Annotated in this window: 52 protein-coding genes (2 of these 52 cut by a window edge); 31 read left to right on the top strand and 21 right to left on the bottom strand. The window is 56.8% G+C overall.

What is annotated here, in order from left to right; all coding sequences use genetic code 11:
* The 7 genes from priA to rraA all read left to right on the top strand — a co-directional run.
* Positions 1-805, top strand: the 3' end of a protein-coding gene (gene priA, locus O1723_RS00525) for a primosomal protein N' (RefSeq protein WP_014885698.1). 1,391 nt of this gene lie to the left of the window's left edge; only the last 805 of its 2,196 coding nucleotides appear in the window; its start codon lies off the left edge, out of view; it ends in the stop codon at positions 803-805.
* 119 nt (positions 806-924) lie between these two features.
* A complete protein-coding gene (cytR, locus tag O1723_RS00520) occupies positions 925-1,950 on the top strand; it encodes a DNA-binding transcriptional regulator CytR (protein ID WP_014885699.1) in 1,026 nt (341 codons plus the stop codon).
* Positions 1,951-2,043: 93 nt separating this feature from the next.
* On the top strand, positions 2,044-3,033 hold the full coding sequence (gene ftsN, locus O1723_RS00515; protein WP_014885700.1) for a cell division protein FtsN: 990 nt from the start codon (positions 2,044-2,046) through the stop codon (positions 3,031-3,033).
* A gap of 94 nt (positions 3,034-3,127) precedes the next feature.
* Positions 3,128-3,658, top strand: a complete 531-nt coding sequence (hslV, locus tag O1723_RS00510; RefSeq protein ID WP_008501802.1) for an ATP-dependent protease subunit HslV — start codon at positions 3,128-3,130, stop codon at positions 3,656-3,658.
* A gap of 9 nt (positions 3,659-3,667) precedes the next feature.
* Positions 3,668-5,002 (top strand): HslU--HslV peptidase ATPase subunit, encoded by a 1,335-nt coding sequence (gene hslU / locus O1723_RS00505; protein ID WP_010436948.1) that lies wholly within the window; start codon positions 3,668-3,670, stop codon positions 5,000-5,002.
* A gap of 68 nt (positions 5,003-5,070) precedes the next feature.
* Positions 5,071-5,991 (top strand): 1,4-dihydroxy-2-naphthoate polyprenyltransferase, encoded by a 921-nt coding sequence (menA, locus tag O1723_RS00500; RefSeq protein WP_014885701.1) that lies wholly within the window; start codon positions 5,071-5,073, stop codon positions 5,989-5,991.
* A 92-nt stretch (positions 5,992-6,083) separates the two neighbouring features.
* A complete protein-coding gene (gene rraA / locus O1723_RS00495) occupies positions 6,084-6,569 on the top strand; it encodes a ribonuclease E activity regulator RraA (protein WP_014885702.1) in 486 nt (161 codons plus the stop codon).
* A gap of 41 nt (positions 6,570-6,610) precedes the next feature.
* On the opposite strand, the gene O1723_RS00490 is transcribed toward rraA, so the two are convergent.
* The 3 genes from O1723_RS00490 to zapB form a co-directional block, all read right to left on the bottom strand.
* Positions 6,611-7,000, bottom strand: coding sequence for a fibroblast growth factor (locus tag O1723_RS00490; protein ID WP_023336469.1), 390 nt, complete (start codon positions 6,998-7,000; stop codon positions 6,611-6,613).
* Positions 6,997-7,665: a hypothetical protein gene (locus tag O1723_RS00485; protein ID WP_248191075.1), complete on the bottom strand. Its 669-nt coding sequence runs from the start codon at positions 7,663-7,665 to the stop codon at positions 6,997-6,999. Before O1723_RS00485 ends, O1723_RS00490 begins: the two co-directional genes overlap by 4 nt.
* A 93-nt stretch (positions 7,666-7,758) precedes the next feature.
* Complete coding sequence (gene zapB / locus O1723_RS00480; protein ID WP_008501806.1) at positions 7,759-7,998, bottom strand: septal ring assembly protein ZapB; 240 nt, start codon at positions 7,996-7,998, stop codon at positions 7,759-7,761.
* A gap of 399 nt (positions 7,999-8,397) precedes the next feature.
* On the opposite strand from zapB, the gene O1723_RS00475 reads away from it, so the two are divergent.
* The 4 genes from O1723_RS00475 (at position 8,398) to fpr (ending at position 12,744) form a co-directional block, all read left to right on the top strand.
* A complete protein-coding gene (locus O1723_RS00475) occupies positions 8,398-9,243 on the top strand; it encodes an MIP/aquaporin family protein (RefSeq protein WP_248191074.1) in 846 nt (281 codons plus the stop codon).
* A gap of 21 nt (positions 9,244-9,264) precedes the next feature.
* Complete coding sequence (glpK, locus tag O1723_RS00470; protein ID WP_014885706.1) at positions 9,265-10,773, top strand: glycerol kinase GlpK; 1,509 nt, start codon at positions 9,265-9,267, stop codon at positions 10,771-10,773.
* A 117-nt stretch (positions 10,774-10,890) separates the two neighbouring features.
* The gene (glpX, locus tag O1723_RS00465; protein WP_023331601.1) at positions 10,891-11,901 is read left to right on the top strand and encodes a class II fructose-bisphosphatase; all 1,011 of its coding nucleotides are present in this window, start codon (positions 10,891-10,893) and stop codon (positions 11,899-11,901) included.
* 96 nt (positions 11,902-11,997) lie between these two features.
* The gene (fpr, locus tag O1723_RS00460) at positions 11,998-12,744 is read left to right on the top strand and encodes a ferredoxin--NADP(+) reductase (protein ID WP_014885708.1); all 747 of its coding nucleotides are present in this window, start codon (positions 11,998-12,000) and stop codon (positions 12,742-12,744) included.
* On the opposite strand, the gene O1723_RS00455 is transcribed toward fpr, so the two are convergent.
* The gene (locus O1723_RS00455) at positions 12,745-13,164 is read right to left on the bottom strand and encodes a DUF805 domain-containing protein (protein ID WP_014885709.1); all 420 of its coding nucleotides are present in this window, start codon (positions 13,162-13,164) and stop codon (positions 12,745-12,747) included.
* A gap of 112 nt (positions 13,165-13,276) precedes the next feature.
* Between O1723_RS00455 and O1723_RS00450 the strand changes: the two genes are divergently transcribed.
* Together O1723_RS00450 and tpiA are read left to right on the top strand one after the other, a co-directional pair.
* Complete coding sequence (locus O1723_RS00450; RefSeq protein ID WP_014885710.1) at positions 13,277-13,873, top strand: DUF1454 family protein; 597 nt, start codon at positions 13,277-13,279, stop codon at positions 13,871-13,873.
* A gap of 111 nt (positions 13,874-13,984) precedes the next feature.
* The gene (gene tpiA / locus O1723_RS00445; protein WP_003862019.1) at positions 13,985-14,752 is read left to right on the top strand and encodes a triose-phosphate isomerase; all 768 of its coding nucleotides are present in this window, start codon (positions 13,985-13,987) and stop codon (positions 14,750-14,752) included.
* Positions 14,753-14,833: 81 nt separating this feature from the next.
* Here the strand turns inward: tpiA and O1723_RS00440 are convergent, their stop codons facing one another.
* The 6 genes from O1723_RS00440 to cpxP all read right to left on the bottom strand — a co-directional run bounded on the left by O1723_RS00440 (position 14,834) and on the right by cpxP (position 20,972).
* Entirely contained in the window at positions 14,834-16,138 is a 1,305-nt protein-coding gene (locus O1723_RS00440; RefSeq protein WP_014885711.1) for an SLC13 family permease, read from the bottom strand.
* A gap of 73 nt (positions 16,139-16,211) precedes the next feature.
* Positions 16,212-16,955, bottom strand: a complete 744-nt coding sequence (locus O1723_RS00435; RefSeq protein WP_014885712.1) for a CDP-diacylglycerol diphosphatase — start codon at positions 16,953-16,955, stop codon at positions 16,212-16,214.
* A gap of 107 nt (positions 16,956-17,062) precedes the next feature.
* Positions 17,063-18,052, bottom strand: coding sequence for a sulfate ABC transporter substrate-binding protein (locus O1723_RS00430; RefSeq protein WP_014885713.1), 990 nt, complete (start codon positions 18,050-18,052; stop codon positions 17,063-17,065).
* A 229-nt stretch (positions 18,053-18,281) separates the two neighbouring features.
* The gene (pfkA, locus tag O1723_RS00425) at positions 18,282-19,244 is read right to left on the bottom strand and encodes a 6-phosphofructokinase (protein ID WP_014885714.1); all 963 of its coding nucleotides are present in this window, start codon (positions 19,242-19,244) and stop codon (positions 18,282-18,284) included.
* A gap of 174 nt (positions 19,245-19,418) precedes the next feature.
* Entirely contained in the window at positions 19,419-20,312 is an 894-nt protein-coding gene (fieF, locus tag O1723_RS00420) for a CDF family cation-efflux transporter FieF (protein WP_014885715.1), read from the bottom strand.
* 153 nt (positions 20,313-20,465) lie between these two features.
* Entirely contained in the window at positions 20,466-20,972 is a 507-nt protein-coding gene (cpxP, locus tag O1723_RS00415) for a cell-envelope stress modulator CpxP (RefSeq protein WP_014885716.1), read from the bottom strand.
* A gap of 150 nt (positions 20,973-21,122) precedes the next feature.
* Here cpxP and cpxR point away from each other — a divergent pair, with 150 nt between their 5' ends.
* Together cpxR and cpxA are read left to right on the top strand one after the other, a co-directional pair.
* Positions 21,123-21,821, top strand: a complete 699-nt coding sequence (cpxR, locus tag O1723_RS00410) for an envelope stress response regulator transcription factor CpxR (RefSeq protein ID WP_006179159.1) — start codon at positions 21,123-21,125, stop codon at positions 21,819-21,821.
* Positions 21,818-23,191 carry an envelope stress sensor histidine kinase CpxA gene (gene cpxA / locus O1723_RS00405; protein ID WP_014885717.1) on the top strand — a complete coding sequence of 458 codons (1,374 nt, stop codon included), beginning with the start codon at positions 21,818-21,820 and terminating at the stop codon, positions 23,189-23,191. The genes cpxR and cpxA overlap by 4 nt, the downstream gene beginning before the upstream one ends.
* Before the next feature lie 53 nt (positions 23,192-23,244).
* Here cpxA and yiiM read toward each other — a convergent pair whose 3' ends face one another.
* Both yiiM and sodA read right to left on the bottom strand, forming a co-directional pair.
* The gene (gene yiiM, locus O1723_RS00400; RefSeq protein ID WP_014885718.1) at positions 23,245-23,919 is read right to left on the bottom strand and encodes a 6-hydroxyaminopurine reductase; all 675 of its coding nucleotides are present in this window, start codon (positions 23,917-23,919) and stop codon (positions 23,245-23,247) included.
* Positions 23,920-23,990: 71 nt separating this feature from the next.
* Positions 23,991-24,611 carry a superoxide dismutase [Mn] gene (gene sodA, locus O1723_RS00395; protein ID WP_004203668.1) on the bottom strand — a complete coding sequence of 207 codons (621 nt, stop codon included), beginning with the start codon at positions 24,609-24,611 and terminating at the stop codon, positions 23,991-23,993.
* Between the two features lie 289 nt (positions 24,612-24,900).
* Here sodA and rhaT point away from each other — a divergent pair, with 289 nt between their 5' ends.
* The gene (gene rhaT / locus O1723_RS00390; protein WP_014885719.1) at positions 24,901-25,935 is read left to right on the top strand and encodes an L-rhamnose/proton symporter RhaT; all 1,035 of its coding nucleotides are present in this window, start codon (positions 24,901-24,903) and stop codon (positions 25,933-25,935) included.
* Here the strand turns inward: rhaT and rhaR are convergent, their stop codons facing one another.
* Positions 25,936-26,784 (bottom strand): HTH-type transcriptional activator RhaR, encoded by an 849-nt coding sequence (rhaR, locus tag O1723_RS00385; protein ID WP_023336471.1) that lies wholly within the window; start codon positions 26,782-26,784, stop codon positions 25,936-25,938. It lies immediately after the preceding gene.
* A gap of 72 nt (positions 26,785-26,856) precedes the next feature.
* The gene (gene rhaS, locus O1723_RS00380; protein WP_014885721.1) at positions 26,857-27,690 is read right to left on the bottom strand and encodes an HTH-type transcriptional activator RhaS; all 834 of its coding nucleotides are present in this window, start codon (positions 27,688-27,690) and stop codon (positions 26,857-26,859) included.
* A gap of 301 nt (positions 27,691-27,991) precedes the next feature.
* Here rhaS and rhaB point away from each other — a divergent pair, with 301 nt between their 5' ends.
* The 4 genes from rhaB (at position 27,992) to rhaM (ending at position 31,962) form a co-directional block, all read left to right on the top strand.
* The gene (rhaB, locus tag O1723_RS00375; protein ID WP_014885723.1) at positions 27,992-29,461 is read left to right on the top strand and encodes a rhamnulokinase; all 1,470 of its coding nucleotides are present in this window, start codon (positions 27,992-27,994) and stop codon (positions 29,459-29,461) included.
* Entirely contained in the window at positions 29,458-30,717 is a 1,260-nt protein-coding gene (gene rhaA, locus O1723_RS00370) for an L-rhamnose isomerase (RefSeq protein WP_014885724.1), read from the top strand. The genes rhaB and rhaA overlap by 4 nt, the downstream gene beginning before the upstream one ends.
* A 72-nt stretch (positions 30,718-30,789) precedes the next feature.
* On the top strand, positions 30,790-31,620 hold the full coding sequence (rhaD, locus tag O1723_RS00365; protein WP_248191073.1) for a rhamnulose-1-phosphate aldolase: 831 nt from the start codon (positions 30,790-30,792) through the stop codon (positions 31,618-31,620).
* Positions 31,621-31,647: 27 nt separating this feature from the next.
* Positions 31,648-31,962 carry an L-rhamnose mutarotase gene (gene rhaM, locus O1723_RS00360; RefSeq protein WP_014885726.1) on the top strand — a complete coding sequence of 105 codons (315 nt, stop codon included), beginning with the start codon at positions 31,648-31,650 and terminating at the stop codon, positions 31,960-31,962.
* Here rhaM and O1723_RS00355 read toward each other — a convergent pair.
* The 4 genes from O1723_RS00355 to O1723_RS00340 all read right to left on the bottom strand — a co-directional run bounded on the left by O1723_RS00355 (position 31,950) and on the right by O1723_RS00340 (position 37,060).
* Positions 31,950-33,227: an MFS transporter gene (locus tag O1723_RS00355; protein ID WP_014885727.1), complete on the bottom strand. Its 1,278-nt coding sequence runs from the start codon at positions 33,225-33,227 to the stop codon at positions 31,950-31,952. The two genes, rhaM and O1723_RS00355, sit on opposite strands and share 13 nt — an antisense overlap.
* A 44-nt stretch (positions 33,228-33,271) precedes the next feature.
* Positions 33,272-35,395 (bottom strand): alpha-galactosidase, encoded by a 2,124-nt coding sequence (locus O1723_RS00350; protein ID WP_023336472.1) that lies wholly within the window; start codon positions 35,393-35,395, stop codon positions 33,272-33,274.
* Positions 35,396-35,498: 103 nt separating this feature from the next.
* Entirely contained in the window at positions 35,499-36,494 is a 996-nt protein-coding gene (locus O1723_RS00345) for a LacI family DNA-binding transcriptional regulator (protein ID WP_014885729.1), read from the bottom strand.
* A gap of 17 nt (positions 36,495-36,511) precedes the next feature.
* Positions 36,512-37,060: a helix-turn-helix domain-containing protein gene (locus O1723_RS00340; RefSeq protein ID WP_014885730.1), complete on the bottom strand. Its 549-nt coding sequence runs from the start codon at positions 37,058-37,060 to the stop codon at positions 36,512-36,514.
* 103 nt (positions 37,061-37,163) lie between these two features.
* Here O1723_RS00340 and O1723_RS00335 point away from each other — a divergent pair, with 103 nt between their 5' ends.
* Both O1723_RS00335 and O1723_RS00330 read left to right on the top strand, forming a co-directional pair.
* Positions 37,164-37,823: an AzlC family ABC transporter permease gene (locus O1723_RS00335; protein WP_479983854.1), complete on the top strand. Its 660-nt coding sequence runs from the start codon at positions 37,164-37,166 to the stop codon at positions 37,821-37,823.
* A complete protein-coding gene (locus O1723_RS00330) occupies positions 37,823-38,146 on the top strand; it encodes an AzlD domain-containing protein (RefSeq protein ID WP_014885732.1) in 324 nt (107 codons plus the stop codon). Before O1723_RS00335 ends, O1723_RS00330 begins: the two co-directional genes overlap by 1 nt.
* 41 nt (positions 38,147-38,187) lie before the next feature.
* Here O1723_RS00330 and O1723_RS00325 read toward each other — a convergent pair whose 3' ends face one another.
* Complete coding sequence (locus tag O1723_RS00325; protein WP_014885733.1) at positions 38,188-38,400, bottom strand: YdgH/BhsA/McbA family protein; 213 nt, start codon at positions 38,398-38,400, stop codon at positions 38,188-38,190.
* Between the two features lie 204 nt (positions 38,401-38,604).
* On the opposite strand from O1723_RS00325, the gene O1723_RS00320 reads away from it, so the two are divergent.
* Positions 38,605-39,570, top strand: coding sequence for a hypothetical protein (locus tag O1723_RS00320; RefSeq protein ID WP_023338881.1), 966 nt, complete (start codon positions 38,605-38,607; stop codon positions 39,568-39,570).
* Between the two features lie 40 nt (positions 39,571-39,610).
* Here O1723_RS00320 and O1723_RS00315 read toward each other — a convergent pair whose 3' ends face one another.
* Together O1723_RS00315 and fdhD are read right to left on the bottom strand one after the other, a co-directional pair.
* Positions 39,611-39,823, bottom strand: coding sequence for a YdgH/BhsA/McbA family protein (locus O1723_RS00315; RefSeq protein ID WP_014885733.1), 213 nt, complete (start codon positions 39,821-39,823; stop codon positions 39,611-39,613).
* A 114-nt stretch (positions 39,824-39,937) separates the two neighbouring features.
* Entirely contained in the window at positions 39,938-40,774 is an 837-nt protein-coding gene (gene fdhD / locus O1723_RS00310) for a formate dehydrogenase accessory sulfurtransferase FdhD (protein ID WP_014885735.1), read from the bottom strand.
* 371 nt (positions 40,775-41,145) lie between these two features.
* Between fdhD and fdnG the strand changes: the two genes are divergently transcribed.
* The 8 genes from fdnG to O1723_RS00270 all read left to right on the top strand — a co-directional run.
* Positions 41,146-44,196: a formate dehydrogenase-N subunit alpha gene (gene fdnG, locus O1723_RS00305; protein WP_086527813.1), complete on the top strand. Its 3,051-nt coding sequence runs from the start codon at positions 41,146-41,148 to the stop codon at positions 44,194-44,196.
* A gap of 12 nt (positions 44,197-44,208) precedes the next feature.
* Positions 44,209-45,111 carry a formate dehydrogenase subunit beta gene (fdxH, locus tag O1723_RS00300; RefSeq protein WP_008501831.1) on the top strand — a complete coding sequence of 301 codons (903 nt, stop codon included), beginning with the start codon at positions 44,209-44,211 and terminating at the stop codon, positions 45,109-45,111.
* Positions 45,108-45,743, top strand: coding sequence for a formate dehydrogenase cytochrome b556 subunit (gene fdoI / locus O1723_RS00295; protein WP_008501832.1), 636 nt, complete (start codon positions 45,108-45,110; stop codon positions 45,741-45,743). The genes fdxH and fdoI overlap by 4 nt, the downstream gene beginning before the upstream one ends.
* Positions 45,740-46,669 carry a formate dehydrogenase accessory protein FdhE gene (fdhE, locus tag O1723_RS00290; protein ID WP_014885738.1) on the top strand — a complete coding sequence of 310 codons (930 nt, stop codon included), beginning with the start codon at positions 45,740-45,742 and terminating at the stop codon, positions 46,667-46,669. The genes fdoI and fdhE overlap by 4 nt, the downstream gene beginning before the upstream one ends.
* A 171-nt stretch (positions 46,670-46,840) precedes the next feature.
* The gene (locus O1723_RS00285) at positions 46,841-48,535 is read left to right on the top strand and encodes a ShlB/FhaC/HecB family hemolysin secretion/activation protein (RefSeq protein WP_023336475.1); all 1,695 of its coding nucleotides are present in this window, start codon (positions 46,841-46,843) and stop codon (positions 48,533-48,535) included.
* Positions 48,536-48,537: 2 nt separating this feature from the next.
* Entirely contained in the window at positions 48,538-49,050 is a 513-nt protein-coding gene (locus O1723_RS00280; protein ID WP_248191072.1) for a toxin-activating lysine-acyltransferase, read from the top strand.
* 19 nt (positions 49,051-49,069) lie between these two features.
* The gene (locus O1723_RS00275; protein ID WP_333145751.1) at positions 49,070-57,661 is read left to right on the top strand and encodes a hemagglutinin repeat-containing protein; all 8,592 of its coding nucleotides are present in this window, start codon (positions 49,070-49,072) and stop codon (positions 57,659-57,661) included.
* A protein-coding gene (locus O1723_RS00270; RefSeq protein WP_014885742.1) for a hypothetical protein crosses the window boundary here: on the top strand, positions 57,658-57,671 show its 5' end (the start). 235 nt of this gene lie beyond the right edge of the window; 14 of the gene's 249 nt are visible here — the first part of the coding sequence; its start codon is at positions 57,658-57,660; its stop codon lies beyond the right edge, outside the window. Before O1723_RS00275 ends, O1723_RS00270 begins: the two co-directional genes overlap by 4 nt.

The following is a 57,671-nucleotide window of genomic DNA, read 5'->3' as shown; positions in this document are numbered from 1 at the left end:
CTGCGACAGCCAGCGTCCGGTGCCGCGCCAGTGTCCATCGTGCGGGTCAACGCATATCGTGCCGGTCGGACTAGGAACGGAACAGCTTGAGCAGGCGCTGGCGCCCTTCTTCCCTGACGTTCCAATCTCTCGTATCGACAGAGACACCACCAGCCGCAAGGGCGCGCTGGAACAGCAGCTCGCGGAAGTACATCGCGGCGGGGCGCGCATTCTGATTGGTACCCAAATGCTGGCAAAAGGGCACCACTTCCCGGACGTCACGCTGGTCGCCCTGCTGGACGTGGACGGCGCGCTGTTCTCTGCGGATTTCCGCGCGGCCGAGCGTTTTGCCCAGCTCTATACCCAGGTGGCCGGACGGGCAGGGCGCGCAGGCAAACAGGGCGAAGTGGTTCTGCAGACGCACCACCCTGAGCACCCGCTGCTGCAAACCCTGCTGCACAAAGGCTATGACGCTTTTGCCGAGCAGGCGCTGGCCGAACGACAGACCATGCAACTGCCACCGTGGACCAGCCACGTCATCATCCGCGCGGAAGATCATAACAACCAGCAGGCACCGCTTTTCCTGCAGCAGCTGAGAAATCTCCTGCAGGCCAGCCCCCTGGTGGATAATCAGCTGTGGATCCTGGGTCCGGTACCGGCGCTGGCGCCGAAACGCGGCGGACGTTTCCGCTGGCAAATTTTGCTCCAGCATCCTTCGCGGATCCGTTTACAGCACATTGTTAGCGGCACGCTGGCGCTGATCAACACCCTGCCTGAAGCACGTAAAGTGAAGTGGGTACTGGACGTCGATCCCATCGAAGGCTGAAGACGGATCGAAAAATTTAACGCTCCTCACACTTTTTATGAAAATTCTGTAACCGATTCCATTAACTATCTGTAAAAATGGTGATGTCAGAAGTTCGGTGTTCAGGCGAGGAGAAGACGTTGAAGTCCAGGAAAGAGGTTGCCACGGCGACCATGAAAGACGTTGCCGAGAAAGCACAAGTCTCAACGGCAACCGTGTCCCGCGCATTAATGAACCCGGATAAAGTCTCCCAGGCGACCCGCAACCGGGTAGAGCAGGCTGCGCTTGAAGTGGGTTATTTCCCACAGGCGATGGGGCGCAACGTCAAACGCAATGAATCACGCACAATCCTTGTGATTGTGCCGGACATCTGCGATCCCTTCTTCAGTGAGATTATCCGCGGTATCGAAGTGACGGCGGCGGAACAAGGGTATCTGGTGTTGATTGGCGACTGCGCCCATCAGAACCAGCAGGAAAAGACCTTTATCGACCTTATTATCACCAAGCAGATCGATGGCATGCTGCTGCTTGGCTCGCGCCTGCCGTTTGACGCCAGCATTGAAGAGCAGCGTAATTTACCGCCGATGGTCATGGCTAACGAGTTTGCCCCTGAACTGGAGTTGCCGACGGTCCATATCGATAACCTCACCGCCGCATTCAACGCGGTGAACTATCTTCAGGAGCTGGGGCATAAGCGCATTGGCTGTATTGCCGGGCCAGAAGAGATGCCGCTGTGCCACTACCGCCTGCAGGGCTACGTTCAGGCACTGCGCCGTACTGGCGTTACCGTCGATCCGCACTACATTGCCCGCGGTGATTTTACCTTCGCAGCCGGTGGCCAGGCGCTGGAGAAGCTTCTGGACCTGCCTGAACCGCCCACCGCCGTATTTTGTCACAGCGACGTGATGGCGCTGGGCGCGTTATCATACGCCAAACGCCGCGGCCTGCGCATACCGAAAGATTTATCCATCATCGGATTCGATAATATTTCGCTTTCAGAATTTTGCGATCCGCCGCTCTCAACGGTCGCGCAACCGCGCTATCAAATCGGTCGCGAAGCGATGCTGCTTCTGCTGGATCAGCTTCACGGTCAAACAGTTAGCAGCGGCTCGCGGTTGCTGGACTGCGAACTGATAGTCCGGGGCTCTACCCAGGCATTGACTTAACGTAAACGTCTTTAGGACACCCTTATCTGGTCAAAGCCCCGCCGCTTAAGTAACATGGCGGGCTGACGAACGAATAAATACAGCGAAACGATAGTGGCACAACGAGATTATGTACGTCGCGGCCAGCCGGCACCTTCGCGACGCAAAAAGAGTAGCTCAAGGAAAAAGCAACGTAGCCTGCCTGCTGTCTCGCCAGCAATGGTCGCTATTGCTGCGGCTGTTGTCGTCGCCTTTATTGGTGGTCTGTACTTCATCACGCACCATAAAAAGGAAGAGTCCGAGGCGCTTCAGGCCAGTAAAGTGGCCGGTAATGGCCTTCCTCCGAAACCTGAAGAGCGCTGGCGCTATATCAAAGAGCTGGAAAGCCGCCAGCCTGGCGTGCGTGCGCCTACCGAGCCCTCTGCCGGTGGCGAGGTGAAGAATGCCGATCAGCTGACGGACGAGCAGCGCCAGTTGCTGGCACAAATGCAGGCCGATATGCGCCAGCAGCCGACGCAGCTGAACGAAGTGCCATGGAATGAACAAACGCCAGCGCAGCGTCAGCAAACGTTGCAGTTGCAGCGTCAGCGTCAGGCTCAAATTCAGCAGCAGCAACAGCAGCAGTGGACGCAAACTCAGCCGGTACAGCAGCCGAAGGCACAGCCTTACCAGCAACCGCAGCAGCAGACGCGTACGGTACAATCTCAGCCTGTTCAGCAGCAGCCAAAAGCACAGCCGCAAAAACAGGCGGCTCAACCGTATCAGGATCTGCTCCAGACGCCAGCGCATACCACTGCACAGCAGCCTAAAACGCAGCAGGCTGCGCCGGTGACCAAAGAGACCGAAGCGCCGAAGCAGACGGCGGAGAAAAAAGACGAACGTCGCTGGATGGTACAGTGCGGTTCGTTTAAAGGTGCGGAGCAGGCCGAAACCGTGCGTGCTCAGCTGGCATTTGAAGGGTTTGATTCACGCATTACCACCAATAACGGCTGGAACCGCGTGGTGATTGGCCCGGTCAAAGGCAAAGAAAACGCCGATGGCACCCTTTCTCGTTTGAAAGTGGCCGGCCACACAAACTGCATTCGACTCGCCTCCGGGGGTTGAAACCCCCAAAATCTCCCCCATCTATCATTTAATTCAGCCCTGAGCACAGGCTCAGGGCTTCTGTTTCCCGAATTTGTAACCAGGGGGTCTGCTCGTGACAACAATAGTAAGTGTACGCCGTAACGGCCATGTGGTAATCGCCGGTGATGGCCAGGCCACGCTGGGTAATACCGTCATGAAAGGCAACGTGAAGAAAGTCCGTCGTCTCTATAACGACAAAGTGATCGCCGGTTTTGCAGGCGGTACAGCTGATGCCTTCACGCTGTTTGAACTGTTTGAACGCAAGCTTGAGATGCACCAGGGTCATCTGGTGAAAGCGGCCGTTGAGCTGGCAAAAGACTGGCGTACCGACCGTATGCTGCGCAAGCTCGAAGCGCTGCTGGCGGTAGCCGATGAAACCGCTTCGCTGATCATCACCGGTAACGGTGACGTTATTCAGCCGGAGAATGACCTGATTGCCATCGGCTCTGGCGGCCCTTATGCCCAGGCTGCAGCCCGCGCGCTGTTGGAAAATACCGACATGAACGCACGTGATATCGCGGTGAAGGCGTTGGATATTGCAGGTGATATCTGCATCTATACCAACCATAACCACACCATCGAAGAATTGACCTCCAAAGCGTAAGGATCTCCCATGTCTGAAATGACCCCACGCGAAATTGTCAGCGAACTGAACAAACACATTATCGGCCAGGATAACGCCAAGCGCTCCGTGGCTATCGCTCTGCGTAACCGCTGGCGTCGTATGCAGCTTGACGAAGAGCTGCGCCATGAAGTGACGCCGAAAAACATTCTGATGATCGGCCCAACCGGTGTCGGTAAAACCGAAATTGCCCGTCGTCTGGCGAAGCTGGCGAACGCGCCTTTCATCAAAGTCGAAGCCACCAAGTTCACCGAAGTGGGCTATGTGGGTAAAGAAGTGGACTCCATCATCCGCGATCTGACCGATTCGGCGATCAAAATGGTGCGCGTCCAGGCGATTGAGAAAAACCGCTATCGCGCGGAAGAGATGGCCGAAGAGCGCATTCTCGACGTGCTGATCCCACCGGCGAAAAACAACTGGGGCCAGGCTGAGCAGCAGGCTGAACCGTCTGCCGCGCGTCAGGCATTCCGCAAAAAACTGCGTGAAGGCCAGCTGGATGATAAAGAGATTGAGATCGATCTTGCTGCCGCGCCAATGGGTGTAGAAATCATGGCACCTCCTGGCATGGAAGAGATGACCAGCCAGCTGCAGTCCATGTTCCAGAACCTGGGCGGCCAGAAGCAGAAAGCACGTAAGCTGAAAATCAAAGATGCGATGAAGCTGCTGATTGAAGAAGAAGCGGCGAAGCTGGTGAACCCGGAAGAGCTGAAGCAGGATGCTATCGACGCGGTTGAGCAGCACGGCATCGTGTTCATCGACGAAATCGACAAGATTTGTAAGCGCGGCGGCAACAGCTCCGGCCCGGACGTGTCCCGTGAAGGCGTTCAGCGCGACCTGCTGCCGCTGGTTGAAGGCTGCACCGTCTCCACCAAGCACGGTATGGTGAAAACGGACCACATCCTGTTTATCGCTTCCGGCGCGTTCCAGGTTGCCAGCCCGTCTGACCTGATCCCGGAACTGCAGGGTCGTCTGCCGATCCGCGTTGAACTGCAGGCGCTGACCACCGAAGATTTCGAACGCATCCTGACCGAGCCAAACGCCTCTGCGACCGTACAGTACAAAGCGCTGATGGCGACCGAAGGCGTGAACCTGGAGTTCACCGAAGACGGTATCAAACGTATCGCCCAGGCCGCGTGGCAGGTTAACGAAACCACCGAAAACATCGGTGCGCGTCGTCTGCACACCGTGCTGGAACGCCTGGTGGAGGATATCTCTTATGATGCGAGCGACCTTAACGGTCAAACCATTACCATTGACGCTGAATATGTGAGCAAACATCTTGATGCGTTAGTGGCAGATGAAGATCTTAGCCGTTTTATCCTATAATCGCGGTTATTGCATTCTCATCACCGTTAATGGGGGCTAATGCCCCCATTTTTATTGGCTAAATACTTATGACTGATATCAGCCGTACTCAGGCGTGGCTCGAAAGTCTACGCCCTAAAACGCTTCCTCTGGCCTTTGCCGCCATTATCGTCGGCACGGCACTTGCCTGGTGGCAAGGTTATTTTGATCCTCTGGTCGCTGCGCTGGCATTGATTACCGCAGGGCTGCTGCAAATTCTCTCCAATCTCGCTAACGACTACGGTGATGCGGTGAAAGGCAGTGACAAACCTGACCGTATCGGACCGCTGCGCGGGATGCAGAAAGGGGTGATTACCCAGGCACAGATGAAGCGCGCGCTGATTATCACCGTGGTACTGATTTGTTTATCGGGTCTGGCACTGGTGACGGTCGCCTCGAAAACCACCAGCGACTTCATCGGCTTCCTGGTGCTGGGCTTGCTCGCAATTATCGCGGCCATTACCTACACCGTCGGTACGCGTCCTTACGGGTATATTGGCCTCGGGGATATCTCCGTGCTGGTGTTCTTCGGCTGGCTGAGCGTGATGGGGAGTTGGTACCTGCAGGTGCATACCGTTATCCCTGCCCTTTTCCTGCCCGCAACCGCCTGCGGTCTGCTGGCGACGGCGGTACTCAACATAAATAACCTGCGCGATATCGACAGCGACCGTGAGAACGGTAAAAATACGCTCGCGGTACGTCTGGGGCCGGTCAATGCGCGCCGCTATCATGCCTGCCTGCTGATTGGTGCCCTGGTTTGTCTGGCGCTGTTTAATCTGATCTCACTGCACAGCGTATGGGGCTGGCTGTTTATACTCGCCGCGCCGCTGCTGATTAAGCAGGCCCGCTTCGTCATGCGTGAACTTAGCCCGGCCGCGATGCCGCCGATGCTGGAACGAACGGTAAAAGGCGCCCTGCTGACTAACCTGTTGTTCGTCATTGGGATTGTCTTAAGCCAGACGCTCAGTTAGCTGACAAATATCAATTAACAATTGATGATTTTGCCAACAACGCATTTAGCACGATATACTGAACACATTCGCAGCAACTGAGCGGTAAACCTATGAAATACGATACCTCCGAGCTTTGTGACATCTACCAGGAAGATGTCAACGTCGTTGAACCGCTGTTCTCCAACTTTGGTGGACGGTCGTCGTTTGGCGGACAAATCGTCACGGTGAAATGTTTCGAGGACAACGGGTTGCTGTATGATCTGCTCGAACAGAACGGTCGTGGCCGCGTTTTGGTCGTCGATGGCGGCGGTTCCGTGCGTCGCGCTCTGATAGATGCAGAGCTGGCCGGCATTGCCGTGCAGAACGAGTGGGAAGGCATTGTGGTGTACGGTTCCGTGCGCCAGGTGGACGATCTCGAAGACCTGGATATCGGGATTCAGGCGATTGCGGCCATTCCGGTAGGCGCAGCAGGTGACGGTATCGGTGAAAGCGACGTCCGCGTCAATTTTGGCGGCGTGACCTTCTTCTCCGGCGACCATCTGTACGCTGATAACACCGGGATTATTCTTTCGGAAGATCCGCTGGATATTGAGTAAACCAGGAAGGCCATTTGATGTTCAGATGGCCTTCTTCATTTTTATTCATCCATATCATAGTGAATAACTCGTATCTCCAAATCCCCGTTTGATTTCTCTACTGAAACACTGATCATTTCGTGGCGTTGCGGATAAGTGTTCACCCACATCTCAAGCTGCTCAACGAGTGCATCGGCATCGCTTTCTTTTATATTTGTAAAAATTATCTCATTGGTTCTTAAACCACTTCCCTCATCTGTCTGACTCAGGAAATACCAGCGGTTCGATACTCTAGGAACCCTTTTAACAAGATCGGGGGTCATTAGATGATAACGGAAAAAATCGTTTTGTGTATAACATTCTGGTACAAAAACTCGTGCAGCCCAAAATATGTACCCTGCCCCTATCACAATTAAAAAAAAACTAATAAGAAACAGCTTCGATATTTTCATAAGGTTAACTCACGAACGTACGCTGGATTAGCCTGAGGTGTGATCGAACTCATAAATGCAGGTAAATTTCCCTGGTAAGGTCTAAGATTATCTTTTTTTTCATAAGGATCAGGAAACAGAAGAGGAAGCACGCTTTTATTTTTGTATTCACCCACGGGTCCATAATGGTCCCAAATGCGGTACGCTTTCTCTTTCAGACATATATTCAGAAAAGAAGTATAATCCGCATAATTCACCGCCTGGCAAAAACCGAATAAATTTGAAACAAGATCTTCAGCGCTATATCCACTATCGGTTAAAACAATATAAGGCCAGAAGTCCTGAATTGATTCAAACTGATGAGATGTCGCCATCAATATTGATAGTGCCACACCCTGTAAAACACGCTCACTAAGTCCTCGGCGGACTAAAAATCGTCTGTATATACCGGTAGTAATGCTTATTCCAGCAAAATGAGTGGACATACTCTGGTGATAATTGACTTCGAACCATGTGTCATCTCCGCCATGCGGGATAACCATTTGCTGCCACAACCTTTCGGCTCCTGCTGGGTTAGCATGGCCAAGATCGATCCATCCTAAATTTTCTGTATAGATGAGACCTTTAGGCGTATCACGGCTTATGTATCGATCTGAATTATCAATAATATCGCTTCGTTTCGTCATCTCGCGTTCCGTGTGAGTTGTCGTATCAAGCGAGTCTATTTCGATGGAATAAAAAAGGCACGCATTTAGCGTGCCTTTTGTACGAATTCGGAATTACACTTCTTCCATACGTCCCAGCAGCGCCTGCAGGCGATCCTGCCAGCCGTTCTGCTGTTCGCGCAGCTGGTTGTTTTCACGCTCCAGTTCTTCGCGGCTGTGCTGCGCGTTCTGCACTTCCTGCGCCAGGCTGTTGTTTTTCTCTTTCAGCTCTTCAATTTCCATTTGCAGCAGCGTGATGGTGTCAATCGCCTGCTGTACTTTCGATTCCAGTTTCTCAAACACTTCTAAAGACATGATGCTACCTCTCCTGAATTGCAAGGCGACGCTTTAACGTAAACGCGCACGACATATTCCATCGATTGTATGGAGCGCGGCGCTCTGTGTCCAGCGACACGCCGCGCAGATCGCGGTTTGCAACACTTTTCGGTCTCGTCCTGGTGCGTTCGCGGCATATACCACTAAGTTGTTAACTCATTCGTTAATGAAATGATTCAGCTCACATTCCATTACTGATGCAAAAACGCGCTTTATGGCGCGAAAACGCTCATTTTATTGACACAGACCACACATTTTGATTTCGATATTTCTCGTTTTTGCTCGTTAACGATAAATTAACACTATGTCTACAGGGCATCGTGGCTGTCACGGGCGACCACGCTAACAATAAACATCAATTTCTTCAGGATTCCGATTATGAGTCAGACATCAACCTTAAAAGGCCAGTGCATTGCCGAGTTCCTTGGTACCGGGTTGTTGATATTCTTCGGAGTGGGCTGTGTCGCTGCACTGAAAGTGGCGGGTGCCAGTTTTGGTCAGTGGGAAATCAGTATCATCTGGGGTCTGGGCGTGGCGATGGCCATCTACCTGACTGCAGGGGTTTCTGGTGCACATCTTAACCCGGCGGTGACTATCGCACTGTGGCTGTTCGCGTGCTTCGACGGACGCAAAGTTGTTCCCTTCATTCTTTCTCAGTTTGCCGGCGCGTTTTGTGCAGCGGCGTTAGTTTACGGGCTTTATTACAATCTTTTCATCGACTTCGAACAGACGCATCATATGGTGCGCGGCAGCGTCGAAAGTCTGGATCTGGCAGGCATCTTCTCAACCTATCCAAACCCGCATATCAATTTTGTGCAGGCGTTCGCAGTTGAAATGGTGATTACCGCTATTCTGATGGGCGTTATCCTGGCGCTGACCGACGACGGAAACGGCATTCCGCGTGGCCCGCTGGCCCCCTTGCTGATTGGTCTGCTGATTGCGGTGATCGGCGCATCCATGGGCCCGCTGACCGGGTTTGCGATGAACCCGGCGCGTGATATCGGACCGAAAGCCTTCGCGTTTATCGCGGGATGGGGCGACGTGGCCTTTACTGGCGGGAAAGATATCCCTTACTTCCTGGTACCGCTTTTTGCGCCGGTGGTTGGGGCCGCGCTGGGCGCGTTTAGCTACCGCAAATTAATTGGTCGCCACTTACCGTGCGACACCTGTGTGGAAGAGGAGAAGCAAACGACTTCTACCGCACAACAAAAAGCTTCGCTGTAATCTGACTACGGGACACATACCATGACCGAAAAAAAATATATCGTTGCGCTCGACCAGGGCACTACCAGCTCCCGCGCTGTCGTAATGGATCATGACGCGAACATTGTCAGCGTGTCTCAACGTGAATTTGAGCAAATTTACCCTCGTCCAGGCTGGGTAGAACATGACCCAATGGAGATCTGGGCTTCACAAAGCTCAACGCTGGTTGAAGTACTGGCGAAAGCCGATATCAGTTCCGACGAGATTGCCGCTATCGGTATTACCAACCAGCGTGAAACGACGATTGTCTGGGAACGCGAAACCGGTAAGCCTATCTACAACGCTATTGTCTGGCAGTGCCGCCGTACCTCAGAAATCTGTGAACAGCTGAAGCGTGACGGGATGGAAGAGTACGTGCGCAGCGCCACCGGTCTGGTGGTTGACCCGTACTTCTCCGGCACCAAAGTGAAGTGGATCCTCGACCACGTGGAAGGTTCACGCGAGCGTGCAAAACGCGGCGAGCTGCTGTTCGGGACCGTTGATACCTGGCTTATCTGGAAGATGACCCAGGGACGCGTTCACGTTACCGACTACACCAACGCCTCGCGTACCATGCTGTTCAACATCAACACCCTGGAGTGGGATGACAAGATGCTGGACGCGCTGGATATCCCACGCGCGATGCTGCCTGAAGTGCGCAAGTCTTCAGAAGTCTACGGTCAGACCAACATTGGCGGTAAAGGCGGCACCCGTATTCCTATCGCCGGTATCGCCGGTGACCAGCAGGCGGCACTGTTCGGCCAGCTGTGCGTCAAAGAAGGGATGGCGAAGAACACCTACGGCACCGGCTGCTTTATGCTGATGAATACCGGTGAGAAAGCGGTGAAATCAGAAAACGGCCTGCTGACCACCATCGCCTGCGGCCCTCGCGGTGAAGTGAACTACGCCCTGGAAGGTGCGGTGTTTATGGCGGGTGCGTCTATTCAGTGGCTGCGTGACGAGATGAAGCTGATTAGCGATGCCTTCGACTCCGAATACTTTGCGACCAAAGTGAAGGACACCAACGGTGTGTACGTGGTGCCAGCGTTCACCGGCCTGGGCGCACCGTACTGGGATCCCTATGCACGCGGTGCGATTTTCGGTCTGACGCGTGGTGTGAACTCGAACCACATTATTCGCGCCACCCTGGAATCCATTGCCTACCAGACGCGCGACGTGCTGGAAGCGATGCAGGCAGACTCCGGCATTCGTCTGCACGCCCTGCGCGTGGACGGCGGTGCGGTAGCGAATAACTTCCTGATGCAGTTCCAGTCCGACATTCTGGGTACCCGCGTTGAGCGCCCTGAAGTGCGTGAAGTCACGGCGCTGGGTGCGGCGTATCTTGCCGGTCTGGCGGTAGGCTTCTGGCAGAACCTGGACGAGCTGCAGGAAAAAGCGGTTATCGAACGCGAGTTCCGCCCGGGCATCGAAACCACCGAGCGCAACTTCCGCTACAGCGGCTGGAAGAAAGCAGTGAAGCGCGCCTTGGCGTGGGAAGAGCACGACGAGTAATCCTATATTCCCTCTCCCATGAGGAGAGGGAGAGGGGCCCAGACAGCACCGGTCCCCTCTCCCCTCCCCACTCTGTGATAAACTTCGTGCAATTCTTTTTGATTGCACGAGTACCTCATGAAACGTGAACTTGCTATCGAGTTTTCCCGCGTCACCGAAGCGGCCGCCCTCGCAGGCTATAAATGGCTGGGGCGTGGCGACAAAAATACCGCGGACGGAGCTGCTGTCCATGCCATGCGCATTGTACTTAACCAGGTCAACATCGACGGCACTATCGTCATTGGCGAAGGCGAGATCGACGAAGCGCCAATGCTCTATATCGGTGAAAAAGTCGGTACCGGCAAAGGCGATGCGGTGGATATCGCCGTAGACCCGATTGAAGGCACCCGCATGACGGCGATGGGCCAGGCCAACGCGCTTGCGGTTCTGGCCGTGGGCGATAAAGGCTGCTTCCTTAACGCGCCGGATATGTACATGGAAAAGCTGATAGTCGGTCCTGGTGCGAAGGGCGCAATCGACCTCAGCCTGCCGCTGGAAGAGAACCTGCGCAACATCGCCAGAGCTTTGGGCAAACCCCTGAGTGAACTGACCGTGACGATTCTGGCAAAACCGCGCCACGACGCCACCATCGCGCAGATGCAAAAGCTCGGCGTGCGCGTGTTTGCCATTCCGGATGGCGATGTTGCCGCCTCAATTCTGACCTGCATGCCGGACAGCGAAGTAGACGTGCTGTACGGCATCGGCGGTGCGCCGGAGGGCGTGGTCTCGGCGGCGGTGATCCGCGCGCTGGACGGCGATATGCAGGCGCGCCTGCTGCCTCGGCATGAGGTGAAAGGCGACAGCGACGAGAACCGCCGTATCGGTGAAAACGAGCTGGCGCGCTGCGAAGCAATGGGTATCGAAGCCAATAAGGTTCTCGCGCTGAATGAAATGGCACGCAGCGACAACGTTGTCTTCTCCGCCACCGGCATCACCAAAGGTGACCTGCTGGACGGCATCACCCGCAAGGGCAATATGGCGACCACCGAAACGCTGCTGATCCGCGGTAAATCGCGCACCATTCGCCGCATTCAGTCCATCCACTATCTCGATCGTAAAGACCCGGACGTACAGACGCACATTCTGTAAAACCGTTTGATCGATAGAGCTTTCCGGCCCGAAGGGGCTGGAAATGTTTCCCACAAGTACGGAAGATAGAACAGAGAAACAGCACAGGAGAAGATCATGGCGGACTGGGTAACAGGTAAAGTCACAAAGATAGAGTTCTGGACCGATGCGCTATTTAGTCTCACCCTGCATGCTCCCGTTCACCCGTTTAAGGCCGGGCAATTTGCGAAGCTGGGGCTGGATGTCGACGGCGAACGCGTGCAGCGCGCCTACTCTTACGTTAACGCGCCGGATAATCCGGATCTTGAGTTCTATCTGGTGACCGTCCCGGACGGCAAACTCAGCCCGCGCCTTGCCGCCCTTAAGCCCGGTGACGATGTGCAAATTGTGAGTGAAGCAGCAGGTTTCTTTGTACTCGAAGAGATCCCTGATTGTGACACGCTATGGATGCTGGCAACCGGCACGGCCATTGGCCCCTACCTCTCCATTCTGCAATATGGCAAAGACCTTGAGCGCTTTAAAAACATCGTGCTGGTGCATGCTGCGCGCTACGCCGCAGACCTGAGCTACTTGCCGCAGATGCAGGCGCTGGAACAGCGATATGGCGGGAAGCTGAAAATTCAGACCGTCGTCAGCCGCGAAACCGTAGCAGGTACGCTGACCGGTCGCGTGCCGGCGTTAATTGAGAGTGGTGTGCTGGAAAACGCAGTGGGTTTGCCGATGACTGCAGACACCAGCCACGTCATGCTGTGTGGTAACCCGCAGATGGTTCGGGATACGCAACAGCTTCTGAAGGATACCCGGCAGATGACGAAACATCTTCGCCGCCGACCGGGTCATATGACCGCAGAACACTACTGGTGATCAGCGGTACTTCACCTCAAGGGTGTCTTTACCGTATTTATTTTCGCTCTGGGTGCCGATAAACGCGCCCAGATCGACAATCATCATCACGAAGATAACGGACGGCAGCAGTCTGCCCACCACCCAGGGAAGAATGGACGGCAGCATCCCCCAGTTCCCTGCGACCAGCATCCACGCCAGAATAATCAGAAAGGCCCACGCGCCGGAACGGCCACGATCGTGAAGACGCTTCACCACCACGGCCGCCGTTGGCCACAGCAAACAGACCAGCGCAAAAGCCGCCGTTTGCGTGCTCAACCAGGCATTGTACGCAACGAAAAACAGAAGCAGCATGGCGACAACCCACGTCGCCATCCAGACCCAGAAATCACGGCGTCCGATACGCCCTTTGAATGAAAACAGCCACTGCTGTATGGTCATGTAAGGTTCCTTATTATCATTTAGTCCGCATTTTACCCTGGAGTTGTGACCTTTTGACAAGCCGGGCAGATATCGTTTTAATCATGAGCACTTACGGCCAGGGGCAATGTTGATGAAAAGTTCGGCACACACTCTCTTCCTGTGTATAGCGATGCTTGGCGCGGGTTTTCCGCTGCACGCCGCCGACACGTCGGCCCCTACCACGGCACCCTATTTGCTGGCAGGCGCGCCGTCGTTCGATCAATCCATCAGTCAGTTTCGTGAAACCTTCAATCAGACCAACCCTACGTTGCCGCTGGATGAGTTTCGCGCGATTGATAGCTCTCGTGATACCCCAACCCTGACCCGCGCGGCGAGCAAGATAAACGAAAACTTGTATGCCTCCACGGCGCTGGAGCGTGGGACGTTAAAAATCAAAAGCATGCAAATCACCTGGCTACCGATCCAGGGCCCAGAGCAGAAAGCGGCAAAAACGAAGGCGCAGGAGTACATGAGCGCGGTATTACAGGCGTTTACGCCCGCGCTGACGAAAAAGCAAAGCCAGCAAAAGCTGCAAAAGCTGCTGGCCGCGGGTAAAAACAAGCGGTACTACGCCACAACTGAAGGGGCAATTCGCTATGTGGTGGCGGATAACGGCGAAAAAGGACTGACCTTCGCAGTTGAACCGATTAAGCTGGCGCTTTCTGACACCCTCGGCGGGGCGAATTAATGACAAAAAGCAAAGCCTTTCGAGGGAAAATCTCTATACTGATTCACAGACCATGCTGCCCGACAGGGCGGCCATATTCCTTAATTCGCTTATTTAGCGTGGAGAATTGAAATGCGACATCCTTTAGTGATGGGTAACTGGAAACTGAACGGCAGCCGCCACATGGTAAACGAGCTGGTTGCGAACCTGCGTAAAGAGCTGGCTGGCGTAACGGGCTGCGCGGTTGCTATCGCTCCGCCGGATATGTACCTGGATCTGGCTAAACGCGCCGCTGACGGCAGCCACATCATTCTGGGTGCACAGAACGTTGACGTTAACCTGTCTGGCGCGTTCACCGGTGAAACTTCCGCTGAAATGCTGAAAGATATCGGCGCAAAATACATCATCATCGGCCACTCAGAGCGTCGCACCTACCACAAAGAATCCGACGAGTTCATCGCGAAGAAATTCGCTGTGCTGAAAGAGCAGGGTCTGATCCCGGTTCTGTGCATCGGTGAAACCGAAGCAGAAAACGAAGCGGGCAAAACCGAAGAAGTGTGCGCACGTCAGATCGACGCGGTTCTGAAAACGCAGGGCGCAGCAGCGTTCGAAGGTGCAGTCATTGCTTACGAGCCAGTCTGGGCGATCGGTACCGGCAAATCTGCAACGCCAGCGCAGGCTCAGGCCGTGCACAAATTCATCCGTGACCACATTGCAAAAGCCGACGCGAAAGTGGCTGAGCAAGTGATTATCCAGTACGGCGGTTCCGTAAACGCATCCAACGCTGCTGAGTTGTTCACCCAGCCAGACATCGATGGCGCGCTGGTTGGCGGTGCATCCCTGAAAGCTGACGCTTTCGCGGTGATCGTTAAAGCGGCAGAAGCGGCTAAACAGGCGTAATTGCCTTTGCGGCGGGTGGCGCTTCGCTAACCCGCCCTACGCTCTTCTCCTCCCTCTCCCTTCGGGAGAGGGTTGCGCGGACTACACTTTCCCCAGCAAGCTAAACCACAGATAATCCAGCGGCAGCAGCACCAGGTACGTCGCAACGGCCAGCGCCAGACAGAGCATCATCCCCGCCTTTGCAGGCACCTTCCCTAGCCCCATCGCCACAACAATCGGCGACGCCTGATACGGCAGCAGCGGCGTGGAATAACCCAGTACCTGAATCATAATCACCGACAGCAGCGGGAAGCCGGTGGCATCTGAGAAGCTCTGTGCCAGGGTGGTATACAGCGCCGGAACGCCGTTGGCAGTCATAATGAAGTTGAGCGCGGTGGTGATACCGGTCAGCGCCAGGAAACTGGTGAACGGTTTGTCTGCGTCCAGCGGCATAATGCGGAGCAACGCTTCGCCCACCGCCGTACCGATACCGGTTTGCGTCACCACGATGGCCAGCCCAAGAATGCCTGCAACATAGAGACAAGTACGCATATTCACCCCCGCAGAAAACTCTTCCCCGGTGATAAAACCAACGCGCGGCAGCATAACGATGACGGACGCCGCCAGCCCAGTCCATGCCGGCCCAATACCATGCCAGCTCTCCGTGACCCACATCACCAGCACCACCGCCAGCAGCCAGGCGAGGCGCTTTTCATCCTGCCCCATGGGTTCAGATGGCGCCAGATCCTTCGGCGGTTTTGGGCTGCCGGGGAATAACCAGCAGATGAGGCCAATCAGGATCAGCCCTTTGAGAATGCCCAGCACCGGGGTGTGCAGCAGCAGATACGGAACATAGTTCAGGTGGATGCCGTACGAGCCTTCCGCCGCACCGCTCATCACCAGGTTAGGGACGTTAGCAGGCAGGATAGTTGCCGAGAGCTGAAAAGTGCCGAACCCCACGGCCAGCGCCAGACCAAACCAGGCGCGGGAACCGTCAGGGATACCGGCACGTTTCGCCATCGCCGCAACAATCGGCATCAGCAGCGCAATACGCCCCATATTCGACGGCATCACAAACGCCAACGCATAGCTCAGCAGCACCACACTCGCCACCATCAATATCCAGGAATCGGTAAGCTTTGCTGACAGCGCCCGGGCGGCCCTGTCAGCCAGACCGGTTTTACGGATCGCCACCCCCAGTACAAAACCGCTGAATACCAGCCAGAAAGCCGACGAGGCAAAGCCGCCGAAAATGACTTCCGGCGGGGCAATTCTGGCGGCCATCGCTGCCGTGAAAAACAGCAGCGCGGTGATAAATTCTGGCAATAGCGACGTCGCCCATAGCACGATGGTGACGCCAACAATCAACGAAGGCAGCAGCAGAGGATGAGATAACCAGAGCGACATACCTGTCTCCTGTAGATTTTTTCAGCAAGTCTACGGCGACAGGCAGGACGAGTAAACGCTATTTATGGTGGGGTCACTTCAGGATAGTGCATTGATGATCCTGCAATTCCTCAGCCGAGGCGCGGTTAAGCATGAGCAGGTTTCGCTCGGTCGCCAGCAAAACAAACGAACCATCCGACTGCTGCGCCATCGCCAGCGCAAAGCGCCCCATGTGGTCGCGCGCTTCGGGTAGCTCTTCCGCCAGCATCATAAACGGGCTGCGCTGGACCAGTTCATTCTCCGTTACCCGTCGGGCAAGATACTCGTGCCCCTCCAGCCCACCGGGCAGAGGTAGCCACTGGGTGCTAATGTCGCCCTGTGCCGCATTGAGTTTCTCACGTACGTCCGGGCGCAGACAGGAGATATGAATATGGAAATGGTTCTGCGTACGGCCAGTCGGCGAGTTAATCGTCAGTGAAATGGCGCTGTCAGGCACCTCAGATCCCCGCTTCAGGGTCATAAAGCTGCGCGACTGCCACGCCAGCCAGAAGAAATTTGGCGTGTGAGGCTCGGTCAGGAGCGGGCTTTCGGTTCCATTAATGCGGTATGTCGGCATCAGCAGATACTGCAACGGCCCGTTGCGGTCTTTAAATACGACATAGCCCGCATCAGGCTTCACCTGTGCGCAGGGTGCCGGGTTACGGTGTTGCAGTTGATTAGGCAGGCACTGGTCGAGAACGATATGACGCAACGCATTCGGATTACCCGCTTTTATCCAGTACACGCCGCCAGCGGCAAGGGCGATGATAATAAGGATCAATAAGATAATTTTTTTCACAACGCGTTCCCTGTTTTCGATAGAGGCGAAAGAGTAACGCAAAATGATGACCAAATAAAAAACCCGGTGGATTTCTCACACCGGGTCACCGTGCCGTTTGATAACGCTTAGCGCTGGCTAATCTGATCGAAGGTGCCGCCATTAGAGAAGTGCTCTTTCTGCGCTTTCGTCCAGCCGCCGAACACATCATCAATGGTGAAGAGTTTCAGTTTCGGGAATTCCCCTTCATATTTCTTCGCAACAGCCGCATCGCGTGGACGATAGTAGTTTTTCGCCGCAATTTCCTGGCCTTCAGGCGAGTAGAGATATTTCAGGTAGGCTTCCGCCACCGCTTTTGTCCCTTTCTTATCAACCACTTTGTCGACCACGGAAACAGTCGGCTCGGCAAGAATAGACTCACCTGGGGTCACAATCTCGAACTTGTCTTTGCCCAGCTCGTGGGTGGCCAGCAGGGCTTCGTTTTCCCATGCGATCAGCACGTCGCCGATACCGCGCTCGACGAAGGTGTTGGTGGCGCCACGCGCGCCGGAGTCCAGCACTTCGACGTTTTTGTACAGCGCTTTCACGAACTCCTGCGCTTTGGCCTGGTCACCGTTGTTGTGATGCAGCGCGTAACCCCAGGCCGCCAGGTAGTTCCAGCGAGCGCCGCCGGAGCTTTTCGGGTTTGGTGTAATCACTGACACGCCCGGTTTTACCAGGTCGTTCCAGTCTTTAATCTGTTTCGGGTTGCCTTTACGTACCAGGAAGACGATGGTCGAGGTGTATGGCGCAGAGTTATCCGGCAGGCGTTTGATCCAGTTTTTGTCGATACGACCACGCTCGGCAATGGCGTCGACATCGTAGGCCAGCGCAAGGGTCACCACGTCGGCTTCGATACCGTTGATGACGGAGGTCGCCTGTTTACCGGAGCCGCCGTGAGACTGGCGAACCACGACATTGTCGCCAGTTTCCTGTTTCCAGTGCGCCGCAAATGCTTTGTTGTACTGCTCGTACAGCTCACGCGTCGGGTCGTAAGACACGTTCAGTAACTGGATATCCTTCGCCAGAACGCTGGTCGATGCCAGCAATAATGTTAAACCCACGCCCCATTTATTCATCGCCCGGCTCTCTTGTGTAGTGTTTTGATGAATGCAGCGTGCCAGAAAGCGATTCGATGATTAAAGAATAAAAAAAGATTGGCTATAACGTAGAGGAATAAAAAGAAGAATGTGAGCAGCCAGATGCCCTCACCCCAACCCTCTCCCACGGGAGAGGGAGCAAACATAAAAAACGGTAACCCAAGGGTTACCGTTTTGCATTTACCTTGCCACCGGGCAACAGAGCCGATCAGTACAGTTTTTTCGCGCAGTCCAGCCAGTCACCTTTGAACGGACGCTTCATGTTTTCAATCGCGTCGATGATGTCATGGTGAACCAGTTTTTCGTTCTGAATACCGACGCAACGGCCGCCGTGACCCTGCAGCAGCAGATCGATAGCGTACGCGCCCATGCGGGACGCCAGAATGCGGTCGTAAGGGCCAGGGGAACCGCCACGCTGGATATGACCCAGTACGGTCGCGCGGGTTTCGCGCTTGGTTTCGGCTTCGATGTACTTCGCCAGCTCGTCAACGTCACAGATGTGTTCGGTGATAGCCACGATCGCGTGTTTTTTACCTTTCGCGATGCCGGCTTTGATTTCAGCGACCAGATCTTCACGGCTGAATTCCACTTCCGGAACCACCACGAACTCACAACCACCGGCAATCGCCGCGGCCAGGGTCAGGTCACCGCAGTAACGCCCCATCACTTCAACGATAGAGATACGCTGGTGAGAAGACGAGGTATCGCGCAGACGGTCGATCGCTTCAACAACGGTACCCAGTGCAGTAAAGAAGCCGATAGTGTAGTCAGTACCTTTGATGTCGTTGTCGATGGTGCCCGGCAGACCGATGCACGGGAAACCCATTTCGGTCAGACGTTTTGCACCCATGTAAGAGCCGTCACCGCCGATAACCACCAGCGCGTCCAGACCGCGTTTTTTCATGTTCTCGATAGCCACTTCACGGATGTGTTCGTCACGGAATTCCGGGAAGCGCGCAGACCCAAGGAAGGTACCGCCACGGTTAATCATGTCGGACACGCTGTAACGGTCGAGCTGAACCATACGATCTTCATACAGACCCAGGTAACCATCATAGATACCAAAAACTTCCAGACCTTCCGTCAGCGCTGCACGGACAACACCACGAATTGCCGCGTTCATGCCCGGCGCATCACCGCCGCTTGTCAACACACCGATTTTCTTAATCATGACTACCTCTGAACTTAGGAATGCAAAATTGAAATCTGTTGCCGGAAGAAACTTATCGACCAACGAATACTGCAAATAGTATATCAATCCCTTCCAGCTGAATTGATTCAGGTCAGACCAAATGGCGGTAATTTATACACAAAATGCTGGCCTGGCTCACTTTTTTACAACCAATTACGAAAGCCCCACGTGTCCGGGTACAACCGAGCAGGGATCCTGGTGAATAATGACATCTGAACCAGGAAAACGCTGCAAAATTGCCTGCTCGACCTGCTCAGCAATCACGTGAGCCTGTACCAGTGGCAGGTTGTCTTCCATTTCAATATGAATCTGAATAAAGCGGGTCGGCCCTGACTGCCGCGTTCGAAGATCGTGTGCACCGCTGACGCCAGGCCAGGAGGTCACAAGAGAAAAAATTTCATTGCGTTCTGCGTCCGGAAGGGCTCGGTCAAGCAACGATTGCACCGCGTCATACCCCATCCGTAAGGCGCTATACAAAATATAGATGCCGATACCTAACGCAAATAGCGCATCGGCCCGGTGCCAGCCATACCAGGCCAGGCCCAGCGCAATAAGAATTGCCCCATTCATCATAACATCAGATTGATAATGAAGCATATCCGCCCGTACAGCCTGGCTTTGCGTTTTGCGAACCACCCAGCGCTGGAACGTTACCAGAACAAGTGTGCTTATAAGTGCAACGACCGTCACCACTACGCCCACGCCGGGATCGTTCATCGGTGTCGGCGAGACGAGATGCTGAATGCCGGTCAAAAACAGGAACAGTGCAGAACCGGAAATAAACATGCTTTGCGCCAGCGCGGCCAGCGACTCCGCTTTTCCATGCCCAAACGTGTGCTCTTCATCCGCGGGCTGCAGTGAATAGCGCACTACCAGCAGGTTGGTCAGCGAGGCGGCAATATCCATTAGCGAATCCACCAGCGCCGCCAGAATACTGACCGAACCGGTATACCACCAGGCAAAGATTTTAATCAGTAAGAGGCCAGACGCCACAACGGTTGCCGCAATAGCGGCCCGGCTTACCAGCCTTCCATAGGATTGATTCATAAACGCTCCTGTCATGTCTTGCCGCTAGTATAACGGAAGCATAGGGGGACGGAGGATGAATAAACGGTTAACAAATCAGAATGCGGGGCAAAAAAAACCCCCACATCATGTGGGGGAAGACAGGGATGGTGTCTATGGCAAGGAAAACAGGGTTTACTGGTTACTACGGGTACTGCTATTGCTACTGAAAAGCGTCGCATCCAGGCTTCGCTGCATCCGTGCAACCTCACGCAACTGGTCCATTCGTTGCTGATGTCGGGTGTTCAAAACCGCTTGCTGCTCGGGCGTTAGCAGGTGGAACATCTGGTTACGGACCTTCGCCATCTCTACCTGGCGGGCAACCTGTTCCTGTGCCATTTTTTCGGCCTGAGCGCGTACAGCGCTTTCGTTAAAATTTTCTGCGGTGACAAGGCGATGCATTGTCTCCATTTCGCTAACATTAACAGGGGGCTGGTCGTGTCGTGCCCTCTGCATCAGATCTCGCATCTGTTGACGCTGATGTTCGGTTAAACTTATGCCGTCAAACATATGGCTTTGGCTACTGAGCTGCGTTGCGCCCTCTGGTGAGGGACCGGTATCGCCGTTGATAGCTACAGCGGCCTGGCTAAACGCACTGAACGCCAGCGTTGAGGCCATGACGGCAGCGGTAACTTTGCGCATCACTTGCTCCCAAAATCTTTCGTGTCGCGATTCAACGAGAGACAGTCTACGATTCAGGCTGCAAACATGCGTCAGGGGGTGTAAAACAACGTAAAGTCATGGATTAGATAGCCTTGATGTCGTAATTTCTGCCTCGGAGGTATTTAAACAATGAATAAAATCCTGTTAGTTGATGATGACCGAGAGCTCACATCCCTTTTAAAGGAGTTGCTCGACATGGAAGGTTTCAACGTCCTGGTTGCCCATGATGGCGAGCAGGCGCTGAGTCTCCTTGACGACAGCATCGATTTACTTTTGCTCGACGTCATGATGCCGAAGAAAAACGGTATTGATACGCTGAAAGAGCTTCGCCAGACACACCAGACCCCCGTTATCATGCTGACCGCCCGCGGCAGCGAACTTGACCGCGTTCTCGGCCTTGAGCTGGGTGCGGATGACTATTTACCGAAACCGTTCAACGATCGTGAACTGGTGGCCCGTATTCGCGCTATCCTGCGCCGTTCCCACTGGAGCGAGCAGCAGCAGAATACCGACAACAGCTCACCCACGCTGGAAGTGGACTCCCTGAGCCTGAACCCAGGTCGTCAGGAAGCGAGCTTCGACGGTCAGACCCTGGAGTTGACCGGCACAGAGTTCACCCTGCTTTATCTGCTGGCGCAGCACCTCGGCCAGGTGGTATCGCGTGAACACCTGAGTCAGGAAGTGCTGGGCAAACGTCTCACCCCGTTTGACCGCGCCATCGACATGCACATCTCTAACCTGCGCCGCAAGCTGCCAGAGCGTAAAGACGGTCACCCATGGTTTAAAACCCTGCGTGGTCGCGGCTATCTGATGGTTTCCGCTTCATGATAGGCAGCTTAACCGCCCGCATCTTTGCCATCTTCTGGCTGACGCTGGCCCTGGTTTTAATGCTCGTGTTGATGTTGCCAAAACTCGACTCACGCCAGATGACGGAGCTTCTTGACAGCGAGCAACGTCAGGGCGTGATGATCGAGCAGCATGTTGAAGCGGAGCTGGCAAACGATCCGCCGAACGATTTGATGTGGTGGCGCAGGCTGTTTCGCGCTATCGACAAGTGGGCGCCGCCCGGGCAACGCCTTTTGCTGGTCACCAGCGAAGGCCGCGTCATTGGGGCCGATCGCAATGAAATGCAGATTATCCGTAACTTTATTGGCCAGGCGGATAATGCCGATCACCCACAGAAAAAGAAATATGGTCGGGTAGAGATGGTCGGTCCTTTCTCGGTACGGGATGGGGAAGACAATTACCAGCTCTATTTGATTCGCCCTGCGAGCAGTTCCCAGTCCGATTTCATCAACCTGCTGTTTGACCGTCCGCTCCTGCTGCTGATTGTTACCATGCTGGTCAGCTCGCCGCTGCTGTTATGGCTGGCGTGGAGTCTGGCAAAACCCGCACGTAAGCTGAAAAACGCCGCCGATGAAGTGGCGCAGGGTAACCTGCGACAACACCCTGAGCTGGAAGCGGGGCCACAGGAATTCCTTGCCGCCGGGACCAGTTTTAACCAGATGGTCAGCGCGCTCGATCGAATGATGACCGCACAGCAGCGTCTGCTATCGGACATCTCGCACGAGCTGCGCACCCCGCTTACGCGTTTGCAGCTTGGCACCGCGCTGTTGCGCCGCCGCAGTGGGGAAAGTAAAGAGCTGGAACGTATTGAAACGGAAGCTCACCGCCTGGACAGCATGATCAATGACCTGCTGGTGATGTCACGCAACCAGCAGAAAAACGCGCTGGTCAGCGAAACGGTGAAAGCCAATCATCTGTGGCATGAGGTGCTGGACAACGCGGCGTTCGAAGCGGAACAGATGGGCAAATCCTTCACCGTCAACTTCCCGCCGGGTCCATGGCCGCTGTACGGCAACCCCAACACGCTGGAAAGCGCGCTGGAGAATATTGTGCGTAACGCTCTGCGCTACTCGCATACCAAGATTGAGGTGGCGTTCTCGGTAGATAAAGACGGGATCACCGTTATCGTGGATGACGACGGTCCTGGCGTCAGCCCTGAAGATCGGGAGCAGATTTTCCGTCCGTTCTACCGTACTGACGAAGCGCGCGACCGTGAATCCGGCGGTACAGGTTTGGGTCTGGCAATTGTTGAAACCGCCATGCAACAGCATCGCGGCTGGGTGAAAGCTGACGACAGCCCGCTGGGCGGGTTGCGGTTAACGCTGTGGCTGCCGTTGTATAAGCGTTCATAACTGTATGTGCCGGGTGGCGGCTTCGCCTTACCCGGCCTACTTTCTGCGGAGCACTATTTTCCCCACAATCTCCGCGAATTATCTTCGATCTTGTTGCTTAACCGCCGCTTCTGCATTGTTCTGGTCCAGCTGGTCGATAACCCCGCCGCAGACAGCAACCGATGATATTGTTCATCATCAAACGGCATATGCCAGGCGATGGCGCAGGCGTCATACACCGACACGTCGCTCAGGCGCGAAGCCAGCTCAAGCGGCGCATCCGCCGAAACCTGCCCGGCCAGCACCACACGGTACAGCCAGCCGGTTTTACCCGCGCTTTGCAGCTGGGCCGACATATCCTGAATGCCGAAGTGGTAGTTGAGCTTGAAGCACGGCGAGCGAGGCTGCGTCACCTGAATCAGGGCGTCGCCCCAGCGATAAATATCGCCGATAAACACGTTCTTTTCCGTCAGCCCTTCCGTCGAGAGATTCTCACCAAATGCAGGCGCGACGAAGAGGTCCGCCTGGTCAGGAAATTCGGTTTTCCAGTGCTGATAGTGCTCGCGAGGATAGTGACACAGCGCGCGATCCGGCCCGCCGTGGATTTTCTTTTCGGCCTGCTCATCGCCTGCCAGCCCAAGGTCGGTTAAGGTCAGTTCACCGTCAACCTGCACTTTCGCGATGGCGCTCGGGCGGCTGCCGTCGTACTCCCTTACCTTGCCTGTAAACACATTCACCGGGTAATGCATCGCTGCCTCCATTACGCAGATACAAAAAAAGCGAGTCATCAGACTCGCTTCTCACAGGCGTCAATGCAACCTTATTTTTTAGCGGCGAAACGCGCTGCTGCTTCGTCCCAGTTCACCACATCCCAGAACGCTTTGATGTAGTCAGGGCGACGGTTCTGGAACTTCAGGTAGTAAGCGTGTTCCCACACGTCCAGACCCAGGATCGGGAAGCCGGATGCGCCAGAGATCGCTTCACCCATCAGCGGGGAGTCCTGGTTAGCAGTGGAAACCACCGCCAGTTTGTCACCTTTCAGAACCAACCACGCCCAGCCAGAGCCGAAACGGGTTGCAGCGGCTTTTTCGAATTCCGCTTTGAAGTTGTCAACGGAGCCGAAGTCGCGCTCGATAGCCGCTTTCAGGTCGCCCTGCAGGGTGGTACCGGTTTTCAGGCCTTTCCAGAACAGGCTGTGGTTAGCGTGGCCGCCCGCGTTGTTACGCAGAACGGTTTTCTTGTCCGCTGGCAGCTGGTCCAGTTTAGTGATCAGTTCTTCAGCAGACAGGTTAGCGAACTCTGGCAGGCTTTCCAGCGCAGCATTCGCGTTGTTCACATAGGTCTGGTGGTGTTTAGTGTGATGGATTTCCATCGTCTGCTTGTCGAAATGCGGTTCCAGTGCGTCGTAGGCATACGGCAGGGATGGCAGTGTATAACTCATAATCCTCTCCATTATTGTCGGGCGGCACAGCTGTTAATGCCGCGTAAGCAGTTGGTTCATTATAGTTAATTAAATGATATTGAAAATGATTATCAATGCCGTAGTTTTTGTAAGGTCATTCCTTTTCTGATGAAGCGTGAAAATGTGAATCTGCTCACGCGCTTAACGCGTTGATTGCCATTTAAAACCAAAGTGCGGCAGCCTCCCGAAGGTGGTCGTTCTGCTTAATTTTTACACTCATCGGGTCGGTGGGATGCCATTGACCGATAAAAACGATGAGGACGTAAACATGAATCATGCGATTACGATGGGTATTTTCTGGCATTTGATAGGTGCGGCCAGTGCAGCCTGCTTCTATGCTCCGTTTAAAAAAGTCAGGCAGTGGTCATGGGAAACCATGTGGTCGGTTGGCGGTGTGGTCTCCTGGATCCTGCTTCCCTGGGCCATCAGCGCCATGCTACTCCCGGATTTCTGGGGCTACTTCTCCTCTTTTAACGCCTCCACTCTGCTGCCGGTGTTTCTGTTTGGTGCCATGTGGGGCATCGGCAATATTAACTACGGCCTCACCATGCGCTATCTCGGCATGTCGATGGGGATCGGCATCGCGATTGGCATCACGCTGATTGTCGGCACTCTGATGACGCCCATCCTCAACGGTAACCTCGACGTGTTACTGAATACCGAAGGCGGCAGAATGACGCTGCTGGGCGTGCTGGTAGCGGTTATTGGCGTCGGAATAGTGACCCGCGCGGGCCAGTTGAAAGAGCGCAAGATGGGCATTAAAGCCGAGGACTTTAACCTGAAAAAGGGTCTGCTGCTGGCGGTAATGTGCGGCATCTTCTCCGCCGGAATGTCGTTTGCCATGAACGCCGCCAAACCGATGCACGAGGCGGCCGCCGCGCTGGGCGTCGACCCGCTGTACGTGGCGCTGCCCAGCTACGTGGTGATCATGGGCGGCGGCGCACTGGTTAACCTCGGCTATTGCGTAATTCGTCTGGCAAAAGTTGAGAGTTTGTCGCTAAAAGCCGACTTCTCACTGGCAAAACGGGTCATCATCACCAACGTACTGCTTTCGGCACTCGGCGGACTGATGTGGTACCTGCAGTTCTTTTTCTACGCCTGGGGACACGCCAGCATCCCGGCACAATATGACTATATGAGCTGGATGCTACACATGAGCTTCTACGTGCTGTGCGGCGGACTGGTGGGTCTCATCTTGAGGGAGTGGAACAATGCCGGACGCCGACCGGTGGGCGTTCTGAGCCTGGGCTGCGTGGTGATTATCATTGCGGCCAACATTGTCGGCCTCGGTATGGCGAACTGATTACGCCGCCCTGCGACTGTGATGACGCCATTGCACCGGCGTCATCCCTACCTCGCGATTAAAGACCACCGAAAAGTAGTTACTGTCCTCAAAGCCGCAGCGCATTGCCACGTCACTGACCATGAACTCTGTATGCTGGAGCAAATACTGGGCGTGGCAAATGCGCAGCTGGCGCAAATAGTGATTTACCGTCATGCCCGTCTGGGTACGGAACTGCTGACGCAGGGCACGTTCGCTGCACTGCTCCTGCTCGCAGAACTTTTCCAGAACAAAGCTTTTATTCAGGCTGGCCGCCAGCGTGGCAATCAGCTTATCGAGCAGGGTCTCCTGCTGCGTGGCGGAGGGGTTATCCGTCTCGTAGCGATGCCGTTTAAGCATCATCACCAGCTGTGCGAAGAGGATCTCCGCCATCGGGTTAGCCAGCGGATCGGTTTTATAGCTCTCCTGTTCAAGGAGGGAAATGGCCTGACGGATGGCAGTCATGCCGCTGCTGCTTAAACGCCAGTGCGGCGAGCCTTTCGCACCGTTGAAGCCGGGAATGCATGCTGCCCAGTCAACGTTAAGGCTGAGCCGATCGGGGCAGTAGATAACGTTCTGTAAAACCAGGTCATTCACCGAGGCGTAGGCGTGTTTATCTTCGGCACGAATGTAAAACAGATCCCCCCGGGTAATGCGGTAAGGCCGATCGTTGAGAATGTGCAGACCGTTGCCGCGCCACACCAGCACCAGCTCATAAAATTCGTGCGTGTGTTCAGCAAAGACGTTTTGCGGATAGCGATCCGCCACCGCAACAGCTTGTTCAGCGGAGGCAAAAAAGTCATCTTTGCGAAGAATTAACGGTGCGGCCACATCACCACCTCAACGGCGAAAACCTGACATTATTACCCGCTTTACGGCAGCAAAACGTTGACTGGGCTCGCGTTACTGTAGTGAGGTGTCCCTCCCCTGGCGAATATCACGCGGAGACCAGCTGAATTCCCGACGAAACAGCGTCGAAAAGTGGTTACTGTCGCCGAAACCGCAGCGATAAGCGATATCCGTGACGCTTTCATCACTGTGGCGAAGCAGGTGGCGCGCTTTTATCAGCCGCAGACGGTTAAGGTAACGCTGGGGCGTCTGCCCGGTTCGCTGCTTAAGCTGGCGGTGCAGGGTGCGCAGGGAGAGTGAAAAATGACTCGCCAGCATTTCCCAGCAGATATCCTCGGCAATATGTTCCTCCAGCCAGGCCATCAGCTGGTTCAGGCGGGCTTCGCTGCTCTCCCCCTCCACCGGGTTACTGCGGCGCAACGCCACCAGCAGCTGCATAAACAACATCTCGCGCGTGGCGAGCGCATGCATCTCCTGTCCGTCCTGACTCTGCTCCATCTGGAGCAAAATCTGGCGAACCTGCTGCAGCGTGGCCTGATTCACGCGCCAGTGCGACGGATAATGTCCTTCCTTCTCCTGCGGCAGTAGCTGATGAAGCCCCGCGAGAAACTGGAACGCGTCCGGGGATCGATAGAGCACGTTCGTCAGGCACAGGTTGTCGGTATGCTCATACAGATGCCGATCGTGGTCGCGCACAAAGCAGACTGTGCCGCCGCTGATGGTGTAGGGCTGACCGTTAAAGACATGGATGCCCGTGCCATGCTCAACAATCACGATTTCATGAAAATCATGATGATGCTCCGGGAAAGCCGCCTGCGGCAGCCGCGGCTCTATCGCCACAGGCGAACCATCCGCCGGAAAAAAGTCCACGCTGTGCAGTATGGTCATAACGCCCCCCACCAATGAGAAATGTTCTCAAAATAGTAAATAAGGCCTCTCACCCTCACCTTAAATTTTCGACAGCAAACGCCGCAAAACCTGCCTGTTTTTCAAGAATAAGCGGGAAAGATCCGGAATTGCGGTCAACGTCACAGTGGCTGAACGGCGCGCCTTCGCGGAAAAGTGTGAACCCCCTCACGTTCATCTTTGCTTTCTTGCCAGCACGGGTTGCGGACTGTCAGTGGCGAGAAGGTGGTTTTTTCGCCCCTTTTTTACACTCAGCGCTAATGATTTCAAGAAGGATCCGACCATGACCTTTCGCCATTGTGTCGCTGTGGATTTAGGCGCATCCAGCGGCCGTGTAATGCTCGCCACCTGGGACTGCGACCAGCACACCCTTTCCCTTCGCGAGATGCATCGTTTTGCGAACTGCCTGCAAAAACAGGACGGCTTTGATACCTGGAACATTGATGAACTTGAGACGGAGATCCGTACCGGGCTCAAAAAAGTCTGCGATAGCGGGATCCTCATCGACAGCATCGGCATAGATACCTGGGGCGTCGATTATGTCTTGCTGGACAGCAGCGGCGCTCGCGTTGGCCTGCCCGTCTCCTACCGCGACAGCCGCACGGATGGCCTGATGGCGCACGCCATCGCCCGGCTCGGTAAGGATGATATCTACGGGCGCAGCGGCATACAGTTTCTGCCGTTTAACACGCTGTATCAGCTGCGCGCGCTGGTCGAGCAGCAGCCAGGGCTGGCAGCAGACGTTGCCCATGTGCTGCTGATCCCGGACTACCTGAGCTATCGCCTGACCGGCAACATGAACTGGGAATATACCAACGCCACCACCACCCAGCTGGTCAACATCAACTCGGATAACTGGGATGAGCACCTGCTGGCCTGGACGGGCGCATCCCCGGCGTGGTTCGGTACGCCGACCCATCCCGGCAACGTCATCGGCCAGTGGGTGTGCCCGCAGGGGAATGCGATCCCGGTCGTTGCCGTGGCGAGCCACGATACCGCCAGCGCGGTTATTGCCTCACCGCTTTGCGGTAAAGATGCCGCCTATCTCTCTTCCGGCACCTGGTCGCTGATGGGCTTTGAAAGCAAAACGCCTTACGTCAGCGAGGAGGCAATGGCCGCAAATATCACCAACGAAGGCGGGGCCGAAGGGCGCTATCGGGTGTTAAAGAACATTATGGGGTTGTGGCTGCTCCAGCGGGTGCTTAAGGAGCAGAAAATTACCGATCTGCCCGGGCTTATCGCCGACACCGAAAAGCGCAAAGCCTGTACGTTCCTGATTCATCCCAATGACGATCGCTTTATCAATCCGGCGCACATGAGCACCGAGATCCAGGCCGCCTGCCGCGAGGCCGGACAGCCTGTACCATCAAGCCCGGCCGAACTGGCGCGCTGTATTTTTGACAGCCTTGCCCTGCTTTATGCGGATGTGCTGAGCGAGCTGGCCAGCCTTCGCGGCAGACCGTTCGACACGCTGCATATTGTTGGCGGCGGTTGCCAGAACGCGCTGTTAAACCAGCTTTGTGCCGATGCCTGCGGCATCACCGTGGTGGCGGGCCCGGTCGAGGCCTCCACGCTCGGCAATATCGGCATTCAGCTGATGACCCTTGACGAACTGGCCAGCGTGGACGATTTCCGCTCGGTAGTCACCGCCAGCGGCAGCCTGACCACGTTCCTTCCCGATCCCTGCCATGAAATTGCCCGCTACCGGGCGCAGTTTCAGCAAAACCGACTGACTAAGGAGCTTTGCGCATGACCACTCAACTTGAACAAGCCTGGAACCTGGCTAAACAGCGTTTCGCCGCCGTCGGCGTGGATGTCGAAGCGGCACTGCGTCAGCTCGACCGTCTACCGGTCTCCATGCATTGCTGGCAGGGCGATGACGTCGCCGGCTTCGAAAACCCAGGCGGTTCCCTGACGGGGGGTATTCAGGCAACCGGTAACTATCCCGGGAAAGCGCGCAACGCCACCGAACTGCGCGCCGATCTGACGCTGGCGCTCAGCCTGATACCCGGTCCGAAGCGCCTGAACCTGCACGCGATTTATCTGGAATCCGACGAACCGGTCGCGCGTAATGAAATCCAGCCGAAACACTTTAAAAACTGGGTGGCGTGGGCAAAAGCCAACGGTCTGGGCCTGGACTTCAACCCGTCCTGCTTCTCGCACCCGCTCAGCGCTGACGGCTTTACCCTCGCCCATCCCAGTCACGAGATCCGTCAGTTCTGGATCGACCACGTGAAGGCCTGCCGCCGCGTTTCAGCCTGGTTTGGTGAACAGCTTGGCACCCCGTCGGTGATGAATATCTGGATCCCGGACGGCATGAAGGACGTCACCATTGACCGCCTCGCCCCGCGCCAGCGCCTGCTGGCTGCACTGGATGAAGCCATTAGCGAGAAGCTTAACCCGGCGCACCATATTGATGCCGTGGAGAGCAAGCTGTTCGGCATTGGCGCGGAGAGTTATACCGTCGGCTCGAACGAGTTCTATATGGGTTACGCCACCAGCCGCCAGACTGCCCTGTGTCTGGATGCCGGGCACTTCCACCCGACGGAGGTCATCTCCGACAAAATTTCTGCCGCCATGCTCTACGTGCCGCGCCTGCTGCTGCACGTCAGCCGTCCGGTGCGCTGGGACAGCGACCATGTGGTGTTGCTGGATGACGAAACGCAGGCCATTGCCAGCGAGATCGTTCGCCACGACCTGTTCGACCGCGTCCATATTGGCCTCGACTTCTTTGACGCCTCCATCAACCGCATCGCGGCGTGGGTTATCGGCACCCGCAACATGAAGAAAGCGCTGCTTCGTGCCCTGCTGGAGCCCACTGAAGCACTGAAACAGCTGGAGCAGGAAGGTGACTACACGGCCCGCCTGGCGCTGCTGGAAGAGCAGAAATCGCTGCCGTGGCAGGCCGTGTGGGAAATGTACTGTCAGCGCAACGACGTACCAACAGGCAGCCAGTGGCTGGAGAACGTGCGGGCGTATGAGAAAGACGTGTTGAGCACACGCGGGTGATTCAACCCTCCCCGCAGTATAAGTAGGCCGGGTAAGCATAGCGCCACCCGGCATTTTCAAAGGAACCACAGTATGCAGACCATCACCCATTCCTGGTTCGTCCAGGGCATGATTAAAGCCACCTCTGACGCCTGGTTGAAAGGGTGGGATGAGCGTAACGGCGGCAACCTGACGCTGCGCCTGGACGATGCCGACATCGAGCCGTACGCCGCTGATTTCCATCAAAAACCGCGCTATATCGCCCTGAGCCGGCCGATGCCGCTGCTCGCTAACACGCCGTTTATCGTCACCGGATCCGGCAAGTTCTTTCGCAACGTCCAGCTCGACCCGCAGGCCAGTCTCGGCGTCGTGAGGGTGGACAGCGACGGCGCGGGCTACCACATTCTTTGGGGGCTCACGGACGAGGCAGTGCCCACCTCTGAACTGCCAGCGCACTTCCTCTCGCACTGCCAGCGCATCAAGGCGACCCACGGTAAAGACCGCGTCATCATGCACTGCCACGCCACCAATCTGATTGCCCTGACCTACGTGCTGGAAAACAACGCCGATCTCATCACCCGCAAGCTGTGGGAAGGCAGCACCGAGTGCCTGGTGGTCTTCCCGGACGGCGTCGGCATTCTGCCGTGGATGGTGCCCGGTACCGACGAGATCGGCCAGGCAACCGCCAAAGAGATGCAAAAGCATTCTCTGGTGCTGTGGCCGTTCCACGGTGTTTTCGGCAGCGGCCCGACGCTGGATGAAACTTTCGGCCTGATCGATACCGCTGAAAAATCAGCTGAAGTGCTGGTGAAGGTCTATTCCATGGGCGGTATGAAGCAGACCATTACCCGGGAAGAGCTGATTGCACTCGGTAAACGCTTTGGCATTACGCCGATGCAGTCGGCACTGGATTTGTACCCATAGCCGTCCGCGAAAGCGAATGGAGGCATGATGATCCGCAAAGCGTTTGTGATGCAGGTAAACCCGGACGCGCACGAGGAGTATGCGCGTCGCCATAACCCCATATGGCCCGAGCTTGAAGCGGTGCTGAAAGACCACGGCGCGCACCGCTACGCCATTTATCTCGACAAAGCACGCAACCTGCTGTTTGCGACCGTGGAGATTGAATCGGAGGAGCGCTGGCGCGCGGTAGCGAATACCGACGTCTGCCAGCGCTGGTGGGAACATATGGTCGACGTTATGCCGTCAAACCCGGATAACAGCCCGGTGAGTACGGAGCTTACCGAAGTGTTTTACCTGGACTGATGTGTTAACGCTGCTGCCCCCGAGGCGGCAGCAATCTCCTGCCTGCTGCTCAACGTAAACGCCGACACTACCGTAATTGCCAGTACGAAACAGCCCAGCATCAAATACGTCTCCTGGAAACCGATCCGGTCATACATATTTCCGGCAAAGGCAGAAAGGAAAATCGCCGCCGACTGTTTGGCAAACTGGAAGCCGATCAGATAGATAGTCGCCGACAGTCGGGTATCAAACACCCCGGTGATGTACTTAAAGGCGCCCACCAGCAGAAACGGGACTTCCAGCGCGTGCAGCATCTTCAGGGCAATCACCTCCACGGCGGTGGTAGCGAACGACGAGCCGATAATACGCGTCGCCATTATCACCCCGGCGATCAGCAGCGTATTTTTCGCGCCGATACGGTTAATGATCCACGGCGAGCAGAACATGATGATGGCGTTACAGATTTCCCCCGCCGTGGTGGCAAAGCCAAAGGCACGAGTGCCTTCCTGCGGCGTGGCGAAGAAGGTTTTAAAGAAGGTGGCAAACTGCTGATCGAAAACGTCATAAACGCAGGCAACGCCAATCACGTACAGAATGAACATCCACATTCTGCGCTGGCGGAACAGCTTAAAGACGGTTCTGGCAGTGATCTGCGGCTGGTTGGCTCCCAGGGCGTTCATCACCTGCGCCGTCTGGTTGGGCTTCGGCTTCGCGACCACCAGCAGCAGCATCAACAGCAATGCGGCCCCTGATCCCATCCAGAATACATACGACGGATCGATGCCGAACAGGATGCCGCCCGTAGACGCGCATAGCCCCCAGCCGAGACAGCCGAACATGCGCGCCTTGCCGTATTCGAAGAAACTGTTGCGGCTCACGCGTTCGATGTAGGCCTCGATTGCGCCCGATCCCGCCGAGAAGACAAAACCGATATATAACCCGCCGCTCAACGCCCCCAGCCAGATACTGGTTTTCAGCAGGGGCGCGAAGACGTACAGGAAGAACGGTGCGAACAGGAATAACAGCACCGAGATTATCCACAGCAGGTGTTTTTTCAGCCCCAGCTTGTCCGAAATCACCCCCAGCACCGGCTGGAACGCAATGGCCGACAGCGAGATGCAGGAGAAAACAATCCCGGTATGGGTTTTATTCAGGCCGATGATATCCGACAGCCAGATCGGCAGGAACGGAAAGCAGGTGGCCATGATGAAGAAGTAGAGAAAGAAGAACAGCCCGAAGATCCAGAAATTTGGGTTGTCTTTGTGGGTACAGGTTGTTGTGTTCATTATTTTTATCCTCAACGGAGGGCCAGTTTCCCGGCCCATCACCTTTACACGCGTTCCACGCCAATCAGAATGGCGGTTTCCGGATCGAGAATCGGCAGCGCAATGCCCGCCTGCATCAGCCACTCACCGCTCACCGTTTGCGGTGTTTCCATCCACGCCGGCAGCTTGCGCATGGTGTGCCCGCCTTCGCCCGTAATTTGAATATTCGGGTGATCGAGCAGCGCGACGCGGTACTGCGCGCTGGCCTCCAGCCCCGGCATGCGCAGCGGCATCATCAGGCTGTAATCCGGCATCGCGAGCTGGCTGACCATAAATAGCCCCTGCGCCTTGTCTTCGCTCACAATCCCCTGCGCCAGCGTGGTGGCGTCCGGCATATCAATCCGCCATTGGGTGCCGTGGTGGATCACCTCTCGCCACTGCTTGTGCAGCGCGGCGTAATGTCGATACCCCTCGCGCTCCTGCGCGTCCACGGTGAGCGGATCCAGCTCCAGCCCCATATGGCCAAACAGCGCCGTCAGGCCACGAAATTCAATGCTGTGCTGGCGGAAGGTGGCGTGGCATTTATGATGACCGATATGCGCCCCCATCACCTCCGGCGGGAAAAAATAGCTCATGCCACGCTGGATGGTGCTGCGCTCCAGTGCGTCGTTGTTGTCGGACGCCCAGAAGCGATGGCTCCGGCTCAGCACTTCGTAATCAATGCGCCCGCCGCCGGAAGAGCAGGATTCGAATTCAATATGCGGGAAGCGCTCGCCCAGCACATCCAGCAGCCGGTAAAACTGACGGGTCTGGGCGTCGGCGGCGGCTTTACCGTTGTGTCCCGGCTGCACCAGCTCGCGGTTCATGTCCCACTTCACGTAGTCGATCGCATGCTCGCCCAGCAGCCAGCTCATGCGTTCCACAAGATAATCAAAAGCCTGCGGAATGTTGAGGTTGAGCACCAGCTGATGACGCCCGGTCGCCTGGGCATAGCCCGGCAGCGCCAGCACCCAGTCAGGATGCGCGCGATACAGATCGGAGTCCGGGTTGATCATCTCCGGCTCAACCCAGATGCCAAACTCCATGCCGAGCCGTTTGACGTGGTCAATCACCGGCGTCAGGCCATTCGGATATTTTTTCTCATCCAGATACCAGTCGCCCAGCGCGGCGTGGTCGTCATTGCGGCCTTTGAACCAGCCGTCGTCAATAATAAAGCGCTCCACGCCCAGCGTGGCGGCCTCGTCGGCCATGCGCATGATGTAATCCGGATCGTGGTTGAAGTAGATCCCCTCCCAGGTATTGAGGTGTACCGGACGCGGTTTATTTTCCGGGAAGCGGATGACGTTGTCGCGCAGGTAGCGATGGAAAGACTGGCTCATGCCGTTCAGGCCCCGCGGGGAGTAGCTGGCATACAGGCGCGGTGTCCAGAGCGTATCGCCCTCTTCTATCGCCATTTCCCCCGACAGGTAGAGCGCTTCGGCCTGAATATAACGGCGACCGTCGGTTTTCGCTTCCGCGCGCAGGCGATGGTTCCCGCTCCAGCCCAGATGCACGCCCCAGACGTCACCCTGCATTTCGCTGAACGATGGCGTACCGGCTATCAGTGCAGGAAAGTGTTCGTGGGAGGTTTTACCCCGGCGGTTTTCAATCACAACGCTGTCGTGCTCAAGGTTTACGCGGTGCGGCTGGAACTCTCTGATCCAGCGTCCGTGGAAGGCCATCACCTCCCGGGCGCGCTCGGCCACCGGCAGCGTGACGGCAAAGCGGTCAACCTGCCAGGGACGTGCTTTCAGGTTCGTTAAACCGTGACGAACCACCAGCACGCCGCTGTCGTCCAGCGCCAGCTCGCTGGTCAGACGCAGGCCCGCATAGTCATCTTCAGCGGTAATCGTCAGGGTGTTTAATTCCTGCTGTACCCGCGTAGTTCTGAATACCGGGGAACCGTCCAGCCCCTGTCGGTGCCCCTCAATACCCGGCGAGCCAAACAGGCCATGCCCGAGTTCAGCCATCAGCGTAACCGGAGAATCGACATCCAGCCTGCCGTTAGCAACGGGCCGGGAAAGGGTTTCAGCATTTTGTGGCGAAAAGTACTGAAGATGCGGCCCCCAGTAAATAATTTCGGCGAACGGGCGCGTTTTTATCACCACATCTACCGTCGCGCTTTCAAGTCGTAAAATAGAATCTTGCATCAGACATCTCCTGTCATGGGATGCCTTGAGTTTTGATCCGAAACGTTTCGGATACAAACCAAAACGTTTCGGTTTTGTGATCGGGTTTAGAAAATGGAGATATTCAGGCCGTCTGGCCGGGGGAGAATTCCGGTTGCCAGAGCACCTGAAGCTGCGCAATATCGTCGCCGTTAATTAGCCGGCGGACCATGTCGGCAATCTGTTTTCCGACACCCTGACGGGTGGACTGGATCACCGACGCCACGTCGGTATCGACGATACTGTCCTGCGGCAGTCCGTCGTAGACCACCAGCGACACGGCGTTGTCGCCGGATAAACGCCCCAGCTGTTCGAGCGCCATCGCCGCCCCGTCGCCGTGGGTGTTGCAGTCAGTAATGATCGCCGTGGGCGGTTGCGGCAGGGCAAGCAGTTCTTTCGTGGTGGCATATCCCACGCGGCGCGACGGCGGCATGGCGCGCAGCCATTCGCTGGAAAGCCCGGCTTCCCGCAGAGCGTCCAGATAGCCCTGACGGCGCTGGGTGATAAATGCCTGATTATTGCTTTCGCCGAGCAGCGCAATACGCTGATGGCCTTTCTCAATCAGCCAGCGGGTAGCATTGTACGTACCGGCATAGTTATCGAAATCAAACCACGCGTAAGGCTGCGGCAGCTGGCTGCGCCCAAGCGCCAGGAAAGGGAACCCGGCGGCCTGCAGCTGCTCAAGCCGCGGATCGCGATCCAGCGTATGCGCCACAATCAGCGCGTCGACGCGCCGGCTCTGTACCATGCGCATATAGCTGTGCTTATCCGCCAGATCGTCATCGGCAATGAGCAGTAAGTCGATCTCATGTCGCGCCAGTTCGTGGCTAATTTCGCCGACCATGTCCATAAATACGCTGTTATTGAGCGGAACAGGATGTACGGGAAACACCAGCCCGACCGCGTCAATTTTGCCCATCTTCAGGCGACGGGCGAAGGTGTTAGGTCGGTAACCACGGCGCTGAGCCTCGGCTTCCACGCGGGCGCGCGTCTCAGCAGAGACGTCGTCATAGCCGTTGAGGGCGCGGCTGACGGTCGTAATGGAGAGTCCCAGCTCTTTGGCAATGGCTTTAAGCGACATGATTTTCCGTATCTACGTTAATTTTGTTCCGCCACCAGCAACGCATGCGTGTCTGGCTCCAGCGCCTTAAAAATGTGCGGCTGGTCGGCGGGGTAACAGATGTAATCCCCGGCGGCGAGCTCCTCTGCCGCATCCAGCAGGCCGACCAGGGCCCTTCCCTGCATGACGATAATATGTTCTACCGAGCCAGGCGAATGCGGCTGAGAAATGCGGTCTGCACCCGGCTGGGTCATCAGGAGATAGACATCCCGTCGCGCGCCTGGCGGGCACGCAGCCAGCAGTATGGCTTCATAGTTTGCCTGTCCGGCAACCACTTTCGTTCCTTCACCACGGCGGATCACCTGCGTGCTCGGCAACTGTGGCTCCAGCAAACGGGCGAAGGGAATATCAAGCGCCACGCAGAGCGACCACAGCGTCTCCAGGCTGGGGTTGCCGTTGCCGGATTCCAGCTGGGAAAGCGTGGATTTAGCGATCCCGGCACGGCGGGCAATTTCCGCCAGTGAAAGCCCGGTTCGCAGGCGTTCTCGCACCAGGCTTTTGGCGATTACGCTAATTGGCTGCGTCATATAACGGCCCTTTTGTTCTATAAATCGAACGAATCGTTCGTCTTGAAAAACAGTTCTGTTGCGTTCATTATAATGGATACACGTTCGATATGGCTAAAATTGTATGAAGCATCATCTCTCCTGCCTGAAAGGCGACACGATAAAAGCAATCATCCTGGTTTGCCTCGCGGTCGGCGTGGTCGGGATGTCTTACGGCTCACTGGCGATGGCCTACGGTTTCCCGCTTTGGGTGCCGTTTGTTCTCTCGCTCACCGTCCTCGCGGGCGCATCGGAATTTATGTTTATCGGCATTGTGGCCAGCGGCGGTAACGCTCTGGCGGCGGCGGCAGCCGGTTTGCTGGTCAACGCACGCCATGTGCCGTTTGGCGTGACGGTGCGTGAACTGGTAGGCAAGCGCGGCCTGAGCCTGTTGGGCTGCCACATTATGAATGACGAAAGCGTGGTGTTTGGCCTGTCGCAAAAAACGCCCGAGCAGCGTAAGGCGGCGTACTGGTTATGTGGTTTAGGCGTGGCAATTATCTGGCCGGTGGGCGCCTTGCTGGGCGCCATGGTCGGTAAGCTGCTCCCGGCCCCGGAAACCATCGGGCTGGATGCGGTCTTTCCGGCCATTCTGCTGGCGTTAGTGGTTCCCGCGTTTAAAAACCGTACCACGTTAATCCGCGCCTGTAGCGGTGCCGTGCTATCCCTGGCTGCCGTACCGTTTGCCCCGGTGGGATTACCGGTGCTGCTCTCTTTACTCGGTCTCGCTGCGAGGAAGAAATAATGGAAAATATGACGATTTTTATTCTCGGCATCGCCATTTTGTCTGCGGGAACCTATTTGATGCGTCTCGGCGGAGCAAAACTCGGCAACCGACTGGCACTCTCTGAACGATCTCAGGCACTGCTGTCAGATGCGGCAACGGTGTTGCTGTTTTCTGTGGCACTGGCGACCACATTTTATGAAGGGGAACATTTCGCCGGGATGGCGCGCGTGCTGGGCGTGGCGTTTGCGGTATTTCTGGCGTGGCGAAAAATGCCATTGATTGTGGTGATCATCGCGGCGGCAGTAGTGACGGCGCTACTGCGCGTGGCGGGTATAAACTAAAAAAAGCGCCCCGGGGGCGCTCTTTCGACGGTGTGACTGGCTTATTTATTCAGTTCAGCAGTCATGTGTACGCGGTTACCCGTGAATGCCTGGGTAATTTTGTAGGATGATGCACCCGCTTCCTGAGCCTGTGCCGCGATTTTAGCTTCAGCACCGTCGATGGTAGAGGCGGTTGCGGTCACAGTCTGTGCAGCGAAAGAACCGAAAGAAGCAGCCAGAGCGATTACAGCGACAAAAGTTTTGATGCTTTTCATGATATAAACCCTTTCATTAAGTTGTTCAGGTAAGGCACTGCGCCTTGATGAGATAAATACTAGACCTCATCGCGAACAACTAAAAGCGGAAGGATTTGCTATTATCATTCAAAATTACTGAACTCAAAAAAAACGTTATGCATTGCGCTGATATCTGTTTCCTGATGTCCTGAACGTCAGCCTTTTTCAGGGAGAAAAACGCCAATGAAAAGCAGAAAACAACCCTCATTCCTCATCAGACATAGTACTGCCGTCCATTTTATCGCTTATGCGGGCGCCATTTTTGTCATAACGCCCTTTAACAGTAAAGCGATGCCCGTCTTCGTCTGGATGGCCATGCTGATAGCCTGCGCTATCATCATTTCCTCACGCATAAAACCCCTCACGCTGTTGCAGCTGTCCCAAATGGAATGGAGTGAATACAAAAAAATAGCGGGCTCGACGCTGATGTCTTCTCTGCTGTTTTTAACATCGTGCGTGGCATTTAAATATTTCGCCGGAAATGGCCTGGAGCTACCCGTCACGCTCGCGATCGGGACGGTGGGATGTATCTACTATTCCATCACCCTCTATCTGGACGCCGTGGATGATGACAGAAAGAAAATTGCAAAAAAGGCTTTCACCCTTACACGTGGTGTATGGCTGTTAATTTCCTTCATCTGCTACATACTGGCGCGAAAGGTCTTTATGGACGTCACGGATGTCACCTACGAGGCGACTTTCAATAAAATTACGTCGTTTGGGTTCTTTTTAATCTTCTGCACCTTATTCTTTTCCATGGTATTTCTGCTATTCACGATGGCGCTTCCCTTGTTGCAGAATTCATCGGTCCAGTTTAACGTCATGGCGATTTCTGCCCCCCTTTTCTGCGCTGGCTATATCTTCTTTATTGCCTATAACGTCAATACCAGCCGGGTGCTTGAATACGTCCTCAATGTGACAATCGATTACGACACTCGGGATACGTTTTACTGTAACAATGAATATCGAATTCTCAACGACTATCCCAATGCGCGCTTTATGATGGTAGGTGAAGGTAATTATCGCGTGTTTACGCCAAAAAAGCGGGATTACGGGATCTGGCGTCTGACCTGTAAAAACGTCGCGCCTTTTTATTCCCTGGTAGAGGTTCAGGATAGAAAAGATATTGTTAAAAAAGAGAAAAAATAAAAAAGCGCCCCGGGGGCGCTCTTTCGACGGTGTGACTGGCTTATTTATTCAGTTCAGCAGTCATGTGTACGCGGTTACCCGTGAATGCCTGGGTAATTTTGTAGGATGATGCACCCGCTTCCTGAGCCTGTGCCGCGATTTTAGCTTCTGCACCGTCAATGGTAGAGGCGGTTGCGGTCACAGTCTGTGCAGCGAAAGAACCGAAAGAAGCAGCCAGAGCGATTACAGCGACAAAAGTTTTGATGCTTTTCATGATATAAACCCTTTCGTTAAGTTGTTTTGGTAAGGCACCGTGCCTTGATGAGATAAATACTAGACCTCATCCCGAACAACTAAAAGCGGAAGGTTTTGCCTGAAACATTCAAAATTATTGATCAACTATTAATCGCTGTGGATGGGTATAGATTGTTGCCCTTCCCGGCTTGCAGAACCCGACCAGCGTCAGGTTGCAGCGCTCCGCCACTTCCACCGCCAGCGTTGTGGCCGCCGATACCGCAAACAGGATTTCCACACCGCACATTGCGGACTTTTGCACCATCTCATAACTTGCACGGCTGGAAACAAGCGCCGCGCCCTGTTGCCAGACCTCGCTTTCTCGCGCCCGGCGTCCCAGCAGCTTATCCAGCGCGACATGGCGGCCCACGTCTTCATGCCCTCCGGCAATATCGCCCGACGGCAACACCCACGCCGCCGCATGCGTACAACCGCTTAACTGGCCGATGGGCTGTACGTCGTTGAGATGCTCAAGCGCATGATCAAGGTGTGCCAGATTGAAGGTCTGGGTAAACGGCAATGGCGCAACGGGCTTGCCGATATCATTGAGCTGCTCAACGCCACACACGCCGCAGCCGGTGCGTCCGGCCAGCGCGCGGCGGCGCTCTTTCAATCCCATAAAGCGACGGCTGGAGAGTTCGATTTGCACTTCAAGACCGTTACACGCCTTCACCACGTCCATCCCGTAGATCTCCTGCGGATGCGCAATAATGCCTTCCGAGAGAGAAAAGCCAATGGCGAACAGGTCGAGATCTTTCGGCGAAGCCATCATCACCACATGCGAAATACCGTTGTAAACAAGCGCAACAGGCACTTCTTCCGCCAGCAAATCGGGCGTGGCGTGGGTAATGTGGGGCGGTCTGCGTACCGACAGTTCCACAATGCCTGCAGGCAGTGGCGACGAGTGGGTAGCACGGTTTTGTTTAGACACAGCGGTATTCCTGAACAACCACGGAGGTGAGCCTGCTATTGCAGCATAAACAACAGGCCTTACGCATAGTATGGATCAACTTTTCGACAATCATTCTCCTACTCATTTAGAAGGGGTGCAACCCGGCCAGCGCTACACCGCTTTAACATGCAGAAGCAATAGCGTGATCTGTATCACACTTTATAATCAACATGGTGATAATACGTTCACTTTGTATTAACGCCATTAGAACAGGTGTACCGACACTGTGGTATTCTGATGATATCCCTCGGAGAAATGAGGGATTAACGCAAATTTTTTCCTTTGCGGTCATTCTTCAACCGCGAAGTCAAAACTACATATGTAAGCAATGTCGAAACAAGGAGTGACCCATGCAGGTCAGCAGAAGGCAGTTCTTTAAGATCTGCGCTGGCGGTATGGCAGGCACAACGGCAGCAGCACTGGGCTTTGCGCCCGGCGTCGCGCTGGCGGAAACGCGGCAGTATAAACTGCTGCGCACCCGTGAAACCCGTAATACCTGTACGTACTGCTCTGTCGGTTGCGGGCTGTTAATGTATAGCCTCGGCGACGGTGCTAAAAACGCCAAAGCGTCTATTTTCCATATCGAAGGTGACCCGGATCACCCGGTCAACCGCGGCGCGCTGTGTCCGAAAGGGGCCGGTCTGGTGGACTTTATCCACTCTGAAAGCCGCCTGAAGTTCCCTGAATATCGTGCGCCTGGCTCCGACAAATGGCAGCAAATCAGCTGGGAAGAGGCGTTTGACCGCATCGCTAAACATATTAAAGAAGACCGTGATGCGAACTTCATTGAGAAGAACGCCGACGGCGTGACGGTCAACCGCTGGCTCTCCACCGGGATGCTGTGTGCTTCAGCGTCCAGTAATGAAACCGGCTATTTAACCCAGAAATTTACGCGCGCACTCGGTATGCTCGCGGTCGACAACCAGGCGCGTGTCTGACACGGACCAACGGTAGCAAGTCTTGCTCCAACATTTGGTCGCGGTGCGATGACCAACCACTGGGTCGACATCAAGAACGCCAACCTTATTGTGGTGATGGGTGGTAACGCCGCTGAAGCGCACCCTGTCGGGTTCCGCTGGGCGATGGAAGCCAAAATCCACAACGGTGCGAAACTGATTGTGATCGATCCCCGCTTCACGCGTACAGCGTCAGTGGCGGATTTCTACACCCCTATTCGTTCAGGTACTGACATCACTTTCCTGTCAGGCGTATTGCTGTACCTGATGACCAACGAAAAATACAACCGCGAATACACCGAAGCCTATACCAACGCCAGCCTGATCGTGCGTGAGGATTACCACTTCGAAGATGGCCTGTTCAGCGGTTACGACGCCGAAAAACGCAAGTACGACAAAACCAGCTGGAACTACGAGCTGGATGAGAAAGGCTTTGCGAAACGCGATACCACCCTGCAACACCCGCGCTGCGTGTGGAACCTGCTGAAAGAGCACGTCTCCCGCTACACGCCGGAGGTGGTCGAAAACATCTGTGGTACGCCGAAGGCGGACTTCCTGAAGGTCTGCGAGCTGATCGCCGAAACCAGCGCGAAAGATAAAACCGCGTCGTTCCTCTACGCCCTCGGCTGGACGCAACACTCCATCGGTGCGCAGAACATCCGTACCATGGCGATGGTTCAGCTCCTGCTCGGCAACATGGGCATGGCAGGCGGCGGCGTGAACGCCCTGCGCGGTCACTCCAACATTCAGGGTCTGACCGACCTCGGCCTGCTGTCTCAAAGCCTGACAGGTTATATGAACCTGCCAAGCGAGAAACAAACCGACCTGCAAACCTACCTGACGGCCAGCACGCCAAAACCGCTGCTCGAAGGCCAGGTGAACTACTGGGGCAACTATCCGAAGTTCTTCGTCTCGCTGATGAAAGCCTTCTACGGCGACAAGGCGACGGCGGAAAACAGCTGGGGCTTTGACTGGCTGCCGAAGTGGGACAAAGGCTACGACGTGCTTCAGTACTTCGAGATGATGCATCAGGGTCAGGTCAACGGCTATATCTGCCAGGGCTTTAACCCGGTGGCCTCGTTCCCGAACAAGAACAAGGTTGTTGAGTCCCTGTCGAAACTGAAGTTCCTGGTGACGATTGACCCGCTCAATACTGAAACCTCGACCTTCTGGCAGAACCACGGCGAATCGAATGACGTCGATCCGTCGAAGATTCAGACTGAAGTGTTCCGTCTGCCATCTACCTGCTTCGCGGAAGAGAACGGGTCTATTGTCAACTCCGGCCGCTGGCTGCAGTGGCACTGGAAAGGTGCGGACGCCCCGGGCATCGCCATGAACGACGGCGAGATCCTGGCCGGTATTTTCTTACGCCTGCGTAAGATGTACGCGGCTGAAGGTGGCGCGAACCCGGAACCGGTGTTGAACATGACCTGGAACTACTCGACGCCTGAAAATCCTGCGCCGGAAGAAGTGGCGATGGAGAGCAACGGTAAGGCGCTGGCGGATGTTATCGACCCGACCACCGGCACCGTGCTGGCGAAGAAAGGCGATCAGCTCAGTACCTTCGCCCATCTGCGCGATGACGGTACCACGTCAAGCGGCTGTTGGATCTTCGCTGGTAGCTGGACGCCGAAAGGCAACCAGATGGCCAACCGCGACAACGCCGACCCGTCGGGCCTCGGCAATACGCTGGGCTGGGCGTGGGCGTGGCCGCTTAACCGTCGCATCCTCTATAACCGTGCCTCCGCTGACCCGCAGGGCAACCCGTGGGATCCGAAGCGTCAGCTTCTGAAGTGGGACGGCGCGAAATGGGGCGGCGTGGATATTCCGGACTACAGCACTGCCGCACCAGGCAGCGATGTCGGACCGTTTATCATGCAGCCTGAAGGGATGGGACGTCTGTTTGCCATTGATAAGATGGCAGAAGGGCCGTTCCCGGAACACTACGAGCCGTTTGAGACGCCGCTGGGCACTAACCCGCTGCACCCGAACGTGGTCTCTAACCCGGCAGCGCGTATCTTCAAGGGCGACTTTGAAGCGCTGGGTAAAAAAGACAAGTTCCCGTACGTGGGCACCACCTATCGTCTGACCGAGCACTTCCACTACTGGACCAAGCACGCGCTGCTTAACGCCATCGCGCAGCCGGAGCAGTTTGTGGAGATCGGCGAGAAGCTGGCGAACAAGCTCGGCATCGCCCATGGCGATACCGTGAAGGTCTCCTCTAACCGCGGCTACATTAAAGCCAAGGCGGTGGTGACCAAGCGTATTCGCACGCTGAACGTTCATGGTCAGCAGGTGGATACCATCGGCATCCCAATTCACTGGGGTTATGAGGGCGTGGCGAAGAAAGGGTTCATTGCAAATACCCTGACGCCGTTCGTCGGTGATGCGAACACGCAGACGCCGGAGTTTAAGGCCTTCCTCGTGAACGTGGAAAAGGTGTAACGGAGACGACTTATGGCTTATCAATCTCAAGACATTATCCGTCGTTCCGCGACTAACGGTTTCACGCCCGCGCCTCAGGCGCGGGACCACCAGCAGGAAGTGGCGAAACTTATCGACGTGACCACCTGTATCGGCTGTAAAGCCTGTCAGGTGGCCTGCTCTGAGTGGAACGATCTGCGTGACGAAGTGGGTCACAACGTTGGGGTGTACGACAACCCTGCGGACCTGACCGCCAAGTCCTGGACGGTGATGCGTTTCTCGGAAGTGGAGCAGAACGACAAACTGGAATGGCTTATCCGCAAAGATGGCTGTATGCACTGCGCGGATCCGGGCTGCCTGAAGGCATGTCCGTCAGAAGGGGCTATCATTCAGTATGCCAACGGCATCGTCGACTTCCAGTCCGAGCAGTGCATCGGCTGCGGCTACTGCATTGCGGGCTGTCCGTTCGACGTACCGCGCCTGAATCCGGAAGACAACCGCGTCTACAAATGCACGCTGTGCGTTGACCGCGTCACTGTCGGCCAGGAGCCCGCGTGCGTGAAGACCTGCCCAACCGGCGCTATCCACTTTGGCTCTAAAGAGGATATGAAAACGCTGGCGGCAGAGCGCGTGGGCGAGCTGAAAACCCGTGGTTACGACAATGCGGGCCTGTACGATCCGGCCGGTGTTGGTGGTACGCATGTGATGTATGTGCTGCACCATGCCGACAAGCCGAATCTGTATCACGGCCTGCCGGAGAACCCGGAAATCAGCGCCACCGTGAAGTTCTGGAAAGGCATCTGGAAACCGCTGGCCGCGGTAGGTTTTGCTGCCACCTTCGCAGCGAGCATCTTCCACTACGTCGGCGTCGGTCCGAACCGTGCGGAAGAGGAAGACGACAACCTGCATGAAGAGAAAGACGAGGTGCGCAAATGAGAAAACGTGACACCATCGTGCGCTACACCGCGCCGGAACGCATCAACCACTGGGTCACCGCCTTCTGCTTCATGCTGGCGGCGATAAGCGGGCTGGGGTTCTTCTTCCCCTCCTTCAACTGGCTGATGCAGATCATGGGGACACCACAACTGGCGCGTATACTGCACCCGTTTGTTGGCGTCATCATGTTCGCGTCGTTCATCATCATGTTTTTCCGCTACTGGCACCATAACCTAATCAATCGGGATGATATCTTTTGGGCGAAGAATATTCGTAAGATCGTCGTCAACGAGGAAGTAGGTGATACCGGGCGTTATAACTTCGGTCAGAAATGCGTATTCTGGGCGGCGATTATCTTCCTGGTCCTGTTGCTGGTCAGCGGCGTGATCATCTGGCGTCCGTATTTTGCGCCTGCTTTCTCAATCCCGGTGATCCGATTCGCGCTGATGCTGCATTCATTTGCCGCAGTGGCGCTAATTGTGGTTATCATGGTGCATATTTACGCTGCCCTCTGGGTGAAAGGCACCATTACCGCGATGGTGGAAGGCTGGGTAACCAGTACGTGGGCGAAGAAACATCACCCGCGCTGGTACCGTGAAGTCCGCCAGAAACAGGAAAAGTCATCTGAATGAGTATTCGCATAATCCCGCAAGATGAGCTGGGGTCGAGCGAGAAACGTACGGCGGAGTATATTCCGCCGTTGTTATTCCCCAGACTCAAGAACCTCTACAACCGCCGCGCAGAGCGTCTGCGCGAGCTGGCAGAGAACAACCCGCTGGGCGATTTTCTGCGTTTTGCTGCGCTTGTCGCCCACGCGCAGGAAGTGGTGCTGTACGACCACCCACTGCAAATGGACCTGACTGCGCGCATCAAAGAAGCCAATGAGCAGGGCAAGCCGCCGCTGGATATTCACGTCCTGCCGCGCGACAAGCACTGGCACAAGCTGCTGCATTCGCTGATTGCCGAGCTGAAGCCCGAAATGAGCGGTACTGCGCTTGCGGTCATTGAGAACCTGGAAAAAGCGTCCGAACAGGAGCTGGAAGAGATGGCGAGTGCGCTGTTTGCTTCCGACTTTTCGCTGGTCAGCAGTGATAAAGCGCCGTTTATCTGGGCGGCACTGTCGCTCTACTGGGCGCAGATGGCAAGCCTGATCCCCGGCAAAGCCCGCGCCGAGTACGGCGAAGCGCGCCAGTTCTGCCCGGTGTGCGGTTCCATGCCGGTCTCCAGCATGGTACAGATTGGCACCACCCAAGGGCTGCGCTACCTGCACTGCAACCTGTGCGAAACCGAATGGCACGTGGTGCGCGTGAAGTGCAGCAACTGCGAGCAGACCCGCGATCTCAACTACTGGTCGCTGGAAAATGAAGAAGCGGCAGTGAAAGCTGAAAGCTGCGGCGACTGTGGGACCTACCTGAAGATTCTGTATCAGGAAAAAGACCCGAAAGTCGAAGCGGTAGCCGACGATCTCGCCTCGCTGATTCTGGACGCCAAAATGGAGCAGGAGGGCTTCGCCCGCAGCTCAATCAACCCGTTCCTGTTCCCGGGTGAAGGGGAGTAATCTCCCGTAACCGTGCCGGGCGGCGCAAGCTTGCCCGGCCAGTCATACCCGCTTTAATCCGCTTCCGTACTTTCCCCCACTTTCAGATTTTATTTAGCCGCTACGCGTAGAAAAGTCGCTGTGACTTCGTCACGATCCCTTGCAAGAAAACATTACATTTTGTAAGGGAAAATGTTGAAAAGGGAATTTCGACCAGTCGCAACGAAGCGCACCGGCTTTTTTATCTGTGCTGTTCTCAGCCTTTCATCGGGTGCCAGCGCCGCACCGGGTGATGAACCGTTTATCCTGCAACAGCAGCGTCAGCAGGCGCTGGAAACCCAACTGACGCCCCAGGCGCCTGACGTTCGGCTGCAATCTCCGGCAACACGTAACGAAAGCGGCGAATTTGCCGCCGAAACGCCCTGCTTCACCATCCATGACGTGACGCTGACGGGGCATAACGCCCTCCCGCACTGGGTACCGCTGCAGCGCATCGCGAATCAGGCCGTCGGGAAGTGCCTCGGCGCACGGGGTATCAACCACGTGATGAGCCTGCTGCAAAACCGGCTGATCGCCCACGGCTGGACAACCGCACGCGTGCTGGCTCCCGCTCAGGATTTAAAAAGCGGCCATTTAACACTGGCCGTTATTCCGGGGAAAATACGCCACGTCACATTGACCGATAACAGCCGTCGCGGGTTATGGCTTTACAGCGCCTTCCCGGCACATGACGGTAATCTGCTCGACCTGCGGGATATCGAGCAGGGTCTGGAGAACCTCCAGCGCCTGCCCACCGTCCAGGTTGAGATGGATATCGTTCCGGCTGAACAGCCGGGTGAGAGCGATATCGTGATAACCCGCCAGCAGAGCAAATTCTGGCGGCTTGGCCTGTCGCTTGATGATTCTGGCTCGTCGTCAACGGGCCGCTATCAGGGTGGGCTAACGCTGTCGCTGGATAACCCGCTGGCGCTGAGCGATCTCTTCTGGTTTTCCATGAACCATGACCTGCAAACCGGGCCGGAAAAAGGCAACCAAAACCTCAGCGCCCACTGGTCTGTTCCCGTGGGCTGGTGGGCATTTTCCGTTACCGGCAGCGATTACCACTATCACCAGACCGTGGCGGGGCTAAACGGCGACATTCGTTACAGCGGCAAAAGCCAGAGTCTGGTGGCGCAGGCCAGCCGGGTTCTGCATCGCAGCAGCGCCCAAAAAACCACGTTCACCTGGGACGTGGAGAGCCGGACAACGAAAAACTACATCAACGACACGGAAGTGGAAGTTCAGCGCCGCCACGTCTCCTCCTGGAAGGCCGGGCTTCAGCATCGCCACTATATCGGCCCGGCAACGCTTGATGCAGGCATCAACTATCAGCGCGGCACGCGATGGTTTGGCGCCCAGCCAGCCCCCGAAGAAACGTTCGATGAAGCCACGGCGCTGGGCCGAATTCTTCGCACCAACGCACGCCTGAGCCTGCCGTTCGCACTCAGCACGCAGCACTTGCGTTACGACGTAGCCTGGCAGCGTCAGACCAGCAACACGCCGCTCACTTCACAGGATCAGTTCGCCATCGGCGGGCGCTGGACGGTGCGCGGCTTCGACGGTGAACGCACGCTCAACGCCGATCGCGGCTGGCTGGTTCGAAACGATCTCTCCTGGCAGACCCCGCTTGCCGGAACCGAGCTCTATCTGGCTGCCGACTACGGTGAGGTCGCTGGCAACGGCACGGAGTACCTGACGGGCAACCATCTGGCCGGTGGCGCCGCGGGCTTGCGCGGTGCGCTCTGGAAAGTGGGATACGACGCCTTCGCGGGCGTGCCGTTCTCCCACCCGGACGGTTTTAAAACCAGCCCGGCAACCTTCGGCTTCAACCTCAACATGGATTTCTGAGTATGCGCTACGGCGAATTGACGGTTCATTGTCCCCAGCTCGAGGACGTCGCGCTGAGTGAAGCCGAAGTGCTGGGCGCGTCGGTCTGGCTCTGGATGCATTCCCTTAACCACCGTGACGCGCCGCTGCACGTCCTGCCCGTGGTGCTCTTGACCATCATTAAACACCAGCAGTACGTGCTGGTAGAGGAGAAAGGACGCCCGATCTTTTTCCTGAGCTGGGCATGGATGAGCGAAGAAGCCGAACGCCGCTATCTCACCCAGGAGACGGTCGTCCTGCCGGAAGAAGACTGGTGTAACGGCGATCGGATGTGGTTTCGCGATTTTATTGCCCCCTTTGGGCACGCGGAAGCCCTGTTTCGCCTGGTACGCGAGGAGATTTTTCCGCATCACGTTGCGCGCTTTCTGTGGCATCGCGGCAATGAGAAAGACCGTCGTATCAAAACGTTTTATGGCAGGCAGGTCACGCGCGAAGCGCTGCTGAACTGGAAACACACGCACCCGCTGCACGGATAAAAATAAAAAGGATTTCACCATGAATAAACGTCTGTACCGTATCGTCTTTAATAAAGCCCGCGGCATGCTGATGGTCGTTTCGGAGCTGGCGCGCGGCTGTTCGGGCGGATCGTCTTCCTCCGGGATCGGGCACGCGCTTCAGCGTCTTGTCTGCCGCGTCGGCGCACTCAGCCTTGCGCTGTGGCTGGCCTCTGGAGCCGTCACGGTGCAGGCCGCCGGGATTGTGGCGGACGCCTCCGCGCCCGGTAAACAGCAGCCCACCGTGATCAGCACCGCTAACGGCACGACGCAGGTGAATATCCAGACCCCGTCTGCAGGCGGCGTGTCCCGCAACACCTACAGTCAGTTCGACGTTGGCCGGGACGGGGCCATCCTCAATAACGCCCATAAAAATACCTCAACCGAACTCGGCGGAATGGTGACCGCCAACCCGTGGCTGGCGAAAGGCGAGGCTAAAGTCATCCTCAACGAGGTGAACGCACGCAACCCGAGCCAGCTCAACGGCTACATTGAGGTGGCTGGACAAAAGGCCGACGTGATCATTGCCAGCCCGTCGGGCATTACCTGTGACGGCTGCGGCTTTATCAACGCCGGGCGCGCCACGCTGACGACCGGTACCGCGCAGATGCAGGATGGCCGGATAACCGGGTATCAGGTGGAGCGCGGTGAGATTACCGTGAACGGCAACGGGCTGGATACCTCCGGGCAGGCGCACACCGATATCATCGCCCGGGCGGTTCAGGTGAATGCGGCGATTCACGCGCAGGATTTACGCGTCACTACCGGGCGCAACACGGTGGATGCGGCGCATGAAAAGGTGACCGCCCTTGCGGATAACGGTGCGGCAAAACCCGTCATGGCGCTGGATGTCTCCCAGGTCGGCGGCATGTACGCCGGGAAAATCCGTCTGATCGGGACGGAAAAAGGCGTCGGCGTGCGCAACGCGGGCAATATTGGCGCAGAAGCCGGAACAGTCACCCTCTCCGCCGACGGGCGTATTGAGAATAGCGGCACGGTCTGGTCTTCCGCTGACGTCCCCCTTTCTGGCACCGACGCCATACAAAACAGCGGCTCCCTCGCTGCACAGCGCAACGTCAGCCTGACGGGCAAAACGATTGCCAGCACCGGCACGCTGGCAGCAGGCGTGCAGCCCGATGGCACCACGGGCCGCGACGGCGATCTGACGCTCAACGCCAGCGGCAAACTTGAGATGCATGGACTGAATGTGGCGGGTGGCAACATCAGGTCCACGGGGCAGGGGTTGGATGCATCAGGCAGCGTGACGCAGGCCAACGCCATTACCCTTAACGCCGGACAAGGCGACCTCAGCACCGCCGGTGCGGAAGTCATCGCGAATGACACACTCAGCGCCACGGCAACCGGCACGCTGGATAACAGCAGCGGCCTGCTCGCCGCCGACCAGCTCACGCTCACGGCAAAACGCCTGCAAAATCAGAAAGGCCAGATAAGCCAGAGCGGCACGCGGGGTCTGACGCTGAACCATCAGGACGGCATTGATAACCGCGAAGGCATGATTGCCGCCAACGCCACGGTAAGCGTCAACGCCGCGTCGCTGGATAACCGTAAAGGCCAGATCGTTGCCGCCGATACCGGCAGCGCCCTGACGATAAAAACGGCTGGCCTGACGGACAACCGCGAGGGTGAACTGGCAGCAGCAGGCAGTATCAGCCTGAGCGCCGACACTCTGAACAACAGCAGCGGCTTTATCAGCGCGGAACACGGCCGCGTCGGGCTAACCAGCCGCAACGCGCTGGCTAACGTCGGCGGGACAATTGCCGCCCACGATACCCTGACGCTCGACAGCGCCGGGTTGAACAACGACGAAGGGTTAATTCAGTCCGGGGCGGACATGATCGTCGACACTCACGGGAACCGCCTGTCAAACAACACGACCCTGACGACTGGCGGCATCGTCAGCTTCGGCACCCTAAACGTCAACGCCGGCAGCATCAGCAATCAGCACGGCATGCTGGCCAGCGCGAAAGAAACCGTCGTAACGGCCGCGGACGTGGACAACCGCAACGGTACCCTGAGCGCCACAGGTTCGCTGAATCTGCATGTGGGGTCGCTGGAGAATACGCAAGGCACGCTGGTATCCGGCGGCGATGCGCGGATAGACGCATCCCGGATAGACAACCAGAAAGGGATGATTGTCGCCCAGGGCGATCTTGCCGTCACGGCACAGCGTCTGGATAACGACAGCAGCGGGCTGGTCCAGAGCGGAAGGGATCTCACGCTGGCCGTTGACGGTATCAGCAACCGCAACAGCGGGGACACGGGCGGCATCGTGAGCCAGGGAAACCTGAGCATAACCACGACCGATCTGCAAAATGATGCGGGCGTACTGCTCGCCGAAAAACGGGCCACGCTGGACGCCGCGCGCTTTAGCAACATCGCCGGGACGCTGTATGCCCTGGATACGCTGACGCTTGCCACGCACAGCGATACCGACAACCGTCAGGGGGTCATTCAGGGAAGCGGGCTCGTTCTTGATACGCACGGCTGGCAGCTGGATAACCGCGAGGGGACGATTTACAGCCTGGCGGACATGCAGCTCGCCACCGCTGCGCTGAACAACCAGAACGGCACGCTGGGCGCAAAAGGGGAGTTCACGCTGCGGGCAACCTCGCTGGATAACCGTTCCGGCGGGCGTCTGGTGGGTGAGCAGGAGATGACCCTCAACCTCGAGCGTCTTGATAACCAGGGCGGGCAGATCCAGTCTCTCGGTGAACTGGCGGTGAACGCCGTAACGGGGGCGATCGACAACACGCTGGGCCTGATACGCAGTGGCGCAACGGTGACGCTCAACGCAGCCTCGCTGATCAATCGCAATACGCAGGCTGAAGATAAGGGTATTGAAGGGCTGGATGTGAAAATCAACAGCCAGCAGTTCGATAATGCTCTGGGAACAACGCGGGCAGGCAATACGTTATCTGTCACCAATGCCGGAACCCTGGATAACACGCAGGGTGACCTGTCCGCCGAGGGGGCGCTGTCGCTGAGCGGCCCGGCTTTGCGGCTTCTCAACGCTGACGGGGTCGTTATTGGCGGGGAGAACGTCACGCTTGAAGCCGACGCGCTAACCGGAGACGGTCAGCTTCTGTCGCTCGGCGATATGACGATTCACACGCAGCAGAGTTTTAACAACGCGGGTGATGTGATTGCCAACGGCAGCATGACCTTCACCACGCCGGGCAGCGTGACCAACAGCGGTAACCTGCTGGCGGGCGCAAAACTGGATCTCAGCGCCGCCAGCCTGTTCAATGCCGCGTCCGGCGAGATTGCCGCCGGCGCGACCTGGCTGACCCTCTCCTCAAGCCTGAGTAATTACGGTCTTATCGACGGCAGCCAGACGTGGCTGCGTACCGAAACCTTAACGAACGCGGGTACCGGCCGCATCTACGGCGATCATCTGTCGATTCAGGCGACAACGCTCAATAACCTCGCCCAGGACGGAACGGCAGCGACCCTCGCCGGACGCCAGCGCATGGACATCGGGGCACAGACAATCAACAACCGCGACCACGCGCTGATCTACAGCGACGGGGCGATGGCCATCGGCGGGCGCGTGGACGACAACGGCTTCGCCATCGGGCAGGCGAAAACCCTCAACAACCACAGCGCGACCATTGAGTCCGCGGGCGACATGGCGCTCTCCATCGGCCAGCTCAACAACATCAACGACCATTTCAGCACCGAAGTGGTGCTCATCTCCACGGAGCAGATCCACGAGTACCAGCAAAAGGGATCGCCCACCCGCTGGGATGCGGATGCTGACGGCGTGTTCGTCGACCACAACTCGGCCGACCACCTGCTTAACCTCAACACCCCGGACGATACCGGGGCCAACAACGACAACTTTTACGAGTACACCTACACCCGTACCATTGAAGAAGAGGTGATTGCCGAAAGTGACCCGGGCAAAATCCTCGCCGGCGGCAATATGCTGATTACGGCAAATCAGGTTCTGAACGATAAAAGCCAGATTGTGGCGGGGGGAACGCTCGGGATCTTCGCCGATTCGGTGGATAACGTGATGCCGGAAGGCAGCCGATGGATCACCGATGCAGGCTCGGTCACACACTACAGCCGTAAATCCAGAAAGGGTGGCGACTCGCAGGGAAAAAGCACCTCGGACTACGCCCCGCCTGTGGTTATCCAGTCGATCACCCTGTCGCCGGGCAAAATGGAAGGCAACAGCCAGGCCGATGGCAGCGGCATGACCCTTTCCCCCGCCAGCGCCCACAAAACAGATACCACGCTTAGCGGGACGGGGAGCCTGGCGGTGGGTGTGGACACCACCTCCCCGGGTTCCCCTGCCCTGCCCTCCGGTAATGCGCCTGGCAAATGGATTGAAACGCCCGCCAGCGATGCGCAGGGCGTGGTGGTACGTGCCGCAGGGCCGGACATCCGTCTGCCGGACAGCAGCCTGTTTAACACCCTGCCCGATCCGAATGCGCACTACCTGATCGAAACCGATCCACGCTTCACCAACAACAAGACGTGGCTCGGCAGTGATTATATGCAGAATGCGTTCATGACGGATCCGGATAACGTGCACAAGCGCCTTGGCGACGGCTATTACGAGCAGCGCCTGGTACGCGAGCAGATCATCGCGCTCACCGGCGGCCGCTACCTGGGCGACTACCGCGACGATGAGACCCAGTTCAGGGCATTGATGGATGCGGGCATTGCTTTCGGGCAGACGCATCAGCTTGTCCCTGGCGTGGCGCTCACCGCCGAACAGATGAGCCTGCTGACGGAGGACATGGTCTGGCTGGTCAACACCCGCGTTCAGCTTGCCGACGGCAGCTGGCAGACGGTGATGGTGCCGCAGGTGTATGTGCGCGTACAGCCTGGCGACATCGACGGCTCCGGCGCGCTGATGGGGGGCCAGAATCTGGTGATGAACCTGAACCGCGACCTGGTCAACAGCGGCACCCTGCACGGGCGTGACGCGATGCAGCTCAGCGCCGACAACATCACCAACAAAGCAGGAACGATACAGGGGGCTGACGTCAGCCTGTTCGCCCGCTCGGACATCAACAACACCGGCGGCACGATTTCCGGCAAAAATGCCGTGCTGGCCACGGCCGGGCGCGACATCAGCCTCACCACCACCGCCCGCAGCGCACAGAGCAGCAGCGGGAAAAAAAGTTTTGAGCGCACCACCGTAGAGCGCGTGGCGGGGATCTACGTCCAGGGCGATGACGGTAAGCTGATGCTGAACGCCGGGCGCGATCTCACCCTGACCGGCGCGCAGGTCGTTAACAGCGGCAGTGGAAGCCAGACGGTGCTCAGTGCCGGGCGGGATCTGAACCTCACCACCGTCACTACCTCCGCCAGCGATAACCTGACGTGGGATAAAAATAACTGGCTGAAGCAGTCCGTCACGCAGCAGGCGGGCAGCGAGGTGGCCGGCGGAGGCGATATCCTGATGATGGCCGGCCGCGACGTGAGTGCGCAGGCCGCAACCGTGGAGGCGGGCAGCAGCCTCGCCGTCAGCGCGGGGCGCGACATCGCCGTCACCGCCGCCACCGACAGCAGCACATTTGAGTCGCACCATCAGTCCACCGGCAGCAGCGGCGCGCTGTCGAAAAAAACCGTGACCACGCACGATGTGGTGAACAGTGAGACCGCACAGGGAGCCCTGTTCAGCGGCGACAGCGTCACCCTGCAGGCGGGCAATAACCTGCGGGTGCAGGGCAGCGATATCGTGGGCGATAACGATGTCCGGCTGGCGGCAGGCAACAGCCTGACCGTGGCCACGGCGGAGGAGCACAGCCAGGAGAGCCATCAGCGCCAGGAGAAAAAATCCGGCTTCTCCGGCACGGGCGGCATCGGCGTCAGCTACGGCAGCCAGAGCCTGAAGGTCACCGACACCGCGCAGGACACCACCCATCGCGGCAGCACTATTGGCTCCGTGAACGGCAGCGTCACGCTGAGCGCGGGCAATGACCTGAGCGTCCACGGTTCGGATCTGATTGCCGGGCAGGACATGACGCTCGCCGGGAAAAACGTCAGCATCACCGCCGCCACGGAGAGCGGCACACAGACCCACACCGTGGAGCAAAAATCTTCCGGCCTGACCCTTGCGCTCTCCGGCGCGGCGGGTGGTGCTCTCGACAGCAGCGTGAGCACCCTTAAGCAGGCCAGGGAGACCGATAACGACCGCCTCGCCGCGCTGCAGGCGGTGAAAGGCGCACTGACCCTCGGACAGGGCGCGCAGTCCGTCATGCTCGACCAGGCCACCGGCAACCAGAAGGGCAACGACAACACCGTCGGCATCAGCCTCTCTTACGGCAGCCAGTCGTCAAAATCCACCCAGACCAGCACGCAGGCCACCGCAAAAGGCAGCAGCCTCACCGCCGGGAATAACCTCACCGTGGTGGCAACCGACGGCGACCTGCTGGTTCACGGCAGCCAGCTTGATGCGCAGAACGACCTGTGGCTACAGGCCAGCCGGGACGTGAACCTGATTTCCGCACTGAACACCTCCACGCTCGACGGCCAAAACGAGAGCCACGGCGGCAGCGCGGGCGTCGGTATCGGCTACGGCTCCGGTGGTGCGGGCATCTCCGTCTCCGCCAGCGTGAACAGCGGCAAAGGAACCGAGCGCGGCAACGGCACCACCCGCACCGAAACCACGGTTAACGCGGGGGATACGCTCACAATCGTCAGCGGCCGCGATACGAATCTCACCGGGGCGCAGGTCAGCGGGGAGAGCGTGCTGGCCGATATCGGGCGCAACCTGACCATTACCAGTGAACAGGACACCGACCGTTACGACAGCAGCCAGAAGAACGCCAGCGCGGGCGGCAGCTTCACCTTCGGCACCATGAGCGGCTCCGCCAGCGTTAATTACAGCCGCGACAGGATGAACAGCGACTACGCCTCCGTGAAGGAGCAGAGCGGTATCTTCGCAGGCTCCGGCGGGTTCGACATCACCGTCGGCGGCCACACGCAGCTCGACGGCGCGGTTATCGCCTCCACCGCCACGGCGGATAACAACCGCCTCGACACCGGGACGCTCGGCTGGCGGGATATCCATAACACCGCTGAATACGACGTGGAGCACCAGAGCGCGGGCATCAGCACCGGGGGCAGCACCGGCGGCAGCATCGCGGGGCAGTTCGCCGGGAATATGGCGAGCAACCTGCTGGTCGGGGCGGACAGCAGCGACAGCGCGGAGGGCACCACGCGTGCGGCCATTGAAAACGGCACGGTGGTGGTTCGCGATAAGGAGCATCAGACGCAGGACGTGGCGGACCTGAGCCGCGACACGGCGAATGCAAACGGCAGCATCGACGCCATCTTCGATAAGGAGAAAGAGCAGCGCAGAATGGAGGAGGCGCAGCTTATCGGGGAAATCGGCAGCCAGGTGGCGGATATCGCCCGCACGCAGGGTGAGATAAATGCGCTGGAGGAAGCGCGTAAGGTACATCCTGAGATGACCACCGACCAGCTGAAAGACACTCAGGCCTACCGTGACGCGCAGGCAGAATACGGCACGGGCAGCGACATGCAGCGCGCCATCCAGGCGGCTACCTCTGCCGCTCAGGGTCTGGCGGGCGGTGACATGACCGCCGCACTGGCCGGAGCCGCCGCACCGTACGTGGCGGAGGTTATCGGCCACCGTTCCGGGCTGGACGATACGATGGAAAAAGCCGCCGCCCACGCGGTGGCGAATGCGGTGCTGGCGGCAATGCAGGGGAAAGACGCGCTTGCGGGTGCGGCGGGTGCCGCCGCCGGGGAGCTGGCGGGCGGAATTGCGCTGGAGATGTACGGGAAGGATGTTGCTGCGCTGAGCGAAAGTGAAAAGCAGACCGTCAGCGCCCTGGCTACTCTTGCCGCAGGGATAGCAGGCGGCGTTGCGGGAGACGGCACGGCAAGTGCCATTGCGGGGGCGCAGTCCGGGAAGACGGTGGTTGAGAATAACCTGATGGCCGGGAGTGAGGATGCACAGGTTGCGTGGCTACAACAGCACGGAACTGATATGACGAGCTGTGCAGATGCCCCCTCTTCAGCAAGCTGCCAGAAAGCAATGAATGAACGGGATGCCGTCGGACTGGCACTGGCAAGCGGTGGCGTGGCGTTATTGCCCGGTGGTGCTCAGGTAATGTGGGGGCTTGGTGCTGGCGCTAATGCCGGGGTCAGCTATTGGGTAGATGGCGCAATTGACCCGGCGAATGTCGCCATCGCTGGTTGGGTAAACATATTCAGTATGGGGAACGGAATTACAGGTACCGTGGGCTGGAATGCGGCAGGTGGTGCGCTGGGTAACTGGATTGACAATAAAGACCCACTTTCTAGTGCACTTATCAATGGTGTCGGTGCGGGTATTGGTTATGGTATTGGTAAAGGACTTTCATGGGGCGTTAATGCCGGGGCAAACTGGTGGAAAGGCGGCTGGGATCCGAAGTTTAATGCTGACCTGAGACAGTTTACTGAAGTAAAAGGGGATTATGGTATTTCAAAAGAAATTAAACCAAGCGATATTCCTGGTAATTTCGGTGACATTGGAGCCTCTTTCTCCTCCGAATATGGCGGTAAAAAACTTGAACCATTCATTGAGGATAAGTTTAAATGAAATATATTAA

Source organism: Enterobacter cloacae complex sp. HYC080_NIDB (assembly GCF_056673325.1).
Note: the sequence above shows the minus strand (reverse complement) of the source record. Positions and strands in the feature narration are given on the sequence as shown.

Bases quoted from the DNA above. Each gene is read 5' to 3' on its own strand.
- O1723_RS00315 (WP_014885733.1), bottom strand. From the start codon at position 39,823: ATGAAAAGCATCAAAACTTTTGTCGCTGTAATCGCTCTGGCTGCTTCT.
- rhaB (WP_014885723.1), top strand. From the start codon at position 27,992: ATGACCTTTCGCCATTGTGTCGCTGTGGATTTAGGCGCATCCAGCGGC.
- yiiM (WP_014885718.1), bottom strand. From the start codon at position 23,919: ATGCATTACCCGGTGAATGTGTTTACAGGCAAGGTAAGGGAGTACGAC.
- pfkA (WP_014885714.1), bottom strand. From the start codon at position 19,244: ATGATTAAGAAAATCGGTGTGTTGACAAGCGGCGGTGATGCGCCGGGC.
- fdhE (WP_014885738.1), top strand. From the start codon at position 45,740: ATGAGTATTCGCATAATCCCGCAAGATGAGCTGGGGTCGAGCGAGAAA.
- O1723_RS00285 (WP_023336475.1), top strand. From the start codon at position 46,841: ATGTTGAAAAGGGAATTTCGACCAGTCGCAACGAAGCGCACCGGCTTT.
- O1723_RS00345 (WP_014885729.1), bottom strand. From the start codon at position 36,494: ATGTCGCTTAAAGCCATTGCCAAAGAGCTGGGACTCTCCATTACGACC.
- O1723_RS00485 (WP_248191075.1), bottom strand. From the start codon at position 7,665: ATGACGAAACGAAGCGATATTATTGATAATTCAGATCGATACATAAGC.
- O1723_RS00475 (WP_248191074.1), top strand. From the start codon at position 8,398: ATGAGTCAGACATCAACCTTAAAAGGCCAGTGCATTGCCGAGTTCCTT.
- glpK (WP_014885706.1), top strand. From the start codon at position 9,265: ATGACCGAAAAAAAATATATCGTTGCGCTCGACCAGGGCACTACCAGC.
- zapB (WP_008501806.1), bottom strand. From the start codon at position 7,998: ATGTCTTTAGAAGTGTTTGAGAAACTGGAATCGAAAGTACAGCAGGCG.
- cpxA (WP_014885717.1), top strand. From the start codon at position 21,818: ATGATAGGCAGCTTAACCGCCCGCATCTTTGCCATCTTCTGGCTGACG.
- hslU (WP_010436948.1), top strand. From the start codon at position 3,668: ATGTCTGAAATGACCCCACGCGAAATTGTCAGCGAACTGAACAAACAC.
- fpr (WP_014885708.1), top strand. From the start codon at position 11,998: ATGGCGGACTGGGTAACAGGTAAAGTCACAAAGATAGAGTTCTGGACC.
- sodA (WP_004203668.1), bottom strand. From the start codon at position 24,611: ATGAGTTATACACTGCCATCCCTGCCGTATGCCTACGACGCACTGGAA.
- O1723_RS00340 (WP_014885730.1), bottom strand. From the start codon at position 37,060: ATGACGCAGCCAATTAGCGTAATCGCCAAAAGCCTGGTGCGAGAACGC.
- cpxP (WP_014885716.1), bottom strand. From the start codon at position 20,972: ATGCGCAAAGTTACCGCTGCCGTCATGGCCTCAACGCTGGCGTTCAGT.
- O1723_RS00455 (WP_014885709.1), bottom strand. From the start codon at position 13,164: ATGACCATACAGCAGTGGCTGTTTTCATTCAAAGGGCGTATCGGACGC.
- O1723_RS00440 (WP_014885711.1), bottom strand. From the start codon at position 16,138: ATGTCGCTCTGGTTATCTCATCCTCTGCTGCTGCCTTCGTTGATTGTT.
- rhaM (WP_014885726.1), top strand. From the start codon at position 31,648: ATGATCCGCAAAGCGTTTGTGATGCAGGTAAACCCGGACGCGCACGAG.
- rhaS (WP_014885721.1), bottom strand. From the start codon at position 27,690: ATGACCATACTGCACAGCGTGGACTTTTTTCCGGCGGATGGTTCGCCT.
- cpxR (WP_006179159.1), top strand. From the start codon at position 21,123: ATGAATAAAATCCTGTTAGTTGATGATGACCGAGAGCTCACATCCCTT.
- rhaA (WP_014885724.1), top strand. From the start codon at position 29,458: ATGACCACTCAACTTGAACAAGCCTGGAACCTGGCTAAACAGCGTTTC.
- menA (WP_014885701.1), top strand. From the start codon at position 5,071: ATGACTGATATCAGCCGTACTCAGGCGTGGCTCGAAAGTCTACGCCCT.
- O1723_RS00335 (WP_479983854.1), top strand. From the start codon at position 37,164: ATGAAGCATCATCTCTCCTGCCTGAAAGGCGACACGATAAAAGCAATC.
- O1723_RS00280 (WP_248191072.1), top strand. From the start codon at position 48,538: ATGCGCTACGGCGAATTGACGGTTCATTGTCCCCAGCTCGAGGACGTC.
- O1723_RS00320 (WP_023338881.1), top strand. From the start codon at position 38,605: ATGAAAAGCAGAAAACAACCCTCATTCCTCATCAGACATAGTACTGCC.
- rhaD (WP_248191073.1), top strand. From the start codon at position 30,790: ATGCAGACCATCACCCATTCCTGGTTCGTCCAGGGCATGATTAAAGCC.
- O1723_RS00275 (WP_333145751.1), top strand. From the start codon at position 49,070: ATGAATAAACGTCTGTACCGTATCGTCTTTAATAAAGCCCGCGGCATG.
- O1723_RS00450 (WP_014885710.1), top strand. From the start codon at position 13,277: ATGAAAAGTTCGGCACACACTCTCTTCCTGTGTATAGCGATGCTTGGC.
- O1723_RS00350 (WP_023336472.1), bottom strand. From the start codon at position 35,395: ATGCAAGATTCTATTTTACGACTTGAAAGCGCGACGGTAGATGTGGTG.
- O1723_RS00330 (WP_014885732.1), top strand. From the start codon at position 37,823: ATGGAAAATATGACGATTTTTATTCTCGGCATCGCCATTTTGTCTGCG.
- fdxH (WP_008501831.1), top strand. From the start codon at position 44,209: ATGGCTTATCAATCTCAAGACATTATCCGTCGTTCCGCGACTAACGGT.
- O1723_RS00355 (WP_014885727.1), bottom strand. From the start codon at position 33,227: ATGAACACAACAACCTGTACCCACAAAGACAACCCAAATTTCTGGATC.
- O1723_RS00430 (WP_014885713.1), bottom strand. From the start codon at position 18,052: ATGAATAAATGGGGCGTGGGTTTAACATTATTGCTGGCATCGACCAGC.
- fieF (WP_014885715.1), bottom strand. From the start codon at position 20,312: ATGAATCAATCCTATGGAAGGCTGGTAAGCCGGGCCGCTATTGCGGCA.
- glpX (WP_023331601.1), top strand. From the start codon at position 10,891: ATGAAACGTGAACTTGCTATCGAGTTTTCCCGCGTCACCGAAGCGGCC.
- tpiA (WP_003862019.1), top strand. From the start codon at position 13,985: ATGCGACATCCTTTAGTGATGGGTAACTGGAAACTGAACGGCAGCCGC.
- rraA (WP_014885702.1), top strand. From the start codon at position 6,084: ATGAAATACGATACCTCCGAGCTTTGTGACATCTACCAGGAAGATGTC.
- fdoI (WP_008501832.1), top strand. From the start codon at position 45,108: ATGAGAAAACGTGACACCATCGTGCGCTACACCGCGCCGGAACGCATC.
- O1723_RS00490 (WP_023336469.1), bottom strand. From the start codon at position 7,000: ATGAAAATATCGAAGCTGTTTCTTATTAGTTTTTTTTTAATTGTGATA.
- rhaT (WP_014885719.1), top strand. From the start codon at position 24,901: ATGAATCATGCGATTACGATGGGTATTTTCTGGCATTTGATAGGTGCG.
- O1723_RS00325 (WP_014885733.1), bottom strand. From the start codon at position 38,400: ATGAAAAGCATCAAAACTTTTGTCGCTGTAATCGCTCTGGCTGCTTCT.